Annotated in this window: 53 protein-coding genes and 1 pseudogene; 25 read left to right on the top strand and 29 right to left on the bottom strand. The window is 70.6% G+C overall.

Features of this window, described 5'->3' with window-relative positions:
* Positions 1–689: 689 nt before the first annotated feature.
* The gene (locus ACLBXP_RS15585) at positions 690–1,580 is read right to left on the bottom strand and encodes a glycosyltransferase (RefSeq protein ID WP_447668643.1); all 891 of its coding nucleotides are present in this window, start codon (positions 1,578–1,580) and stop codon (positions 690–692) included.
* A 491-nt stretch (positions 1,581–2,071) separates the two neighbouring features.
* Positions 2,072–2,722, bottom strand: coding sequence for a class I SAM-dependent methyltransferase (locus tag ACLBXP_RS15590; protein WP_447668644.1), 651 nt, complete (start codon positions 2,720–2,722; stop codon positions 2,072–2,074).
* 269 nt (positions 2,723–2,991) lie between these two features.
* Between ACLBXP_RS15590 and ACLBXP_RS15595 the strand changes: the two genes are divergently transcribed.
* Complete coding sequence (locus ACLBXP_RS15595) at positions 2,992–3,735, top strand: FkbM family methyltransferase (RefSeq protein WP_447668645.1); 744 nt, start codon at positions 2,992–2,994, stop codon at positions 3,733–3,735.
* 28 nt (positions 3,736–3,763) lie between these two features.
* On the opposite strand, the gene ACLBXP_RS15600 is transcribed toward ACLBXP_RS15595, so the two are convergent.
* Positions 3,764–5,284, bottom strand: coding sequence for a lipopolysaccharide biosynthesis protein (locus ACLBXP_RS15600; protein ID WP_447668646.1), 1,521 nt, complete (start codon positions 5,282–5,284; stop codon positions 3,764–3,766).
* A gap of 197 nt (positions 5,285–5,481) precedes the next feature.
* Between ACLBXP_RS15600 and ACLBXP_RS15605 the strand changes: the two genes are divergently transcribed.
* Both ACLBXP_RS15605 and ACLBXP_RS15610 read left to right on the top strand, forming a co-directional pair.
* The gene (locus tag ACLBXP_RS15605; protein WP_447668647.1) at positions 5,482–6,576 is read left to right on the top strand and encodes an acyltransferase family protein; all 1,095 of its coding nucleotides are present in this window, start codon (positions 5,482–5,484) and stop codon (positions 6,574–6,576) included.
* A 118-nt stretch (positions 6,577–6,694) separates the two neighbouring features.
* Positions 6,695–7,015, top strand: coding sequence for a hypothetical protein (locus ACLBXP_RS15610; RefSeq protein WP_447668648.1), 321 nt, complete (start codon positions 6,695–6,697; stop codon positions 7,013–7,015).
* Between the two features lie 27 nt (positions 7,016–7,042).
* Here ACLBXP_RS15610 and ACLBXP_RS15615 read toward each other — a convergent pair whose 3' ends face one another.
* Positions 7,043–7,843 carry a hypothetical protein gene (locus ACLBXP_RS15615; RefSeq protein ID WP_447668649.1) on the bottom strand — a complete coding sequence of 267 codons (801 nt, stop codon included), beginning with the start codon at positions 7,841–7,843 and terminating at the stop codon, positions 7,043–7,045.
* A gap of 184 nt (positions 7,844–8,027) precedes the next feature.
* On the opposite strand from ACLBXP_RS15615, the gene ACLBXP_RS15620 reads away from it, so the two are divergent.
* From ACLBXP_RS15620 to ACLBXP_RS15630, 3 genes are all read left to right on the top strand, one after another.
* A complete protein-coding gene (locus ACLBXP_RS15620) occupies positions 8,028–10,451 on the top strand; it encodes a bifunctional diguanylate cyclase/phosphodiesterase (protein WP_447668650.1) in 2,424 nt (807 codons plus the stop codon).
* Positions 10,452–10,569: 118 nt separating this feature from the next.
* Complete coding sequence (locus ACLBXP_RS15625; protein WP_447668651.1) at positions 10,570–11,628, top strand: HD-GYP domain-containing protein; 1,059 nt, start codon at positions 10,570–10,572, stop codon at positions 11,626–11,628.
* 161 nt (positions 11,629–11,789) lie between these two features.
* Entirely contained in the window at positions 11,790–12,962 is a 1,173-nt protein-coding gene (locus tag ACLBXP_RS15630; protein WP_447668652.1) for an MFS transporter, read from the top strand.
* Positions 12,963–12,969: 7 nt separating this feature from the next.
* Here ACLBXP_RS15630 and ACLBXP_RS15635 read toward each other — a convergent pair whose 3' ends face one another.
* Together ACLBXP_RS15635 and ACLBXP_RS15640 are read right to left on the bottom strand one after the other, a co-directional pair.
* Positions 12,970–13,410 (bottom strand): RNA polymerase sigma factor region1.1 domain-containing protein, encoded by a 441-nt coding sequence (locus ACLBXP_RS15635; protein WP_447668653.1) that lies wholly within the window; start codon positions 13,408–13,410, stop codon positions 12,970–12,972.
* A gap of 10 nt (positions 13,411–13,420) precedes the next feature.
* On the bottom strand, positions 13,421–13,558 hold the full coding sequence (locus tag ACLBXP_RS15640; RefSeq protein WP_447668654.1) for a hypothetical protein: 138 nt from the start codon (positions 13,556–13,558) through the stop codon (positions 13,421–13,423).
* A gap of 134 nt (positions 13,559–13,692) precedes the next feature.
* Here ACLBXP_RS15640 and ACLBXP_RS15645 point away from each other — a divergent pair, with 134 nt between their 5' ends.
* Positions 13,693–13,977, top strand: a complete 285-nt coding sequence (locus tag ACLBXP_RS15645) for a hypothetical protein (RefSeq protein ID WP_447668655.1) — start codon at positions 13,693–13,695, stop codon at positions 13,975–13,977.
* 275 nt (positions 13,978–14,252) lie between these two features.
* On the opposite strand, the gene ACLBXP_RS15650 is transcribed toward ACLBXP_RS15645, so the two are convergent.
* The gene (locus ACLBXP_RS15650) at positions 14,253–15,611 is read right to left on the bottom strand and encodes a sigma-54-dependent transcriptional regulator (RefSeq protein WP_447668656.1); all 1,359 of its coding nucleotides are present in this window, start codon (positions 15,609–15,611) and stop codon (positions 14,253–14,255) included.
* Complete coding sequence (locus tag ACLBXP_RS15655) at positions 15,608–17,467, bottom strand: sensor histidine kinase (protein ID WP_447668657.1); 1,860 nt, start codon at positions 17,465–17,467, stop codon at positions 15,608–15,610. Before ACLBXP_RS15655 ends, ACLBXP_RS15650 begins: the two co-directional genes overlap by 4 nt.
* A 308-nt stretch (positions 17,468–17,775) precedes the next feature.
* Between ACLBXP_RS15655 and ACLBXP_RS15660 the strand changes: the two genes are divergently transcribed.
* The gene (locus tag ACLBXP_RS15660) at positions 17,776–19,116 is read left to right on the top strand and encodes a dicarboxylate/amino acid:cation symporter (RefSeq protein WP_447668658.1); all 1,341 of its coding nucleotides are present in this window, start codon (positions 17,776–17,778) and stop codon (positions 19,114–19,116) included.
* A gap of 59 nt (positions 19,117–19,175) precedes the next feature.
* Here ACLBXP_RS15660 and ACLBXP_RS15665 read toward each other — a convergent pair whose 3' ends face one another.
* From ACLBXP_RS15665 to ACLBXP_RS15680, 4 genes are all read right to left on the bottom strand, one after another.
* The gene (locus ACLBXP_RS15665) at positions 19,176–19,577 is read right to left on the bottom strand and encodes a thioredoxin family protein (RefSeq protein ID WP_447668659.1); all 402 of its coding nucleotides are present in this window, start codon (positions 19,575–19,577) and stop codon (positions 19,176–19,178) included.
* A 59-nt stretch (positions 19,578–19,636) separates the two neighbouring features.
* Complete coding sequence (locus tag ACLBXP_RS15670) at positions 19,637–20,227, bottom strand: rhodanese-like domain-containing protein (protein WP_447668660.1); 591 nt, start codon at positions 20,225–20,227, stop codon at positions 19,637–19,639.
* Positions 20,228–20,243: 16 nt separating this feature from the next.
* A complete protein-coding gene (locus ACLBXP_RS15675; RefSeq protein WP_447668661.1) occupies positions 20,244–21,059 on the bottom strand; it encodes a quinoprotein dehydrogenase-associated SoxYZ-like carrier in 816 nt (271 codons plus the stop codon).
* Between the two features lie 64 nt (positions 21,060–21,123).
* Positions 21,124–22,089 (bottom strand): quinoprotein relay system zinc metallohydrolase 2, encoded by a 966-nt coding sequence (locus tag ACLBXP_RS15680; RefSeq protein WP_447668662.1) that lies wholly within the window; start codon positions 22,087–22,089, stop codon positions 21,124–21,126.
* Between the two features lie 117 nt (positions 22,090–22,206).
* On the opposite strand from ACLBXP_RS15680, the gene ACLBXP_RS15685 reads away from it, so the two are divergent.
* The gene (locus ACLBXP_RS15685; protein WP_447668663.1) at positions 22,207–22,767 is read left to right on the top strand and encodes a TetR/AcrR family transcriptional regulator; all 561 of its coding nucleotides are present in this window, start codon (positions 22,207–22,209) and stop codon (positions 22,765–22,767) included.
* Positions 22,768–22,774: 7 nt separating this feature from the next.
* Here ACLBXP_RS15685 and queC read toward each other — a convergent pair whose 3' ends face one another.
* The 3 genes from queC to queE are packed head-to-tail and all read right to left on the bottom strand — an operon-like array spanning position 22,775 to position 24,504.
* Entirely contained in the window at positions 22,775–23,482 is a 708-nt protein-coding gene (gene queC, locus ACLBXP_RS15690) for a 7-cyano-7-deazaguanine synthase QueC (protein WP_447668664.1), read from the bottom strand.
* Between the two features lie 4 nt (positions 23,483–23,486).
* A complete protein-coding gene (gene queD / locus ACLBXP_RS15695; protein WP_447668665.1) occupies positions 23,487–23,843 on the bottom strand; it encodes a 6-carboxytetrahydropterin synthase QueD in 357 nt (118 codons plus the stop codon).
* Positions 23,844–23,871: 28 nt separating this feature from the next.
* The gene (queE, locus tag ACLBXP_RS15700) at positions 23,872–24,504 is read right to left on the bottom strand and encodes a 7-carboxy-7-deazaguanine synthase (protein WP_447668666.1); all 633 of its coding nucleotides are present in this window, start codon (positions 24,502–24,504) and stop codon (positions 23,872–23,874) included.
* A 283-nt stretch (positions 24,505–24,787) separates the two neighbouring features.
* Between queE and ACLBXP_RS15705 the strand changes: the two genes are divergently transcribed.
* Together ACLBXP_RS15705 and ACLBXP_RS15710 are read left to right on the top strand one after the other, a co-directional pair.
* Positions 24,788–26,296 (top strand): D-alanyl-D-alanine carboxypeptidase family protein, encoded by a 1,509-nt coding sequence (locus tag ACLBXP_RS15705; RefSeq protein ID WP_447668667.1) that lies wholly within the window; start codon positions 24,788–24,790, stop codon positions 26,294–26,296.
* Positions 26,297–26,342: 46 nt separating this feature from the next.
* On the top strand, positions 26,343–27,416 hold the full coding sequence (locus ACLBXP_RS15710) for a CobW family GTP-binding protein (RefSeq protein ID WP_447668668.1): 1,074 nt from the start codon (positions 26,343–26,345) through the stop codon (positions 27,414–27,416).
* A 255-nt stretch (positions 27,417–27,671) separates the two neighbouring features.
* On the opposite strand, the gene ACLBXP_RS15715 is transcribed toward ACLBXP_RS15710, so the two are convergent.
* The 5 genes from ACLBXP_RS15715 to ACLBXP_RS15735 form a co-directional block, all read right to left on the bottom strand.
* Complete coding sequence (locus ACLBXP_RS15715; protein WP_447668669.1) at positions 27,672–27,989, bottom strand: HPr family phosphocarrier protein; 318 nt, start codon at positions 27,987–27,989, stop codon at positions 27,672–27,674.
* A 106-nt stretch (positions 27,990–28,095) separates the two neighbouring features.
* Positions 28,096–28,497 carry a PTS sugar transporter subunit IIA gene (locus ACLBXP_RS15720; RefSeq protein ID WP_447668670.1) on the bottom strand — a complete coding sequence of 134 codons (402 nt, stop codon included), beginning with the start codon at positions 28,495–28,497 and terminating at the stop codon, positions 28,096–28,098.
* A 100-nt stretch (positions 28,498–28,597) separates the two neighbouring features.
* Complete coding sequence (locus tag ACLBXP_RS15725; protein ID WP_447668671.1) at positions 28,598–29,134, bottom strand: HPr kinase/phosphorylase; 537 nt, start codon at positions 29,132–29,134, stop codon at positions 28,598–28,600.
* A 4-nt stretch (positions 29,135–29,138) separates the two neighbouring features.
* Positions 29,139–30,911: a stimulus-sensing domain-containing protein gene (locus tag ACLBXP_RS15730; protein ID WP_447668672.1), complete on the bottom strand. Its 1,773-nt coding sequence runs from the start codon at positions 30,909–30,911 to the stop codon at positions 29,139–29,141.
* Between the two features lie 51 nt (positions 30,912–30,962).
* Positions 30,963–31,673, bottom strand: coding sequence for a response regulator transcription factor (locus ACLBXP_RS15735; protein ID WP_447668673.1), 711 nt, complete (start codon positions 31,671–31,673; stop codon positions 30,963–30,965).
* Between the two features lie 276 nt (positions 31,674–31,949).
* Here ACLBXP_RS15735 and ACLBXP_RS15740 point away from each other — a divergent pair, with 276 nt between their 5' ends.
* The 5 genes from ACLBXP_RS15740 (at position 31,950) to ACLBXP_RS15760 (ending at position 38,699) form a co-directional block, all read left to right on the top strand.
* Positions 31,950–32,708, top strand: a complete 759-nt coding sequence (locus tag ACLBXP_RS15740) for a HugZ family pyridoxamine 5'-phosphate oxidase (protein ID WP_447668674.1) — start codon at positions 31,950–31,952, stop codon at positions 32,706–32,708.
* Positions 32,709–32,825: 117 nt separating this feature from the next.
* A complete protein-coding gene (lepA, locus tag ACLBXP_RS15745; protein ID WP_447668675.1) occupies positions 32,826–34,631 on the top strand; it encodes a translation elongation factor 4 in 1,806 nt (601 codons plus the stop codon).
* Positions 34,632–34,695: 64 nt separating this feature from the next.
* The gene (locus tag ACLBXP_RS15750) at positions 34,696–34,959 is read left to right on the top strand and encodes a hypothetical protein (protein ID WP_447668676.1); all 264 of its coding nucleotides are present in this window, start codon (positions 34,696–34,698) and stop codon (positions 34,957–34,959) included.
* Between the two features lie 108 nt (positions 34,960–35,067).
* Positions 35,068–37,233: a methylmalonyl-CoA mutase gene (gene scpA, locus ACLBXP_RS15755; protein WP_447668677.1), complete on the top strand. Its 2,166-nt coding sequence runs from the start codon at positions 35,068–35,070 to the stop codon at positions 37,231–37,233.
* A gap of 32 nt (positions 37,234–37,265) precedes the next feature.
* The gene (locus ACLBXP_RS15760) at positions 37,266–38,699 is read left to right on the top strand and encodes a mannose-1-phosphate guanylyltransferase/mannose-6-phosphate isomerase (RefSeq protein WP_447668678.1); all 1,434 of its coding nucleotides are present in this window, start codon (positions 37,266–37,268) and stop codon (positions 38,697–38,699) included.
* Positions 38,700–38,703: 4 nt separating this feature from the next.
* Here the strand turns inward: ACLBXP_RS15760 and ACLBXP_RS15765 are convergent, their stop codons facing one another.
* The 3 genes from ACLBXP_RS15765 to ACLBXP_RS15775 all read right to left on the bottom strand — a co-directional run bounded on the left by ACLBXP_RS15765 (position 38,704) and on the right by ACLBXP_RS15775 (position 41,083).
* Positions 38,704–39,171, bottom strand: coding sequence for a hypothetical protein (locus ACLBXP_RS15765; protein ID WP_447668679.1), 468 nt, complete (start codon positions 39,169–39,171; stop codon positions 38,704–38,706).
* Positions 39,171–39,341 carry a YqaE/Pmp3 family membrane protein gene (locus ACLBXP_RS15770; RefSeq protein ID WP_447668680.1) on the bottom strand — a complete coding sequence of 57 codons (171 nt, stop codon included), beginning with the start codon at positions 39,339–39,341 and terminating at the stop codon, positions 39,171–39,173. Before ACLBXP_RS15770 ends, ACLBXP_RS15765 begins: the two co-directional genes overlap by 1 nt.
* Before the next feature lie 74 nt (positions 39,342–39,415).
* Positions 39,416–41,083, bottom strand: coding sequence for a serine hydrolase (locus ACLBXP_RS15775; protein WP_447668681.1), 1,668 nt, complete (start codon positions 41,081–41,083; stop codon positions 39,416–39,418).
* Between the two features lie 283 nt (positions 41,084–41,366).
* On the opposite strand from ACLBXP_RS15775, the gene ACLBXP_RS15780 reads away from it, so the two are divergent.
* The 3 genes from ACLBXP_RS15780 to ACLBXP_RS15790 all read left to right on the top strand — a co-directional run bounded on the left by ACLBXP_RS15780 (position 41,367) and on the right by ACLBXP_RS15790 (position 43,675).
* Positions 41,367–42,533 carry a multidrug effflux MFS transporter gene (locus ACLBXP_RS15780; RefSeq protein WP_447668891.1) on the top strand — a complete coding sequence of 389 codons (1,167 nt, stop codon included), beginning with the start codon at positions 41,367–41,369 and terminating at the stop codon, positions 42,531–42,533.
* Positions 42,534–42,614: 81 nt separating this feature from the next.
* Positions 42,615–43,142, top strand: a complete 528-nt coding sequence (locus ACLBXP_RS15785) for a DoxX family membrane protein (protein ID WP_447668682.1) — start codon at positions 42,615–42,617, stop codon at positions 43,140–43,142.
* 98 nt (positions 43,143–43,240) lie between these two features.
* Positions 43,241–43,675, top strand: coding sequence for a tautomerase family protein (locus tag ACLBXP_RS15790; protein ID WP_447668683.1), 435 nt, complete (start codon positions 43,241–43,243; stop codon positions 43,673–43,675).
* Positions 43,676–43,711: 36 nt separating this feature from the next.
* On the opposite strand, the gene ACLBXP_RS15795 is transcribed toward ACLBXP_RS15790, so the two are convergent.
* Complete coding sequence (locus ACLBXP_RS15795) at positions 43,712–45,133, bottom strand: MFS transporter (RefSeq protein ID WP_447668684.1); 1,422 nt, start codon at positions 45,131–45,133, stop codon at positions 43,712–43,714.
* Positions 45,134–45,358: 225 nt separating this feature from the next.
* Here ACLBXP_RS15795 and ACLBXP_RS15800 point away from each other — a divergent pair, with 225 nt between their 5' ends.
* The 4 genes from ACLBXP_RS15800 to panE all read left to right on the top strand — a co-directional run bounded on the left by ACLBXP_RS15800 (position 45,359) and on the right by panE (position 49,495).
* On the top strand, positions 45,359–46,264 hold the full coding sequence (locus ACLBXP_RS15800; protein WP_447668685.1) for a DUF3313 domain-containing protein: 906 nt from the start codon (positions 45,359–45,361) through the stop codon (positions 46,262–46,264).
* A 177-nt stretch (positions 46,265–46,441) separates the two neighbouring features.
* Entirely contained in the window at positions 46,442–47,935 is a 1,494-nt protein-coding gene (gene guaB, locus ACLBXP_RS15805) for an IMP dehydrogenase (RefSeq protein ID WP_447668686.1), read from the top strand.
* Positions 47,936–48,023: 88 nt separating this feature from the next.
* Positions 48,024–48,446: an MAPEG family protein gene (locus ACLBXP_RS15810; protein WP_447668687.1), complete on the top strand. Its 423-nt coding sequence runs from the start codon at positions 48,024–48,026 to the stop codon at positions 48,444–48,446.
* Positions 48,447–48,544: 98 nt separating this feature from the next.
* Positions 48,545–49,495 carry a 2-dehydropantoate 2-reductase gene (panE, locus tag ACLBXP_RS15815; protein WP_447668688.1) on the top strand — a complete coding sequence of 317 codons (951 nt, stop codon included), beginning with the start codon at positions 48,545–48,547 and terminating at the stop codon, positions 49,493–49,495.
* 38 nt (positions 49,496–49,533) lie between these two features.
* On the opposite strand, the gene ACLBXP_RS15820 is transcribed toward panE, so the two are convergent.
* Entirely contained in the window at positions 49,534–49,722 is a 189-nt protein-coding gene (locus ACLBXP_RS15820) for a hypothetical protein (protein WP_447668689.1), read from the bottom strand.
* 161 nt (positions 49,723–49,883) lie between these two features.
* On the opposite strand from ACLBXP_RS15820, the gene ACLBXP_RS15825 reads away from it, so the two are divergent.
* Positions 49,884–51,167, top strand: a complete 1,284-nt coding sequence (locus tag ACLBXP_RS15825; RefSeq protein WP_447668892.1) for an RsmB/NOP family class I SAM-dependent RNA methyltransferase — start codon at positions 49,884–49,886, stop codon at positions 51,165–51,167.
* 324 nt (positions 51,168–51,491) lie between these two features.
* Here ACLBXP_RS15825 and ACLBXP_RS15830 read toward each other — a convergent pair whose 3' ends face one another.
* Positions 51,492–51,722: a hypothetical protein gene (locus ACLBXP_RS15830; RefSeq protein ID WP_447668690.1), complete on the bottom strand. Its 231-nt coding sequence runs from the start codon at positions 51,720–51,722 to the stop codon at positions 51,492–51,494.
* Positions 51,723–51,873: 151 nt separating this feature from the next.
* On the opposite strand from ACLBXP_RS15830, the gene guaA reads away from it, so the two are divergent.
* The gene (gene guaA / locus ACLBXP_RS15835) at positions 51,874–53,430 is read left to right on the top strand and encodes a glutamine-hydrolyzing GMP synthase (RefSeq protein WP_447668691.1); all 1,557 of its coding nucleotides are present in this window, start codon (positions 51,874–51,876) and stop codon (positions 53,428–53,430) included.
* A gap of 25 nt (positions 53,431–53,455) precedes the next feature.
* Here guaA and ACLBXP_RS15840 read toward each other — a convergent pair.
* From ACLBXP_RS15840 to ACLBXP_RS15850, 3 genes and pseudogenes are all read right to left on the bottom strand, one after another.
* Positions 53,456–53,881 (bottom strand): annotated as a pseudogene (locus tag ACLBXP_RS15840) (type II toxin-antitoxin system VapC family toxin).
* On the bottom strand, positions 53,881–54,123 hold the full coding sequence (locus ACLBXP_RS15845) for a type II toxin-antitoxin system Phd/YefM family antitoxin (RefSeq protein WP_447668692.1): 243 nt from the start codon (positions 54,121–54,123) through the stop codon (positions 53,881–53,883). The pseudogene ACLBXP_RS15840 and the gene ACLBXP_RS15845 overlap by 1 nt, the downstream one beginning before the upstream one ends.
* 74 nt (positions 54,124–54,197) lie before the next feature.
* Complete coding sequence (locus ACLBXP_RS15850) at positions 54,198–55,388, bottom strand: hypothetical protein (protein ID WP_447668693.1); 1,191 nt, start codon at positions 55,386–55,388, stop codon at positions 54,198–54,200.
* Positions 55,389–55,444: the final 56 nt, after the last annotated feature.

Here is a 55,444-nt window from a genome sequence, read left to right on the forward strand (position 1 = left end):
ATGTTGCTGGCTGCGTTGTAGTAGTACCCCGGCTGCCCGATCAGGCTGCGAAACGAGACCGGCGCCTCCGCCACGCTGCGCCCCGCACCCGCCGCAACATCGGAAAGACCAGAAAAACTAGGCGAACCCATTGGCGTGTATGCAGTTTTCGAAAGAGTCGTCATCGGTTGAACCGCTCGGTATCTTGCCAATATGCGGCATCGGTTGGTAATCAATGCGCAAGGGGTACGCATCGGGATCGCCACTGACGGTCGTTTAGAGTCCTTAACGAATTGTTACCGAATCAATATTTGGACGATAATTGCCTCAACGATATCTTGATCGGAGTGTTTGAAATCTAATAAATCAGTTTCATAAAGGAATTATAACCTAATGCCTACGAACGTATTCTATGAGATCTAAGTCGCAGGATCGAAATCTACTGCCAGTCATGTTGAAGAGGTGTCTAGAAAGGCCATGATGCTGCTCAATAGCGGCATCGGTGAGATCTCAATGGCTGAGTTAGCTGTCGGGTTCGGCGAGCAGTAGGAGGATGCATTTCGTGCTCGGTCCACAGCAGGTCCAGCTGCGCAATGAAGCCCGCGGTCCATCAAGAATGTCTTGGGATGTACATTTGTGAGGTCGAGGACAAGCGCTCTTAAACTAGCTGACCGGCTCCTCGCAACAACCCGGCACTGCGTATCGCCGGCCTATTTTGTCCTGAGAGTGTCGCCCATGCCGAGAAGGATCTTGTTCATATCCAGGAAGCGGCGATAACGGATCGCGATCAGGGTCATGATGCAGCGCAGGCGGATCGTCGGACTGCAGGGTATGCGGGCGCGGGCGATCTTCAGACCGTGCAAGGTCGGAGAGAAGAGGACCAGCAGCGACCGGAGGAACCATCGTACCCGCCAAAATCTGCGCTCCCGCTCGAGGGCGTAGGCCTCCAGCGTCGTTCGCCGGAATTTGCGGACCAGCTCTCCCCACGTGTGCCGGGCGGGATGCGCGACAATGACGTCTGGGACATAGGTGATCGTATAATTGCGCTGCCTCGCGCGCTGACACCACTCGACATCTTCGGACACCGTTCCGCGGAAGCCGCCGATATCCCAGAAGATGTGGGTGTGAACGAACATATTGCCGGAGCCGGTGAAGCCCTTGTTGTTGATGTAGTGTTCGAACCTGAATGAAAAAATCATCTCGAAGAGCTCGACCGGGTTCGGACTGCCTTGAAGGAGCGGCTCGACGACGACCTTGCCTCCAATGATGTGGGCATTCTCAAGCGCCCGGACGCCGTTCCGCAACCAGTCCGGATCCGGCCGGCAGTCGGAATCGATGAACGCCAGGATACATCCTACCGCTGCAGCTGCCCCGGTGTTGCGCGCGAGCCCAGCGCCCTGCTCGGGCGCAGGAATGACCTTGGCGCGACCCGCGACCGTGGTCTCGACCGCCGCAAGCCCGCAGGCCGAGTTGTTGTCCGCGACGATGATCTCGAAGCAGTCAGCCGGGTAACTTTGCTTCCGTAGCAGGTCCAAGCAGGTATCGAGGTTCGCCAAGTCGTTGTAGAGCGGAATGATGATGGATGCGAAGGGCTTGGCCATCGCTGGTTCGGGCTCGCCTCGTTCATCCGAACTCGCGGGCAACCGACGAGACGTTTCTGGGCTGAGGCCAGTGTCGGATTGCGATACCCGTCGTACGGCCTCGACGCCCGTGGGGACTTCCAGTCTTCCGCGGTGGCGAAGTCCGGCGTCGTCCACCTCTATGGGTAGAGCCATGGATGCCTCTCTGGAATCGGTCCGGCGGATCATCACTGAAAATCCCGAATTGGCAATCGTTCCACAGCTTAGTGATACAAATGTATTATTACGATTGTTGTAGGACGCAGATACAGTTTTCAATCACAAGACCATGACTCTCGCGGCCAGCAAATATTTGATCAGAAATGACCGCAGAGCCCTTTCCTGATGTATATCGGAAATTTTATCTCAAAACCTGATTTTCAATAAGCAATTTAGGTGCGTTCAGGGCTATCGATGCTGGTCGCGGCGAATGCCATAAGAAGCCCTGGGCACGAAAAGCGATGGATTGCGCATCAGGCATGACGCATGGCGATCAGGGATTTCGTCAGCGGACCAACCTTCTCCTTGACGATCTCCGCATCCGGGAACAACTCGCGCATCTGGCGTTGATCCAGCAACTGGGCGCGTTGGCAGTCGCGCATAGCCTGATCGAAGGTCTCGGTCTTTGGATAGAAGCCGAGCTGGCGCTTCATGTGTAGGCGCGCACGCCACTGCTCGGGCATCCACTGATAACCGATCGTCCGATAGTGTGGTTCCATCGGAAACCAGTAGTACGGCGTCTGCACAAAGTAGCGCCGCCCGACGCGCCGTACTTCGGATGCCATCCGGCTCATCTCGCCCCAGCGCCCGACATGCTCGATGACGGAATTCGAATGCACGAGGTCAAACTCGTTGTCCTCGACGAAGTCGAGGTCCGTGGCATTCCCGGTCCTGAAGCTGAAGCGCTCGTCCTCGAAGGCCTCGGTCCGGTCCGACAGATTCGTGATTGTGATCTGCAGCGGCAAACCCTGCAACTCGGTTCGGAACGGCCGCCAGTAGCCGTATTCGCCGCCAACGTCGATAATTCGGCAAGACCCTTTTTCGGCGATGCAGGCTTGCGCAAGCTTAACGAAAGAACTGAAGCGTTTCTTCCGGTACCGACTGCCATACGCATCAAGACCCATGGTCGAACCCTCCAAGCTTCGAGGTACGACCCTCGTCGGGTCGTCCCGTGGGTAACGTGCGCTCCAAGTGCACCGGTGCATATACTACTTTGCGCCGCTAATTCCCACGCCTTATTCGGCCTTGCGACCGGCGGGCAATGGGCTCAAAATCGAGCATTCCATCGCGCCGTGGTGGGCTGGCTCGCATGCACCGCCCGCGAATGCTTCCCTGCCGGATGGGGCACCGCGCGCGTCGAAAATCGCACGGCTGTTCGAAGGAGCGAGAACCAATGTCGACGCGGTTCCTGAAGCGGGCAGTCCGACGCGTTCTTCCGGATGCAATCGTTCACGCCATAGCCATGGCCCGGGCGGACGAACCCCTGATCCCGGTCATCAGCGGTCACGCGCGGGGAGGAACGTTCATCGATATCGGTGCCAATATCGGGGTGTACTCGCACGCTCTGCGCGGCATCGCGACCAGGATCGTTGCCTTCGAGCCGGTTCCCGTCCTGGCGGCGGCACTCCGGCGGCGCTACCCGGATATCGAGGTCCACGCCTGTGCGCTCAGCGCGAGAGCCGGCTCCGCCATCCTGCACGTTCCGAGCCGCGCCCAGGAGCAGGTGTTCCCACGTGCTTCGCTCAACGATGATGCCAATCCGGGCTTCAGCCTCGAGGGCGTTCCGGTCCAGATGCGCACGCTGGACGAGTTCGGAATTCGCGATGCCCGCGTCATCAAGATCGACGTGGAGGGACATGAGGAGGCCGTCCTGCAGGGCGCCATCGAAACGATCCGCGCGTCGCGGCCGGCACTCCTCGTCGAAATCGAGGAACGGCACCATCCGGGCCGCTCCGCAGACCTGATGGGCTGGATCGAGGCGATGGGCTACGCGCCCTACTACCACGATGGCCAAGAACTCGTGCCCGCAATCGGGCGCGACTTCGCGCGATGGCAGCCAAACCACCTGCGCGCGGAAGCGTTCGGGAGCAAGAACAACCGCTACATCAACAATTTCCTGTTCCTCAATGCACACTGAGCGCCGGGCGTTCTGCCCGCGGTGGACCTCAGGCCGGCGCCGGTCTGGCCCGTCGGCCGTAGCCCTGACGGAGGAGCCCGCTCAAAGCGACCTTCGCCGTCAGGGCTATCACCACGAGGATCAGCACGGTCACGAGATTGCCTCCGCCGAGCGCTTCCCGCACACCCGCCGCAAGTGGAGGCGCGACGGCGCACAGGACGAGCATCAGCATCAGCGCCTCCGTCGCGAGGTAGTCGCGGATCGCCGGCCCGAACACGTGCCGGCTGGCAACCAGGAGCGAGCCGAGCGTCGCCACCTCCCCGAGCAGGACTCCCGAGAGGATTGCGTCGAGGGACGGATAGAGGTGCACGAGGATCGCAGCGGCCGCGAGGCCGAGGAATGGCGCCTGGCTCGACGCTGCGAGGCGCGTCGTCGATTTGGCATGGAGGAGCAGTGTCGTCATGGGATCGGCCCGGCTCGCCCGGAAGAACGCCACGAGCGAGATGAGCAGGACCGCCGTGTCGCTCACCGTGAAGCGCGGGCCGAACGCGAGGGGCATCACGGTTTTCAGGGTTCCGCCGAGCAGCACTGCATAGCAGGCCGCGATGATCGGCATGGATCGCGCATAGAGGCGCCGCCGGACGGCGAAGCGGTCCGCGTCATCCGCGTTGTGCAGGCCTGCGAAATGGATGGCGCTGACGACCTTCGTGAGTGCGCTGATCGGCACGATCGCGATCAGGATCATCACGGCGTAATGGCCGAGCGCCTCGACGCCGAGGGTCGCGCCGACGAGAAGCCGATCGCCTTGCGTGTAAACGGCGAGCCCGAAGCCGTTGAGGAGCAGGGGCAGGCTGAAGGTCAATGCTCCCCGCGTCAGGGGAGAGCGCAATCGGACCCGGTAGGGCGTGCGCGCAAGTCTCTGCGTCATCGCGAGGTAAATCGTGGATTGGACCACCATGTAAGCGATGAAGGCGACGTGGCTGTGGAGGATCCCTGCGACACCGACCATCGCGACGAGGCCGATTGCGTGCGAGACGGCCAAGGCCAGGAGGATCGGCCGGAATCGATAGTGGCGCTCGCCGATCCGCACCTCGAGGTGCTCGAAGCCGCGGATCAACGGAAGCAGCGCGAGGGCGGCGAAACTCGGCCAATTCGCGCAACTCGTCAGGGCGCAAGCGATCGGTTCGGACAGCAGGCCGAAAGCCGCCGCCACGACGAGTCCTCTCAAAATCGAAACCGCGTGGGCGATCGCGAGGGCCTCCTCGTAGAGGTCCTGCTTGGTCGAGAGTACGAACCGGTAGACGGCCAGGTCCGTCATCTGTTCGAGGACGGCGTAGGAGGCCGAAAGCGCGGAGGCGAACCCAAACTCGTAGCCCCCGAGAAGCCGGGTGAGCACGAACATCCTGACGAAGGAGACCGACATCTCCAGGACGCTGATGCCGACGAGAGGCAGAACCCGGGAGAGCTTATTCAGCGCCGTCATGACCCTTCGCACTTGGGCGGCTTCGTCGACACGCTGCGTCGCCGCGCACGCCTTGAGCCCAGGATGCCGGCACGAACCGCCATGCAACGACGCCGGTCGACACATCCCCGGGAGCGATCACAGGCCCGGCAGCGATCTGGTGACCCCGGGCAGCGCATGTTCGTCTCTTCGCCATCAATCCACGATGGACTCCGACTTGCAAGCCTCGATCCAAACGAGGCAGTCGGCATCCTGACGTCCAGGTTTTTCGGGCTTCGCGGTGCGTGCCGCGCGGGAAGGCAGTCATGAGCTTGCGGCTTGGTCATGCGGTCGCAAATGGCCACGACAACAACCTCAACCTGGTCCGCATGGTTGCCGCGCTCGCGGTCCTCGTCAGCCACAGCTTTGCGATCGTTTCCGGAAATCCGGCTCGGGAGCCTCTCCAAGCTGCCCTGGGCATGTCGCTCGGCGGCATTGCGGTCTGGGCCTTCTTCGCGATCAGTGGCTTCCTGGTCGCGAAGAGCTGGGAGCGCGCCGCGGGGAGCGTGGATTTTCTGCTGGCGCGAGCGCTCCGCATCGGTCCGGGCTTGATCGTGGTGCTCCTGCTGACTGTCCTCCTTCTCGGGCCCGCGTTTACGCACCTTGGGTTGCGGGCCTACTTCGGTGAGACCGCCGTCTTCACCTACATCCCCCGCAACTTCACGCTCGTCTCGATGCAGTACCCGCTCCCCGGGGTGTTCGATGGGAACCCCTTCGGGCCGGCCATCAATGGGTCTCTCTGGACGCTCTTCCACGAGGTCGCCTGCTACCTGATGCTCCTGATCGTGGGCTTGGTCGGGGGCTTCCGGACCCGCTGGGTATGGGGCGCCTTCCTCGGAACGTTCGGCGCGTTCTGGCTCGCAATGACGCTCGCGTATCCGGCTGCGGGGAAGGCGAGTCTCTTCGCGGATCTGGCCTTACCGTTCGTTGCCGGCATGTGCCTCTACAGGGCGCGGCGCCGCGTCCCGCTTGCAGCTGGAATTATCCTGCTCCTTGCCACTGCCGCGTGTCTCGCCCACGGCACGGTCGCCTTCAAGCCAGTCTTCGCGGCAGCGCTCGCCTATGCGGTTCTTTGGTTGGCCTACCGGCCCGGCGGCGTTCTGCGCGCCTACAACCAGCTCGGCGACTGCTCGTTCGGCGTCTACATCTATGCTTTCCCGGTGCAGCAGGCCCTGGTGGCGCTGGAGCCTGGGATTCCGATCCCGATGCACATCGCTCTCGCAAGCCTGGTCGTGCTGCCCCTGGCCGCGGCTTCCTGGATACTCGTGGAGAAACCCATGCTGGGGCTGCGAAGGCCGCTCGCCGAACTGTGGCGAGCGAATGCGGCGTCGATGCGCGGTCGCGACCGAACCGCCGCCTGACCACGCGACAGCCCGTAGCCTGCTCAGGGTTCGTTCGCCGTCCGAAGGTCGCGACCGAGTTTGACTCGGGGTTGTGGAAGATGCTGAGTGGCATTCCGCGCCCATCAGAGCCAGACCGTTGGACGATACACTCGAACTGCGCGAGCAACTCGCGCGCGCCTGGCGGACAACCCTCGAAGCCGCGATCGACCGGGGCACGCCGCCGCAGGCCGTGATCGAGACGATGGCGGCGGTGGCGCATGCGCGCTTCGCCGAGAGCTTCGGGCCCGCGGCCGCCGCGAGCTATCTGCAGCTCCTCGCTGAGCAGTTGCGCGACATCGAACGGCAGGAGACGCGCGACCTCGTGCGCGGCGACGAGGCAGAGGCGCCGCCCCAGGCCACGCCCTTCGAGTTCGCCCTCGACCCGAACTGGCTCGTGCGCGACGACCTCCTCGGCTGACCGCGGCGACGCGACCGCGCAACGGCCTCAGGGCTTCCGGGCACGACGGCGCTGCAGGGCGAGAAGCCCCGCCGACCACAGCAGCGAGACCGCGAGCGCACCCACCATGGCGCCCGCGACCCCGAGAAGATCAATCAGAACGTGCAGGCTCAGCAGGGTGAGCCCGAAGCCGAACACGCCCCGGATCGCGGTGCGGGCGAGCTGGCCCGTCGCCGCGCCGCCGACCCGTGGGTGCAGGATCACGAAGGTGCTGGTGAGCGCCACCGGGAAGGCGGCCACGATCCCCGTCCGGGCCGGGCTCAGCACCGCGCTCAGCGCCAGCACCGCGGTCACGAACAGGGCCACGGCGACGGCGCGGAGCAGAAGGTCGAGCAACCGCCGCGTCGCCACGGTGCCGCGCACGAAGGCGGCGCGTGCCCCCGCCGGGGTGAGGGCGGTCCCGGTCCCGTACACCGCCCCGTTGAGGAGGAAGGCCGTGAGCGGCGTCCAGGCGACGGTCCCGATCAGGGCGGCCGCGGCGATCCAGGTGGCCACGGCCGCACCGAGGGCGCGCGGGCAGGGGGCCCGGGGGGCGAGGCGGGCGTAGACGATGAGGAACAGGCCGGTGGCCGCGTTGGCCGCGAACCCGTTGAGGGCCGCCCCCGCGATGAAGGCCGGCTCGTGCTGGAGCGCCATGAACACGTAGGCGGGGCCGGCGGTCACCGGCAGGCTGATGATCAGCGCGCCCCAGAACGGCCCCGCGGCCTCCGCGACGGCCGAGGCGAGGACGACGATCAGTCCGGTGGTCACGGCGCGCAGCAGGGCCGGCAGCCAGAGGGCGGTGGTCATGGGAGAGGTCGGTCGCGGGCGGTACGGGAGGGCCCGGAATCGGGCGGTGAACCAGCGTCCCTAACCGATCATGCACCGAACTTCCCGGAAATGCGTGGCCGGGCGAACGGCATTCACGTTTGTTAAACGCGCGGGGGCGACCTTCGGGGCATACAACTTACAGTAGAGAAGACCGATGTATCGCGTGATCGGTTGCCTGACGCAGCAGCACACGGTCTGGGTCTTCCCCCTCGCGGCCCTCGTCTGCTGGGTGTCGAGCCACACCGCCCTGCGCCTCGTCCGCCAGATGCGGGAGGGCGGCGACCATGGACGCTGGATCTGGCTCGGGGCGGCGAGCTTCTCGGCCGGGGCCGGGGTCTGGAGCACGCACTTCATCGGCATGCTGGGCTACGACCCGGGCATCGCGATCCATTACGACCTGCGCGTGACCCTGATCTCGCTGGCGGTCGGGATCGGCGCCGTGATGGCGGCGCTTGCGCTGCTGCGCCAGGCGGACCGGGGCTCCGTCGCGGCGGTGGCCGGGGTGGTGCTCGGGCTCGGGGTCGCGGCCATGCATTTCACGGGGATGGCGGGGGTCCAGGTCCCGGGCCGGCTCGGCTTCGATCGGACCCTGGCGCTCGCCGCGGTCGCGGGCGGGTGCGGGCTCGCCGCGGCGGCGTTCGTCGTCGCGATCCGGCCGCGGGTCGCGCGCCGGGGTCTCGACGCTGCGCTCCTGACCGCGTCCATCGCCGTCCTCCACTTCACCGCCATGGGTGCGGCCGAGATCATCCCGGACGCGGCCCTGGACGCCCCCGGCCTCGGGTTGCCGCGCCTCGCGCTCGCCTGCGGGATCGCCGCCGCGATGCTGGCGATCCTGGGCTTCGCGGCCCTCGCGCTGTTCGCGGAGCGGCTGCGCCGCAGCAACCAGGCGTTGCGCGCCAGCGAGACGGCCTGCCGGCTCAGCGAGGAGCGCCTAGCGCTCGCCATCGACGGCGACGGCTCCTGGGACCTCACGGTCGCGACCGGCGTGATGTGGTTCTCGGACCGCTGGGAGACGATGCTCGGCTACACGCCGGGCGAGCTCGCGCGCCACCTCCGGACCTGGGAGGCCCTGCTGCACCCGGAGGACGAGCCGCAGGCCCGCCGGCTCTTCGCCGAGCACCTCGACGGGCACAGCCCCGTCTACGAGTGCGAGCACCGCCTGCGCCGCAAGGACGGCGGCTGGGGCTGGGTGCTCGCCCGCGGCAAGGTGGTGGCCCGCGACGGGGAGGGCGTGGCGCTGCGCGTCGTCGGCATGCACTTCGACACCACGCACCGGCGCGAGGCGGAGCGGCGGCTCGCCCACATGGCGCTCCACGACGCGCTGACGGGGCTGCCGAACCGGGTGCTGTTCCGCGACCGGCTGAACCAGCAGCTCGCCGACATCCGGCGCCACGGCGGCAGCTTCGCGGTGCTCGCCTGCGACCTCGACCGGTTCAAGGCCGTCAACGACACCTACGGCCACCCGGCCGGCGACGCGCTCCTCGCGGTCATCGCCGAGCGGCTGCGCGGCGTGGTGCGGACCGGGGACATCATCGCCCGCCTCGGCGGCGACGAGTTCGCCATCATCGTCGGCCACCTCGACACCCTGCGGGCGGCGACCCTCGTCGCGCAGCGGGTGATCGCGGCCGTCGAGCAGCCCGTCGAGATCGGGCCGAACCGCGCCACCGTCGGCGTCAGCATCGGCATCGCCACGGCCGCCGGGGACGAGGACGCGGACGAGCTCTTCAAGCGCGCCGACATCGCGCTCTACCGGGCGAAGGCCGAGGGGCGGAACACCCTGCGCTTCTACGAGGCCGGGATGGATGCGGCCCTGGCCAAGCGCAACCTCCTGGAGCGGGACCTGCGCGAGGCGCTCCGCGCGGGCAGCTTCGTGCTCCACTACCAGCCGATCGTCGGCCTGGAGGCCGAGGCGCCGAGCGGCTTCGAGGCCCTGCTGCGCTGGCCCCACCCGGAGCGCGGCCTCATCCCGCCCGCCGAGTTCATTCCCCTCGCCGAGGAGAGCGGGCTGATCGTGCCCCTCGGCGCCTGGGCCCTGCGGGAGGCCTGCCGCGAGGCGGCGGCCTGGCCCGGGCGCCCGCGGGTGGCCGTGAACGTCTCCGCCGTGCAGTTCCGGGACGAGAGCCTGGAGAGCACGGTGCTCGGCGCGCTCGCCGCCTCGGGCCTCGCGCCGGACCGCCTGGAGCTCGAGATCACCGAGAGCGTGCTGATGGACGACGGCGAGGCCTCGCTCGCCTGCCTGCGCCGGCTGAAGGCGCTCGGCGTGCGCATCGCCCTCGACGATTTCGGCACCGGCTACTCCTCGTTGAGCTACCTGCGCCGCTTCCCCTTCGACAAGATCAAGGTGGACCGCACGTTCATCCGGGAGATCGCCGACCCGGACACCGCCGCGATCGTGCGCTCGATCGTCGGCCTCGGCGAGCGCCTCGGCGCGGCGATCACGGCGGAGGGCGTGGAGACGCCGGCGCAGCTCGACCACGTGCGCGCCCTCGGCTGCACGGAGGCGCAGGGCTTCCTCCTCGGGGTGCCGCGGCCCGCCGCCGAGGCGCTTCGGGCCACCGGCCTCCTCGCGGCCCGCGATGCCGCCTGAGGCGCAGACCGGTGGCGGCCCGTGCGTCGCGCCGCTTCGGCGGGATGCACGGGATCGTCTTAACCGATCTTTCGAAGACACGGGCTACGTGTAGGATCTCCGAGGGAGTGGGCCCGCCGTGCTGCCCGAGACCGTGGTGCTCGTCACCGACCAGCCCAACCGCAGCGCGCCGCTCGCCGCGGCGATCGATGCGGTCTGCACCTGCGAGGTGGTCGGGCCCGAGGTCGATTGGCCCTCGCGCGCCGCCACGGCCGCGATCGTGGTGGATCTCGATCTCGCGCGGGGCACCAGCATCCGCTGCCTGGAGGTTCTGCGCGGCCAGCCCTGGGCTGTCGAGCGGCCGGTGCTCTGCGTGTCCCGGCGGATCTCCGAAAAGGCGCTGCGGCAGGCCCGCATGCTCGGGGCCCACGCCTGCCTGCCCTTCTACACCGAGCCCCACGTCATCGTGACGGCCCTCCTGAACCTGATCAACCCGGATTCGAGCGGTCTCAACGCCGGTCTCCGGCAATGCGCGGAGCGGGCCGGCACGGCCCTCGGGGAGCTGTTCCAGGCCGCCGAGGCGCGGGGGCGGGTGGACCTGCAGGCGGTGGACCGCTCCGTGGAGCCGATCCTCACCGCGCTGGAGCAGGGCGGCCTCGCGCGCTGGCTCAACACCATCCGGGCGCACGACGACGCCACCTACCAGCATTGCCTGGTCGTCGCCGGCCTCGCGGCCCAGTTCGCGATCCACGTCGGCTTTCCGGAGGCCCAGCGCCGCCGCCTCGTGCGCGCCGCCCTCGTGCACGACGTCGGCAAGGCGCGGATCCCGCGGCGGATCCTCCTGAAGCGCGGGCCCCTGGACGAGGCCGAGACCGCGATCGTGCGGATGCACCCGATCCTCGGCTACGAGATCCTGCGGGCGAGCCCGGAGGCCGACCCGGCGATGCTCGACGCGGTGCGCCGCCACCACGAGTACCTCGACGGCTCCGGCTACCCGGACGGCGTCGGCGAGGCCGAGATCAGCGACGTCACGCGCTTCCTCACGATCTGCGACGTCTACGCGACGCTCACGGCGCGGCGCGATTTCCGGCCGGCCATGACCTCCGACGAGGCCATGCGGGTGCTGCACGGGATGGAAGGCAAGATCGAGACCCGCTTCGCGCAGGCCTTCGGGGCCGCGGTGGCGCGGGCGGCCTGAGGGGGCCCGCCGCACAAAACGCGGCCGCGGGCGCAGTGCCCGGTGGACGGGGCGGCGGGGAGCCGACACAAGTCCGGCGTCCAAGGCCCTGCGCCCAAGACCCTCCGCCGTCCAAGACCCTCCGCTGCCCAAGTCCCTCCGCGCGAGTTCCGCTCCCCCCGATGCTTCGCCTCATCCTCACGCTGGCGATGGCCGGCTTCGCCAGCACCTTCGCGGGTCGCTCCGTCGAGCCCCTCGTCGGCGTGATGGCCCGCGACCTCGCGAGCGACCCGCACACGGTCGCGCTGCTCTCGACCGCCTTCGCGCTGCCCTACGCGCTGATCCAGCCCGTGCTCGGCCCGGTCGGCGACGCCCTCGGCAAGGAGCGGGTGATGGGCGCGTGCCTCGGCGCGCTGGCCCTCGCCCTCGCGGGCAGCGCGCTTGCGACGGATCTCGGCCTGCTGTTCGGCCTGCGCATCGCGGCGGGGGCGGCGGCGGGCGGGGTGGTGCCCCTGGCGCTGGCGCTCATGGGCGACCGCATCCCCATGGAGCGGCGGCAGGTGGCGATCGGCCGGTTCCTCGTGGCGGTGATCCTCGGCCAGCTCTCGGGCTCGACCTTCGCGGGGCTGATCGAGGCACGGGTCGGCTGGCACGGCGTCTTCGCCATCACGGCGGCGGTGGCCGCCCTCGGCTGCCTCGCCGCGCTCTTCGGCTTCGAGCGCGCATTGGCGCCGGCGCCCCAGCGGCCGGATTTCGCGCAGGCGGTCTCGCGCTACCGGGCGATCATCGGCAACCCGCGCGCCCGGGTGCTGTTCGGCTCGGTCTTCATCGAGGCCATCGCGATCTTCGGCTTCTTCCCGCACCTCGCGCCGCTGATCGAGGCGCGCGGGGAGGGCGGCCCCCGGGAGGCGGGCCTCGCACTCGCCGGCTTCGCGGTGGGCGGCCTGCTCTACGCGGGCCTCGTCGCCGTGCTGCTGCGCTTCCTCGGCATGGGGCGGATGCTGGTCGGCGGCGGCATCATCTGCGCCGGAGCCCTGGTGACCATCGGCCTGGCAGGCCGTTGGCCGGTCGACGCCGCGGCGCTCGTCGCCCTCGGCCTCGGCTTCTACATGCTCCACAACACCTTCCAGGTTCAGGTCACGGAGGTGGCGCCGGGCGCGCGCGCCTCGGCGGTGGCCCTCCACGCCTTCTCGTTCTTCTGCGGCCAGGCGCTCGGCGTCGTGCTCATCGGCCTCGGCCTGCAGGGCGTCGGACAGTTCGCAACGCTCTCCGCCTGCGCGGCGGCGAGCCTCGGCCTCGGCATCGCGACGGCGATCCTCCTGTCGCGGCCGGCTCCTCCGCCCCCCGCGGCCTGAGCACGGCTCAATTACCTCGCGCGAGCAGAAATGCGGCGAGGACGCAGAGGGTCAGCACCCCGCCCGCGATCACCGCCCAGGTCGCGGATGCCCGCCGGCCCGGGGCAGCGGCCGGGACGGGCGCGGCGCGGGCGGCCTCGATGCGGGGCAGCTCCGGGCGCGGCTGCACCGCCGGTTGCGAAACCGGTGCCGGCGGCGGCGCCGCGGAGCCGATGGCGAGCCCGCCGGGATCGCGCAGGTCGGCGGGCCGCATGAGCGCCGCGAGCATCTCCTCGATCTCGACCGGCACCCCGGCTTCCTCGATTTCCAGGACGATGAGGGCCAGATCCTCGGCGCTCAGGGCGGCGATCGGGAGATGTTCGCGCAGGTCCTCCGGCGTCAGCCGCCCACGCTGCCGCCCGAGGTCGATGAGACGGTCGAGGACCGCCCGGTCGAGGCCCGGCGTCACCGCGGCGTGCTCATCGCTTCGCCTCGGCAGACCCGACTTCGCGCTCGATGACCCGGACCTGCCGGTCGTGCGCCCTGCCGCCCCGCGGCTTCGCGGCGGTCATCGTCGCGGCGGTCATGCTCGTGGCCGTCATCTTCGTGGCCGTCATGGCGGTCTCCCGGTCGGTGACCCGGGCCAACCGGCGGGGCGGTGCGGCGTTCCGGCCGATGCCCGAGAACCCGACGACCCCTTCGCCGCTTGACGCTGGCGCAGTCCGTCCCGCGACCCGAGAGGCGTTCCACGATGTCCGACGAAATCGAGAGGCTCGGCCTGCTCCTCAATCTGCACGAGCTCGCGATCACCAGGCTGTTCGAGGCCGTTCCAGAGGGCGCCGCCGCCCGGCGCTCGTTCATCGCGGATGTGCGGCGCCTCCTCGACGACACGCGGGCGCTGCAGCCGCACGGGCCGGCGGCGCAGACCTACGAGGCGCTCCTGCGCCGCTTCGATGCGACCGGGCCCGACGACGGCGCGCTCGGCGTGACGCCGACGCCGGAGCGGGGCCTGCCCCCCGCGGGGGCGGGTGCCTGACGGGCCTTGGGGTCGGGGCTGACAACCGTCCACCTCGCCTGAGAGCCTGTTTGATTCCTGAAAACAAAGGTCGTCGGACCGGTGGCCGTTGTCCGGCCCATCCCCCTCATCCTGGGGTGCTGCGAAGCAGCCTCGAAGGAGCCGTCCAGAAGCCGCGCGATCCCTGGAGCCCTCCTTCGAGGCCGCTGACGCTGCATCTCAGGATGAGGTAACGCGTTGGAACAACGCCTCAAGCAGGCTCTGAGACGTGCTGGCGCCACGGTCGCCGCGGCGGCTCAGCGATAATCCGTCGGCGTGAGTCCGTGCCGCGCGAGCTTGTCGTAGAGCGTCTTGCGCGGCAGCCCGAGCGCCTCGGCGGCGACGCGCACGTCGCCGCCCGCCATCACCAGCTCGTCGCGGATCAGCCCGCGCTCGAAGCGGTCGACCTGCTCGGCGAGGCTGAGGCCCTGCGCGGGCTCCGCCTCGGCGTCGAGGCCGCCGAGGCCGAGGGTGCAGCGCTCCGCGTAATGGTCGAGCTCGCGCACGTTGCCGGGCCAGTCGTGGCGCAGGAGGTGATCCCGGATGGCCGGCGTGACGGCGGGCGGCTCGCGCCGGAAACGGGCGCTCGCACGGGCGAGGAAGTGCCGGAAGAGCAGCGGCACGTCCTCCCGCCGGTCCCGCAGCGGCGGGATCCGCACCGTGATCACGTTGAGGCGGTGATAGAGGTCGTCCCGGAACGTGCCCTGCGCGGCGGCCTGGCCGAGATCGACCTTCGTGGCCGCGACCACGCGCATGTCGACCGCCCGCGCCTCGTTGGTCCCGAGGGGCTCCACCACCCGCTCCTGCAGGACGCGCAGGAGCTTCACCTGGATCGCGAGGGGCATGCTCTCGATCTCGTCGAGGAAGAGCGTTCCCCCATGCGCGTGCTCGATCCGGCCGACGCGCCGCTTGAGCGCGCCCGTGAAGGCGCCGGCCTCGTGCCCGAACAGCTCGCTCTCGACCACGCTGTCGGGCAGCGCGCCGCAATTCATCGGCACGAAGTTGCCGCCCGCCCGTCGGCCCCAGCGATGGAGCGCGCTCGCCACCACCTCCTTGCCGGAGCCGGTCTCGCCCAGCACCAGCACGTCGACGTCGGCCTCCGCCACGTCGCGCACGAGGCGGCGCAGCCGAACGATCTCGGGGGAGGCCCCCAGGAAGGCCGGGTCGGCCTCGAGGGCTGCGTCGAGGCGGGCCCGCAGGGTCCGGTTCTCCAGGGCGAGGCGCCGACGCTCCAGCGCCCGCCGCACGGACGCGACCAGGGCCTCGGCCGGGTAGGGCTTGGCCAGGAAGTCGTAGGCACCGTCCCGCATGGCGCCGACCGCCATGGAGATGTCGCCGTGCCCGGTGATCAGGATGACGGGCAGGTCCGGATCGGTTCCGCGGACCCGCTCGAACAGGGCGCGTCCGTCGAGGTCGGGCAGGCGCACGTCGGTCACCAGAACGCCCGCCGGTGCCCGGCTCAGCGCCGCCAGCGCCGGCTCGGCGGCCGCGAAGACCTCGACGTCGAAGCCCGCGAGTTCGAGGCTCTGGCGGTTCGCCCGGCGCACGTCCTCCTCGTCGTCGACGAAGACGATCCGCTCGGCCGGATCCGCGCCGTCCGCCCCGTCACCGCTCACGCCGCGCTCTCCGTCGTTTCCTCGCTCAGGGTTCTCGCGCGAAACAGCTCGATCCGGAAGGCGGCCCCGCCGCCCACGGCCTCCTCGACCGCGAGGGTGCCGCCGCAATCCTCGACGATGCCGCGGCTGATGGCGAGCCCGAGGCCGAGCCCGTCCGGCTTCGTCGTCACGAAGGCGTCGAACACCTGGCGGCGCTCCGGCTCGGGGATCCCGGGTCCGTTGTCGGTCACCGTCAGAACCACGCGATCGGCCGCCTCCTGGATCGTCAGGGCGATGCTCGCGTCCTGGCGTCCCGCCACCGCGTCGAGGGCGTTCTGCAGGAGGTTGACGAGCACCTGCTCCAGTCGCGGCCCGTCGCCCAGCACCGCGAGCCCCGGCGGCGGCTCTGCGACGGCGGGCACGATCCCGGCGCTCGCGGCCCGGGCCGCGACGATCTCCAGGCTGTTCGCCAGGATGCTCGCCAGGGCGACCGGCTCGCGGCGCCCCGAGGCGCGGCGGGCGAAGCCCTTGAGCTGGCGGGTGAGGGCGCCGATCCGGTCGGTGAGGCGGCCGATCGCCGTGACGTTCTCGGCCGCGTCCGCGACGCGCCCCCGCTCGACCAGGATCGCGGTATTGTCCGCGTAGGACCGGATCGCCGCCAGCGGCTGGTTGATCTCGTGCGCGAGGCTCGCGGCGAACTGGCCGAGCGCCGCCAGCCGCCCGGCCTGCGCGAGCTCCCGGCCGAGGCGCTCGCGCTCCGCCTCGGCGCGGCGGCGCTCCTCGGCCTCGGCGCGGAGCTGCCGGTTGGCTGCGCTCAGGGCCTCGGTCCGCTCGCGCACCCGCGCCTCCAGCTCCTCGCGCCGGCTCGCCTCCTCGGCGCGCCGCGCCCGGTTCCGGCGCCGGCGACCCAGGAGGGTCGCGAGCCCGAGCCAGGCGAGGCCGCTCGCCAGGAGGGCGATCACCTGACCCTGCACGCGCTCGCGCTCCACGGCGGCGCCGACCGGGGTCAGGGCGTGGAGGCGCCAGTCGGTGCCGGGCACCGCCGCGTCGAGGGGCAGGGCCGTGCGGGCCGGGAGGGCGCCGTTGCCGATCCGCACCAGGGCGCCGTCGCCGGGAACCGGGTGCAGGGGCAGGAGCGGCAGGGGCGCCGTGCCGAACTCGAGCGTCTCCCGGATGCGGGCGCGTTCCGCCGCGTCGATCTCCCGCAGCGTCCCGAAGCGCCAATCGGGCTCGCTCGCGACGAGCACGATCCCGCGGGGGTCGGTCGCGAACACGCGCTCCCCGCTCGCCCGCCAGGCAGCCTCGATCCCGTCGAACTCGATCTTGACCACGACGACCCCGACGCTGCCGATGCGCCGCGAGAGGTACAGGCCCGGCCGTCCGCTGACGGTCCCGAGGGCGAATTGCGAGCCGGACCCCGTCCGCATCGCCTCCTGGAAGTAGGGGCGGAACCGGTAGTCGCGTCCGACGAAGCCGAGCGGCTCGCCCGCGTTGCTCGCCGCCACCGTCAGGCCGTCGGCCCGCACCACGTAGATCACGGCGGCGCCCGTCGCCCGCGCGATCTCGGCGAGGCGGCCGCTGACCCGCTCGGCGATGGTCCCCTCGGCGCCCGGCGCCAGCATGGCGGCGATCTCGGGATCGGCGGCGAGGGCCAGGGGCAGGCCGCCCTGGCGCTGCATCTCGGCCGAGAGGGCCCCGACCTGCAGCGTCAGGGCCAGGTGCGCCGTGCGGCGCAGGTCCGCCAGGGCCGAGCGCTCCGCGAAGCGCCCCGCCACCCAGGCCGCCGCGAGCCCCGCGACGAGCCCGGCCAGGAGACCGAGGCTCCGCCGTCCTGCCCGGACACCGCGCAGGAACCGCCGTCCGACCGGCTCCGTCACGCGCGGACACCCGGTGCGGAACGCCGGACAGCTTCGGACAGCCGCGTGCGGAATCCCGCACGGGCGAATTCCGGGCCAGGAGGCCTCACAGCAAAAAGCCCATCAAAAACAGAAGCTTAATTTTCCTTCGGCACGTGTCTCGTCCTGGCACGCCGGTTGCCATTCGGCAGGTGTGATGCAGCCCTACCGCCACGGTATGCCTGCACGCCACACGGCCAACACCAAGAGCGGACGAGGTCCGGCGCCCCGCGGGGCACCGGGGGGACGAGCCGACGCGACCCGGACATTTCTCAGGGAGAGAACACCCCATGGCCACCGTGCCTCCACTCGCGGCGCCCCACGCGCCGCCCGCGCCGAAGCCCCTCTACCGGACCCTGTACTTCCAGGTGCTGGTCGCAGTGGCGATCGGCATCCTCCTCGGCCACTTCTACCCGCAGCTCGGCTCTGAGATGAAGCCGCTCGGCGATGCGTTCATCAAGCTCGTCAAGATGATCATCGCGCCGGTGATCTTCCTCACCGTGGTCTCCGGCATCGCCGGCATGACGAACCTCGAGAAGGTCGGCCGCGTCGGCGGCAAGGCGCTGATCTACTTCCTCACCTTCTCGACGCTCGCCCTCATCGTCGGCCTCATCGTGGCGAACCTGCTGCAGCCCGGCAACGGCCTGCACATCGACCCGAAGTCGCTCGATCCGAAGGCGGTCGCCACCTACGCCGACAAGGCGAAGACGCAGACCATCACCGACTTCCTGATGAACGTCATCCCGTCAACGGCGGTCGGTGCCTTCTCGGGCGGCGAGATCCTGCAGGTGCTGTTCTTCTCTGTGCTGTTCGGCTTCGGCCTCGCCTTCATGGGCGACCGCGGCAAGCCGGTCCTCGACATCATCAAGGTGCTGTCCGAGGCGATCTTCGGCGTCGTCAACATCATCATGAAGATCGCGCCCATCGGCGCCTTCGGGGCCATGGCCTTCACGATCGGCAAGTACGGGATCAGCTCGCTTGCCAACCTCGCCTACCTGGTCGGCGCCTTCTACCTGACCTCGGCCATCTTCGTGCTGGTCGTCCTCGGCGCGGTCGCCCGCTACAACGGCTTCTCGATCCTGCGGCTCATCCGCTACATCAAGGAGGAGCTGCTCCTCGTCCTCGGCACGTCCTCGTCCGAGTCGGCGCTGCCCTCGCTGATCGACAAGATGGAGCGGGCCGGCTGCTCGCGCCCGGTCGTCGGCCTCGTCGTGCCGACCGGCTACTCGTTCAACCTCGACGGCACCAACATCTACATGACGATGGCGGCGCTGTTCATAGCCCAGGCGACCGACACGCCGCTCTCGCTCGGCGAGCAGGCCCTGCTGCTCCTCGTCGCCATGCTGTCCTCGAAGGGCGCCGCCGGCGTCACGGGCTCGGGCTTCATCACCCTCGCGGCAACGCTCGCGGTGGTGCCTTCGGTGCCCGTGGTCGGCATGGCGCTGATCCTCGGCATCGATCGCTTCATGTCGGAGTGCCGCGCGCTGACGAACTTCATCGGCAACGCGGTCGCCTGCATCGTGGTCGCCCGCTGGGAGGGTGAGGTCGACGACGCGAAGCTTGCCGCGGCGCTGAGCGGCCGGGCGACCGAGCCGGTCGCTCCGGCCCCGGTGCTCCAGCCGGCCGAGTGAGGTCGGCCCGAAGCGACATCGTCTCCCGGACAGGGCCTCGCCCGGTCCGGGAGACGCGTTCAGAGGGCCTTCTCGACGACGGACTCGATCCACTCGGGCTGCGTCTCGCCGACCGAGCGGCCGACCTCGTTGGCGCCCTTGAACACGATCAGGGTGCTCTGCTGGCGGGCGTCGAAGCGGCGCATCAGGTCCTTCTGCGTGTCGAAGTCGATCGTGAAGACCGCGAGTTCCTTGAAGCGCGGCGCGGCCAGGAGCTGCGTCAGGATCGGCTTCTGAGCCCGGCAGATCGGGCACCAGGGGGCCGCCACCGCCACCACGATGGGCCGGCCCGCCGCCTGAGCCGCCGCGAAGGCCTCCGCGGTGAAGGGCTGGCCCGGCTCCGCCGCAGCATGGACGGGTCCGGCGGTCAGGAGGAGCGCCAGGGCACCCCCCGCCCGGAGCAGCACGCGTCGTGTCGTCATCGGGGTGATCCTTGGGGGTGATCCTTGGGGGTGATCCTCGGGGGTGATCCTCGGCTCAGTCAGCGCTGCGCATCGGCGGCCGGCTTGGCTCCCGCGGCCCAGGCCGCATCCTGGCGGACGACCGCCGTATCATGCGCGTCCTGCCAGCCTTCGACCCCCTCCGGGAACCACTGGACGGCCGTGTACCCGGCCTGGACGAGGCGGCGCCCGGCATTCCAGCTTCCCCAGCAATCGGGATGGCAGAAGGTCACGACCGCGCGGCCCTTGTCGCCCCCGGTCAGCTCCTCGATGCGCTTCAAGAACGCGGCCTCGCGGGCCGGGTCCATCGGCGCGGCGCCAGCCCCCGGCATCCAGACTGCGCCCGGGATGGAGCGGTGGGCCGGCAGCCAGGGCCGATCGGCCGGGAAGTTGTCCGGCTTGCGGTCGGCGAGCGCCACGTCGAGGAGGACCGGCTTGTCGGCCATCAGGGCGTCGAGCGCGGCGAGGTCGATCACCCGGGCACCCTTCAGCGTCTTCGGCGTGTAGCCCTGCGGCGCACCCGTCCAGTAGCCGTCCGGCTCCGGGACGTTCACGGGCGAGTCCGCGGGCATGGCCGCGGCAAGGATCGTCGCGGCGCAGAGGGTGGCGGCGAGGGCGGCGAGGCGTTTCATCCCGGGGGCCTCCGGCTCAGTTGCTGGGGCTCGGCGCGTTGAAGGTGTGCTGCCAGGATCCGCCCTGGCTGTCGCTCGCGGATACCTTGATGGGCCCCTGGCCCTCGGGCAGGAAGGCGAAGTTGATCACCGGGTTCGAGGCGATCGAGATGTCGCCGTCCATGGTGAAGACGTTCTTGTCGCCGTAGGCGACGGTGAGCTTGTTGATGTAGCGCGCCGGCGTGTAGTCGCGCGTCACCTGGTTCATCTGCATCCCGGAGAAGTTCGGGTGGCGCACCATGAGGGTCGCCTCCACCGGCTTTCCGGGTGCGGCCTCGCCCGAGAACTTCATCTTCATGTCGCCCATGCCGCGCATGGCCTCCTCGTCGCTCATCCCCATCGGGGCCGAGCATCCGCCGGAGGCTTTGATGAACTTCGTCGCCTCGTAGAGCTTGCCGTCGCGGGTCTCCGCGACTGCGTGCACGTTGGTGTAGTTGTTGATGCGCACCCGGAGCTTCAGCTCGCTCGCATCGGCGGCCGGACCGAATGTGAAGTGCGCGGCGTAGGGCGACGGGTTGTCGTCGATGATGAAGTGGACGGCCTTGATCTGGTCCTTGTCGGGCATGGTCAGGGTGATCGGCACGAGGGCCGCGTCCAGCGCGCGCGCCGGCGCATCCACCTTGATCAGCGAGTCGGTCGGCTCGATCGCGCGGTCGCCGAAGATCGACTTGGCGATCTCCTGCCACCGCGCGCCGCGCTCGGCATCGGTGTCGGAAGCGCCGGCGGCCAGGGCCGGCCCGGCGAGCAGGAGGGCCAGGACGGCCGGGGCAGCGGCTTGGAGAAGCGTCTTCATCGGGTGTCTCCTCGCGATCGGTTGGTTTTGGCGATCAAGTGTTTGGGCTGAGATGGCGTCGTGCCTAGTCCCACTCAAGTTCCTTGTAGGCCACGATTACGTTGCGGCCGTTGTAGGTGTCGAACAGGGCCCAGTTGTCGCGTTCGGATCGTGCGACCGTATCGACGGCCTTCTCGATCGGCACGTCAGCCGCGATGGCCTTGCGGGTCTCGTCGCGCAGCGTCGTGAGGTAGCGCGCCAGATCCGCGACGGCCGGTGCGAAGTCGACCGCCGCCGGCCCGTGCCCCGGCACGGCCCTGGCGGCACCGATGGCCTTGAGCGCCTCGATCTCCTTGAGCCAGCCGTTGAGGTTGCCGTCGACGCTCGGGATCCGGTTGACGAAGAGCAGGTCGGCCGGGAACAGCAGGCCGCTTCCCGTATCCAGCATCGAGAGGTCGCTGGTCGTATGCGCCGGCCCGTGCGCCCTGAAGCGAAGCACCCGGTCGCCGAGGTCGATCTCCGCCCCGTCCTTGACTGCCTGCGTCGGGTAAACCACCGGCCCTGTCCGGTCGGCGCCGAGGATGTCCGCGAGCCGCTGGCGATAGAACTCGCCCCGCGCATCGAGGGCCTCGTGCAGGCCGTGATGACCGATGAAGTTCGGCTTGTCCTCCAGGAAGGCGCCGGCACCGAAGGCGTGGTCGGGGTGGACGTGCGTGATAACCACGTGCCGGATCGGCTTGTCCGTGCGCTTGGCGATCTCGGCACGCAGCCATTGCCCGTCCGCGAGGCTGCCGCCGGACTCGGTCACCAGCACGCCGTCCCGACCGATGATGAAGCCGATGTTGGCGATGGCATCGAGGTTCTGGGGCGTCGCCTCCTCGTGCGGTCCGCGCCGGATGAAGACCCCCGTGGCAACCTCGTCGAGCGCGAAGGCTTCCGCGGCACGCCCCAGCACGGGGAGGCAGCAGAGGCACAGGCCGCCGAACAGGCTCTCCCGGCGGGTGAGCCGGCGCGAAGCCGATACGCTGGTGCCGGCGCTGAACGCCCGCATGCCGAAACCTCCCAGATCTTGTTCCAACCATCTAGTAGGTAGATTTTTAGTGCGTCAAGTGGCAAGGAAGCCGACGAGTTCCACGTTTACGTGAGCCGGCGCGAGCGAGCCGAGGCGATGAGAGACACCCGTTCCGAACTGCTGATGCAAGCCGAGGCGCTCGTGCGGGGCCGCGGCTACTCGGGCTTCAGCTACGCCGACCTCGCCGAGGCCGTGGGCATCCGCAAGGCGAGCATCCACCACCATTTCCCCACGAAGGCGGATCTCGGCCTCGCCCTCGTCGCTGCCTACGAGGCTCGCTACGACGACGCCCTCGCGGCGATCCGCGCCGAGCACGCAAACGGGATCGCGCGGATCGATGCTTACGGGCGCCTCTATCTTGGCGGCGTGGAGCAAAATCTCGGCTGCCTGTGCGCGGCCCTCGCCACCGAGGGCGATGCCCTGCCGGAGAGCCTGCGGGCGGCCATCGTCCGCTTCTTCGAGCGCCACCTCGTCTGGCTGGAGGCGGTGCTCGTCGAGGGACAGGCGGACGGAAGCATCCGGAAAGGGCTCGATCCCGTCGCGCAGGCCCGCCTCGTCGTCGCTACGTTGGAGGGGGCGCTTCTGCTGGAGCGGCTGCTCGCCGGGCCCGCGGGGTTTTCGCGCACGCTCGACGCACTGACGGCGAGCCTGCGGTGAGCGTGTCTCAGCGTTCGACAGCTGCAGCCCGGAACCGTTCAAATCCCTGCGCGCGCAAGGTGCAGGCCGGGCAGGTACCGCAGCCGTGGCCCCAGGGATGGCGCTCGCCACGCTCGCCGAGGTAGCAGGTGTGGCTCTCCGCCACGATGAGGTCGACGAGCGGCGTGCCCCCGAGCGATTCGGCGAGGCGCCAGGTCTCGGCCTTGTCGAGCCACATCAGCGGAGTGTGCAGCACGAAGCGGCGCTCCATGCCGAGGTTGAGTGCGACCTGCAGGGCCTTGATGGTGTCGTCCCGGCAGTCCGGGTAGCCCGAGTAGTCCGTCTCGCACATGCCGCCCACCACGTGGCGCAGGCCCCGCCGGTAGGCGAGGGCCGCCGCGAAGGTGAGGAAGACGAGGTTGCGCCCGGGCACGAAGGTGTTCGGCAGGCCGCTGGCGCCGAGGGTGATCTCGGTGTCGCGGGTCAGGGCCGTCTCGGAGACCGCGCCGAGGGCGGCGAGATCGAGGGTGTGATCCTCGCCGAGCCGGCGTGCCCAGTCGGGCCGGATGCGGCGCACGCCGTCGCGGAGCGCGGCGCGGCAATCGAGTTCGACCCGGTGACGCTGGCCGTAATCGAAGCCCAGCGTCTCCACGCGCGGGTAGCGGTCGAGCGCCCAGGCCAGGCAGGTGGCGGAGTCCTGGCCGCCCGAGAACAGGACCAGCGCACCGTCGTCCATCGCGTCAATCGCCCTCGTATTCGGCCCAGGACATCGGCGTCTCGTAGACCCTGACGGAGGAGAGGCCCGGCAGCACCGGCTTCGCCCGATGCCAGATCCAGGCCGCGATGTGCTCCGCGGTCGGATTCTCCAGCCCCTCGATCTCGTTGAGGCAATGGTGGTCGAGGCGCTCCAGCAGCGGCGCGAAGGCGCTCTCGACGTCGTAGAAGTCCACGACCCAGCCGCTGTCGCGGTCGACGCCGCCCGAGATGGTCAGCTCGACCCGGTAGGAGTGGCCGTGCATGCGGTGGCAGCGGTGGCTCGCGGGCACGTTCGGCAGCCGGTGGGCCGCCTCGAAGGTGAAGGCTTGGGTGATCTTCATGGTGGGCACTCGCGCGGCCGGCCATCCGTCATGGGATGCCGATCATCTTGTGGGTCTGGAGCGAGAGGCGCCAGCGGGCATCCGCCCGGCAATAGGCGATGGCCGCGGCGAGGTTGGCGGCCTGCTCCGGCCCGTCCATGGGCTGGAGAAAGCGGTTCGCGAAGGGCAGCGCCGCGAGGTCGGCAGGGTCGAGGCCGGCCTGGGGGAAGACGAGCTTCAGCTCGTGGCCGGAGCGCTGCACGAGGGGGTTGCCGGCCTTCGGGCTCACGCAGATCCAGTCGAGCCCGTCGGGCGCAGGTAGCGTGCCGTTGGTCTCGACGGCGGCGGCGAAGCCGCGGGCGCGTACGGCTGCGATCAGCGCCGCGTCGAGCTGAAGGAGCGGCTCGCCCCCGGTGAAGACCACGAAGCGGCCCTGTCCACCGCCCGACCAGGTGCGAGCGATCGCGGCCGCGAGGTCGTCGGCCGTGGCGAAGCGCCCGCCGCCGTCCCCGTTCAGGCCAACGAAGTCGGTGTCGCAGAAGCGGCAGGCCGCCGACGCCCTGTCCTCCTCGCGGCCCGACCAGAGGTTGCAGCCCGCGAAGCGGCAGAACACCGCCGCGCGTCCGGCCTGGGCGCCCTCGCCCTGCAGCGTGTGGAAGAGTTCCTTGACCGCGTACGCCATCGTTCCGGCGCGCCGGGACCGGCGCCTGCAACCATCGACCTGGGATGAGATGTCCCGCTCACATAGGCGCTCGCGCCGCGAAACGCCACCGGGCGCGCCCGGCAGCGACGAGGCCCGGCCATCCTCTCGCCACGGTGCGGGCCCAAGGCAGGATCCACGTCATGCACCGCGGTTCGAGCTGCGCGGACTCGCCGAAGCTCGGCCGTTGACCTACAACCTGCCGGGACGGGGATCGGGACCGTCCCAGCACCGCCGCGGCGCACCACCCATTGAGTCGGGCCTGATGTCCAATCCCTTCGTGAGGCGCTTCACCCTCGGTCTCGCCGCCCTCGCGGCCCTGCTGGGCGCGGGTGCTGCCCAGGCCGTGACCGCCCCGGTCCTGGTCGTCGACGTCGATTCCGGCAAGGTCATCTACGGTCAGGCGGCCACCGACCCGTGGTATCCCGCATCCATCACCAAGCTGATGACGACCTACGTCGCCCTCGACCTAGTGCGGCAGGGCCGCGTCTCCCTCGACTCCCTGATCACCATCACGCCGGCGGCAGCCGCCGAGCCGCCCTCGAAGATGGGGTTCAAGGCCGGCACCCAGCTGACCCTCGACAACGCCCTCAAGATCATCATGGTCAAGTCGGCCAACGACGTGGCCTGGGCGATCGGAGAGAGCCTCGGCGGCTCCATCGAGGGCTTCGCGGACCTGATGAACCAGACGGCCCGCCGCATCGGCATGCGCGAGAGCCGCTGGTTCAACCCGAACGGCCTGCCGGATGCCCGGCAATGGACCTCCGCCCGCGACATGGCGATCCTCGGCCGGGCGCTGATCCGGGACTTCCCCGACAGCCAGGGTCTGTTCTCGATCTCCGCGATCCAGTTCGGCCGCGCCGTGATGGCGAACCACAACGGCCTGCTCGGGCGCTACGCCGGCGCCGACGGCATGAAGACCGGTTTCATCTGCTCCGGCGGGTTCAACGTGGTGGCGAGCGCCACCCGGAACGGCCGCCGACTCCTCACCATCGTGATGGGTCAGCCGAGCGCCCGCGAGCGCGACCTCAAGGCCGCGGACCTGTTCGATTACGGCTTCTCGCAAACGGCGGGCTGGACGAGCCAGAGCCTCGATGCGCTGCCGGCGTCGAGCGCCGGCGAGGCCCCGGACATGCGGCCCTACATCTGCGACAAGCGCAAGCCGATGCCGGTGGACGAGGGTCAGAGCGCCATCACGGCGAGCGCACCGGCGGCGGGCGCCAGCGCCGACAACGCCAACGCGCAGCTTATGGGTGCCTCGGCGCCCGCGTCATCCGCTCTCGCCTTCGCGACCCTCAACAGCGCGGCGCTGCGCACCCGCGCGCTGCCGCCGCGAGCGCCCCTGCAGCCCGTGCTCGTCTGGATCGGCCGCGATCCCGCCGAGGGACAGACCCTGCTCAACGAGCAGGCGGAGGCCGAGAAGGCGGCGGCCGCCCAGGCCCGGCAGGCCAAGCTGGAGGCCGCAAAGGCCAAGCGCGAGGCGGCCCGTCAGGCGAAGGCAGAGGCGGCCGCCAAGCGGACCGAAGCCCGCGCTACCGCTCCCGCTCCGCAAAAGCCCGCGTCCAAGGTTGCAGCGAAGCCGGCCCCGAAGGCCACGCACGCGGCCGTGCCGAAGGCCGCCACCGCCTACACGGCCGCGAACGCGGATCCGATCTCGCCCAAGGCGGGCGCGGCCAAGGGCGCATCGGCCAAGGTTGCACCCAAGGCCGCGCCTCGGGTCGCCCAGAAGCCCCCCGCCAAAGCACCGGCCCGAAAGGCGCAGGCGGCGGAGTAAGGCGCGCGCGGGTGACAGGCCGGCGGCGGATGCTTAGGTGCGCCGCATGACCCAGGATCTGCGCCGCCCCGAGCCGATACCCCTCACCGTCCTCACCGGCTTCCTTGGCGCCGGCAAGACGACCCTGCTCAACCGGCTGCTCAGGGACGAGGCGCTCGCCGACACCGTCGTCATCGTCAACGAGTTCGGCGAGATCGGTCTCGATCACGTGCTGATCGAGAAGGTCGACGAGGACATGATCCTGCTCGGCGCCGGGTGCCTCTGCTGCACGGTGCGGGGGGACCTGATCGCCACCCTCGAGGACCTCCTACGCAAGCGCGACAACGGCCGCATCCGGCCGTTCCGCCGCGTCGTTATCGAGACCACCGGGCTCGCCGACCCGGCTCCGATCCTGCACGCGCTAATCTACCACCCCTACCTCGTCCTGCGCTTCCGGCTACAGGGCGTGATCGCCGTCGTCGATGCGGTGAACGGGCTGGCGAGCCTGGATGCGCACCCGGAAGCGCTTCGGCAGGTCGCGGTAGCCGACCGGATCGTGCTGACGAAAGCCGATCTCGCATCGGACCTGGAACCCCTCAGGGCACGGCTGCGCGGGCTCAATCCGGCTGCTCCGATCGATCCGCCGGATGTCCCCGGCGCGACACTCCTCGGCGGCTTCTTCGGCCTCGACGGCAAGGCCGGCGACGTTCGGGCGTGGCTCAGCGCCGAGGCCGCCTCGGAGGGTCACCACCCCGGCGACGTGAACCGGCACGACGCGAGCATCCGGGCTTTCGCCCTCACGCACGACGCACCGGTGCCGCAGGCGGCGCTCGACATGTTCCTCGACCTCCTGCGCTCCGCGCACGGACCCAAGCTGCTGCGCCTGAAAGGGCTCGTCGCGCTCGCCGAGGATCCCGAGCGGCCGCTCGTCCTCCACGGCGTGCAGCACGTCATCCACGCCCCCGCGACGCTCCAGGCATGGCCCGACGAGGACCGCCGCTCGCGTCTCGTCCTGATCGTGCGTGATCTCGACCCGGACTTCGTGATGCGCTTGTGGGATGCGTTCCTCGGGAGGCCGCGCCTCGATGCGCCCGACGCTGCCGCGCTGACGAACAATCCCCTGGCGATCCCGGGCACCTGAAGGACGGCACCGCTCTTGAAGCGAGGCGCCTGTCCGGCGCCGACGGGGCGTCGCCGTGTCCCGGATCGGGACAATCGCCGCGATACGGGACCCAAACGGATGGCGCATCGTCTCAGGCTGATCGAGGGCGGCCGAAAGGAGCCGCCGGTTCGCGCCGAGCATGCGCCGGAGCGTCCGCGCCTCACCCTGGTTCCGCCCGCGGCCATCCCAGCGCGCAACATTGTCTGCGTCCGCCGCGCGTCGGCGGGCTGAGCGCTACTCGTCCTCGCCGAACCGATTGGCGAGAAGGGCCTCGATCGCGTCGAGCGCCGCCTCCGCGTCGGAGCCGACGGCGGTCACCGCCACGGAGGTCCCCTGGGCCGCGCCGAGGGTGAGGAGGCCCATGATCGAGCGGCCGCCCACGGTCTCGCCCGAACGCGTCACGGTCACGGCGGCGTCGAAGCGCTCGACGGTCTGAACGAACTTGGCTGATGCTCTCGCGTGCAGGCCGCGCCGGTTGATGATCGGCAGGATCCGCAGCACGCCTCCTTCGGGAACCGGCGGGGGCGGATCGTCGTCGTAGGGCTCGCTCATCGGGCTGTGGCGCTTCCTCGGTCTGCGGTCCGGCGGACTTTGCGCCCGTGCCGGCCGTCACCGTGCGTAATCAATCCCGCGGCGGGACGGAAGGCAGGTGCCGAGCTTACTTTCCAGCGAGAACGCGGGAGGCCACGTTGATGTACTTCCGCCCGGCCTCCTGCGCGTGGAGGACGGCGTCGCCGAGGCTCTCCTCGTCGCGCACGCTGGCAAGCTTGATGAGCATCGGAAGGTTGATGCCGGCGACCACCTCGACGGCGCCGCCGTTCATACAGGACAGGGCAAGATTGGACGGCGTGCCGCCGAACATGTCCGTGAGCACGACCACGCCGTTTCCGGTGTTGACCCGGCAGACCGCGGCCATGATGTCCCGGCGGCGCAGCTCCATGTCGTCCTCGGGACCGATCGTGATGGTCTCGATCTGATCCTGCGGGCCAACCACGTGCTCAAGCGCGGCCTTGAATTCGGTCGCGAGCAGTCCGTGGGTGACGAGCACCATTCCAATCATCGACGCGATTTCCGACGCCCTGTGAGCGGAGCCGCCATTTTGTGCACCGCACGGTGATGCGCAAGGCGGTCGCGACGTTTTGCTCGAAACGACATCACGATCATGACACGCCGAAGGGAACTCCGCTACCGGGCGGGACTTGGCGCGCGGTCTCGGGCGCAAGGTGCGGCCATGCTGCAACGCCGAGCTTCGTCAGGATCAAAGACGCGGCCACGCCCGACTCGACGTGGCGCGTCTCGAAGAGGAGCCTGGGCAGGGCGATGCCCAGGATATCGGCAGGTCCGGACGTCTCCGGCAGCCGCGGCAGAACCGCAACGAGATCCACCACGAGGCGCAGCACCGCCGCTGGCTCGAACGCGACGGCTTCGAGGCCGACGCCGCGAACCTCGATTTGTCCGCTGATGACCGGGTGGGGCCGGGCGACGACGCGATCGTTCCAGCGGGTGAGCCGGATCCGGTCGTCGCCGACGAGCGCCGCGCCGCGGTCCGCCGCGCGGTCGAGGAGGCTGAGAGCGAGGGCGGTCTTGCCCACGCCGGCCTGCCCGCGAATCAGGACGCCCGCCTCTCCGACGGCGAGGCAGGTGGCATGACAGGTGGCATGGACAGTTTCGGCAGGCCGGGCGGTGCGGACTGCCACGCCCTCAGGCCGCCGCGGCGAGCTGCCGGGGGGCAGCCGGCAGGCGCACGATGAAGCGCGCGCCCCGCACCGTCGGCTCGCCGTCCTCGTCGGCCGGGCCCGGGCGGTTCTCGGCGCGGATGGAGCCCCGATGGGCCTGGACGATCTGCCGGGAAATCGACAGGCCGAGGCCGGAATTCTGGCCGAAGCCCTGCTCGGGCCTGTCGGTGTAGAAGCGCTCGAAGATCCGCTCCAGGGCGTGCTCGGGAATCCCCGGGCCCTCGTCCTCGCAGACGAGCTCCACCTCGCCCCGGACCCGCCGAAGGGCGATCCGCACCTTGGCGTCAGCCGGGGAGAAGGAGCGGGCGTTGTCCACAAGGTTGTTGACGACCTGTCCGAGGCGGCTGTCGTGGCCGATGATCGCGAACGGGTTCTCCTGGTCGGATCCCGGCGCCTCGACGTCTAGGAGGATCGCCGCGTCCTTCGGGCGCCGTCGCTCGTTGGCCACCGACACCACCGTCGTGAGCAGCTTGCGCATGTCGACCCGCCGCGCCTCGGCCCGGGCGAGCTCGGCGTCGAGGCGCGACGCGTCGGCGATGTCGCTGATGAGGCGGTCGAGGCGCTTCACGTCGTGCTGGATGATCTGCATCAACCGGCCGCGCGACTCGTCGGTCTTGGCAAGGGGTAGCGTCTCGACGGCGCTGCGCAGGGAGGTCAGCGGGTTCTTCAGTTCGTGGCTGACGTCGGCCGCGAAGCTCTCGATGGCGTCGATGCGCCGGTAGAGCGCCTGCGTCATGTCCCGCAGCGCGCCCGAGAGGTGGCCGATCTCGTCCGTGCGCCGGGTGAAGTCCGGGATCTCCTCGCGGGTCTTGATCCCCATCCGGACCTTCTCGGCGGCCTCCGCGAGGCGGCGGACCGGGCCCGCGATGGCGCCCGCGAGCAGGATCGACAGCACCACCATCACGAGGGCCGCGACGACGAAGACCTGCACGAGGCCGAAGCGCTCGGAGGCGATCACCCGGTCGATCTGGTCGCCCTGCGTCGAGAGCATCAAGGCGCCCCGCACCGTGCCGGCCCGCTGGATCGGGACCGCGACCGACACCAGGGTCTCCCCGCCCTCGTTGCGGCGCACGATGGTGCCGCGGGCGCCGCCCAGGGCCGTCTGCACCTCCCGCAGCGAATGGCCGTTGGTGGGGCCGACCTCCTCGTGGACAGTCTTGCGCTCGCCGAGGACCCGCGTCTGGATCCAGTCCGTCAGCCGCTCCAGGGCGTTCGGTTTCATCGGCTTCGCGGTCGCGGGTTCCGGTCGGTTGCCGTCCTGGCGGTTGAAGAGGGAGCGGGTGTCGAACAGGAGGCCCCCCTCCTGATCATAGACCCGCGCCCGGTTGCCGGTCGGGGTCACGAGCCTCCGCAGCAGGGGAGCGACCCGCTCGGGGTTGAGGGAGAAGGCGAGGGGCGAGGGGTCCTCCTCGGCGGCCGCGTTCTCGCCCGCCTGCAGCTGGAGGAGCTTGTCCGGGTCGATCCGGATCGCGTCCGTGTCGACCGAGGCCGAGGACGCGATGGCGCCCGCAATGATCTCGCCCTGGATCAGCAGGCTCTGCACACGTGCCTGGATCAGGCCCTGGCGGAACTGGTTCAGGTAGAGGAACCCGAGGAGGAGCGCGAACAGGCCGACGAGGTTCAGGACGACGATGCGCCGGGTCAGGCTCGACGAGGCGCGCTGGCCGACCGCGCGCCAGAGGTCGCGCGGCCACCTGAGAGGACCGCCGTGCGGGGCTTCGTCGGTTTCGGCAGGCACGGCGTTCCTGGGCGCGAAGGAGGATCGAGGCAAGGCCGGCGACCCCGAGCGTCAGCTCTCCTTGAAGCGGTAGCCGACGCCGTAGAGCGTCTCGATCATGTCGAAGCTCGTGTCCACCACCTTGAACTTCTTGCGCAGGCGCTTGATGTGGCTGTCGATAGTGCGGTCGTCCACGTAGACCTGATCGTCGTAGGCCGCGTCCATCAAGGCGTTCCGGCTCTTCACGACGCCGGGCCGGTGGGCGAGCGCCTGGAGGATCAGGAACTCGGTGACGGTGAGCGTCACCGCCTCGCCCTTCCAGGTGCAGGTATGGCGCTCCGGGTCCATCATCAGCATGCCGCGCTCCAGGGAGCGGGCGGCCGCGTCGGCCTCACGCGCGGCGGCGCCGGGCCCGTCCTTGGGCGCGAAGCGGCGCAGCACCGCCTTGACGCGCTCCACCAGGAGGCGCTGCGAGAACGGCTTATGGATGAAGTCGTCGGCCCCCATCTTCAGGCCGAACAGTTCATCGATCTCCTCGTCCTTCGAGGTGAGGAAGATCACCGGCAGGTCCGATTTCTGCCGCAGCCGCCGCAGAAGCTCCATCCCGTCCATGCGCGGCATCTTGATGTCGAAGATCGCGAGGTCCGGCGGCGAGTGCTTCAGGCCGTCGAGGGCCGAGGCGCCGTCCGTGTAGGTCTGGATCCGGTACCCCTCGGTCTCGAGCGCGATCGAGACGGAGGTGAGGATGTTGCGGTCGTCGTCGACGAGGGCGATGGTCGGCATGCGCGGTCCTTGACTGGCGAAGACGGATGCGAGCCTCGCACGGCCCGCCCCGCCTCCGGCCCCATCGGGGCGGCCAATGACGCGAACGCGACCTCGCAGGGCGCGGGGCCGGTGTCGCGCGGAAAGGTTGGAGCTTTAAATCTATCGTTCGAAAAAAGCGAGCGCCCGGCGTAGCTTGGCCGTAAGCGGCCAACAGGTCGCGGGTCGGACGCCTCGCGCGCAGGCGTCCCCTGCCGCTATGTTCATCCCCTGGACGCGATCGGCGGGGAGGACCGGATGGGCGAGAACGAGACCGGACGGGGGCCCGCGCGACCCCTGCCCGCGGCGGAAGCGCCCTTCGACGCGATCGGCCTCGCCCGCCAGCTCCTCCGCGGCATCCGATCCGGCGCGTTGGCGACCCTCGACGCCGAGAGCGGTACCGCCTTCGCCTCGCTCGTCACAATCGCGACCGATGCCGATGGGACGCCGCTGATGCTGCTCTCCCGCCTGTCCGGCCACACCCGCAACCTCGATGCCGATCCCCGCTGCTCGCTCCTGTTCAGCGCCACCGGCAAGGGCGATCCGCTGGCGCACCCTCGCCTCACCGTGGTGGGGCGCGCCGCCCGCACCGACGAGCCGCGCATCCGCGAGCGCTTCCTCGCCCGTCACCCGAAAGCGAAGCTCTACGCTGACTTCCCCGACTTCGGCTTCTTCGCCCTGGCGCCGGATTCCGGCCACCTCAACGGCGGATTCGCCAAGGCCGCGACCCTGACGCGCGACGAGCTTCTCCTCGATCTGGCCGGCGCCGAGGCGATGGTGGCCGGCGAGCGCGGCGCCATCGAGCACATGAACGCGGACCACGCGGATGCACTGGCACTCTACGCCCGCGCCGAGGGGGAGGGCGCCTGGCGGCTCACGGGCCTCGACCCCGAGGGGCTCGACCTGATGGCCGGCGACCGCACAGCCCGGGTCGTCTACCCGAGCCCGGTGCGGGACATGGGTGCGCTTCGCAAGGTTCTGGTCCAGATGGCGACCGCGGCCCGCGCGGAGGGCTGAGGCGCCCGCGCTTGGCGGGCCGGAGCCGCGCTGCTATCTGCACGGCCAAAGCTTCCCGACATCACACGGTGCGCTCCGCCTCGCGGCCGAGGTCGGCCGCACCGGAGACCCGTGCCGATGACCGCGTCACCGATCCCCAACATCCGCAACTTCTCGATCGTCGCCCACATCGACCACGGCAAGTCGACGCTCGCCGACCGCCTGATCCAGGCGACCGGCACCGTGGCGCTGCGGGACATGAGCGAGCAGATGCTCGACTCGATGGACATCGAGCGCGAGCGCGGCATCACCATCAAGGCCAACACCGTCCGCCTCGAGTACAAGGCCGAAGACGGCCAGGACTACGTCCTCAACCTGATGGACACGCCCGGCCACGTCGACTTCGCCTACGAGGTCTCGCGCTCGCTCGCCGCCTGCGAGGGGTCGCTCCTCGTGGTCGACGCCTCCCAGGGCGTCGAGGCGCAGACGCTCGCCAACGTCTACCAGGCGCTCGACGCCAACCACGAGATCGTACCCGTCCTCAACAAGATCGACCTGCCCGCGGCCGAGCCCGACCGGATCAAGGAGCAGATCGAGGAGGTGATCGGCATCGACGCCTCCGAGGCGGTGCCGATCTCGGCCAAGACCGGCCTCAACATCGAGGCCGTGCTGGAGGCGATCGTGACGCGCCTGCCTCCTCCGAAGGGTGATCGGCAGGCCCCCCTCAAGGCACTCCTCGTCGACAGCTGGTACGACGTCTACCTCGGCGTCGTCGTGCTCGTGCGCATCGTCGACGGCGTGCTCAAGAAGGGCATGACGATCCGGATGATGGGCGCGGACGCCGTCTACGGCGTCGACCGGATCGGGGTGTTCCGGCCCAAGATGGCCGATATCAGCGAGCTCGGCCCCGGCGAGGTCGGCTTCCTCACCGCCTCGATCAAGGAGGTCGCCGACACCCGCGTCGGCGACACCATCACGGAGGACAAGCGCCCGACGAGCGGGATGCTGGCGGGCTTCAAGGACGTGCAGGCGGTGGTGTTCTGCGGCCTGTTCCCGGTCGATGCCGCCGAGTTCGAGAACCTCCGCTCGGCCATGGGCAAGCTCCGTCTCAACGATGCGAGCTTCTCCTACGAGATGGAGACGAGCGCGGCGCTCGGCTTCGGCTTCCGCTGCGGCTTCCTCGGCCTCCTCCACCTCGAGATCATCCAGGAACGGCTGGAGCGCGAGTTCAACCTCGACCTGATCTCGACGGCCCCCTCCGTCGTCTATCGCCTGCTGATGCGCGACGGCGAACTGAAGGAGCTGCACAACCCGGCGGACATGCCGGACGTGATGAAGATCGAGACGATCGAGGAGCCGTGGATCCGGGCGACGATCCTCACGCCCGACGAGTACCTCGGCGGCGTGCTCAAGCTCTGCCAGGACCGGCGCGGCATCCAGATCGACCTGAACTACGTCGGCAAGCGCGCCATGGTCGTCTACGACCTGCCGCTCAACGAGGTGGTGTTCGATTTCTACGACCGCCTGAAGTCGATCTCGAAGGGCTACGCCTCGTTCGACTACCACGTCTCCGACTACCGCGAGGGCGACCTCGTGAAGATGTCGCTCCTCGTCAATGCCGAGCCCGTGGACGCCCTGTCGATGCTCGTCCACCGCACCCGCGCCGAGTCGCGCGGGCGCGCCATGTGCGAGAAGCTGAAGGACCTGATCCCCCGCCACCTGTTCCAGATCCCCGTCCAGGCGGCGATCGGCGGCAAGATCATCGCCCGCGAGACGATCCGAGCGCTGTCGAAGGACGTCACCGCCAAGTGCTACGGCGGCGACATCTCCCGCAAGCGCAAGCTCCTCGACAAGCAGAAGGAGGGCAAGAAGCGCATGCGCCAGTTCGGCCGCGTGGAGATCCCGCAGGAAGCCTTCATCGCCGCCCTCAAGATGGACGACTGAGCGCGACCTGGGTTGACGCGCCCGCGCGACGGCGCATCCTCGGCGCCGCGCGGGAGGCGCTCCCATGGACGACTGGAAAGCCGACCTTCATCGCCAGTTGCGCGCGATCGACATCGCCACGGGGGAGGCGGCCGGTGCCTGCCTGCCGGACCTTCTCGGGCGCCTGCGCCGTTACGAGGCGCGACCGGCCCGGAACCCGCTCCTCGCGCTCTATCGCCGCTGGCGCATTCGCCGCCTGAGCCTCGCCGTCGCGGAGGCCCGCTGGCACGTCGAGCAGGGCCGGCTGGCGCGACGGTCGTGGATCGCAAGCGGCCCGACGGGCTCCTGACGCCCTTAGGGGACGGCCCGGCAGGGCGGAGGTCGACCAGAGTGGGAGTAGCCCTCCCCCCCGCCTTGCCTATAATGCGCGCATCGGAATTCCGGCACGAGCGCACGCATGACCTCCCGCATCCCCGACTTCGCCACGATCGCCTACGCGCCTGAGGCGGTGGCGGCGGGCGTGCCGCCGGCCGGCGAGCCCTGGATGACTCCCGAGGGGATCCCCGTGAAGGGCCGGTACGGCCCCGGGGACCGGGAGGGTCTGGAGTTCCTGAACACCTATCCGGGACTCGCGCCGTTCCTGCGCGGGCCCTACCCGACCATGTACGTCACCCAGCCCTGGACGATCCGGCAATATGCCGGCTTCTCGACGGCCGAGGATTCGAACGCCTTCTACCGGCGCAACCTCGCGGCCGGGCAGAAGGGCCTCTCGGTGGCGTTCGACCTCGCCACCCACCGCGGCTACGATTCGGACCATCCGCGCGTGTCCGGCGACGTCGGCATGGCGGGTGTCGCGATCGACTCGATCTACGACATGCGCACGCTCTTCTCCGGCATCCCGCTCGACGAGATGACGGTGTCGATGACGATGAACGGCGCGGTGCTGCCGATCCTCGCGCTCTACATCGTGGCCGCCGAGGAGCAGGGCGTGCCGCCGGGCAAGCTCGCCGGAACGATTCAGAACGACATCCTCAAGGAGTTCATGGTCCGCAACACCTACATCTATCCCCCGAAGGGATCGATGCGGATCATCTCGGACATCTTCGCCTACACCTCGGCGAACATGCCGAAGTTCAATTCCATCTCGATCTCCGGCTACCACATGCAGGAGGCCGGGGCGACGAACGACCTGGAGCTCGCCTACACGCTCGCCGACGGCGTCGAGTACATCAAGGCGGGTCTCGCGGCCGGCCTGACGATCGACCAGTTCGCGCCGCGCCTGTCGTTCTTCTGGGCGATCTCGACGAACTTCTTCATGGAGGTCGCCAAGATGCGGGCTGCGCGCCTGATCTGGGCCAAGCTCGTGAAGGGGTTCGATCCGAAGTCCGACAAGTCGCTGCCGCTGCGTACCCACTCGCAGACGAGCGGATGGTCGCTCACCGCGCAGGACGTGTTCAACAACGTCACCCGCACCTGCATCGAGGCGATGGCGGCGACGCAGGGGGGCACGCAGTCGCTCCACACCAACGCGCTCGACGAGGCGCTGGCGCTGCCGACCGACTTCTCCGCGCGCATCGCCCGCAACACGCAGCTCTTCCTCCAGCAGGAGAGCGGCACCACCCGGATCGTCGACCCATGGGGCGGCTCCTACTACGTGGAGCGGCTCACCGCCGACATCGTGGCCCGCGCCTGGGAGCACATCCGCGAGGTGGACGAGCTCGGCGGAATGGCCAAGGCCATCGAGGCCGGCATCCCGAAGCTCCGCATCGAGGAGGCGGCGGCCCGCGCGCAGGCCCGGATCGATTCCGGCCGCCAGACCATCGTCGGCGTCAACAAGTTCAAGCCCGACGACGAGATGAAGATCGAGCTCCTGCGCGTCGACAACGGCAACGTCCGCACCCTGCAGATCGACAAGCTCAAGCGCCTGCGCTCCGAGCGCGACGAGGCCGAGGTGGAACGCCGCCTCGCCGCGCTGACGAAGGCCGCGGACGGGGAGGGCAACCTCCTGGCGCTCGCGGTCGACGCGGCGCGCGCCAAGGCGACGGTCGGGGAGATCTCGGAGGCGCTGGAGAAGGCCTGGGGTCGGCACCGGGCGGAGATCCGCTCGATCTCGGGCGTCTACAAGCGGGAGGTGGGTGGCATGTCGCCGGTGGTTGAGCAGGTGCGCGGGCTCGTGGAGGCCTTCGAGGAGAGCGACGGCCGCAGGCCCCGCATCCTCGTTGCGAAGATGGGCCAGGACGGGCACGACCGCGGCCAGAAGGTGATCGCCTCGGCCTTCGCCGATCTCGGCTTCGACGTCGACATCGGGCCGCTCTTCGCGACGCCCGCCGAGGCTGCGCGTCAGGCCGTGGAGAACGACGTGCACATCGTCGGCGTCTCCTCCCTCGCCGCGGGCCACCTGACCCTCGTTCCCGAGCTGAAGGCGGCGCTCGCGGAGGCTGGCCGCGAGGACGTCATGATCGTGATCGGGGGCGTGATCCCGCCCGGGGATTACGACGCGCTCTACGCCGCCGGCGCCTCGGCGATCTTCCCGCCCGGCACGGTGATTGCTGATGCGGCCGTGAAACTCATCGGCGAACTCAACGAGCGGTTGGGTTATGCCGCGCGTGAGGCCGCCGAATAGCGGCGCGCCCGGAGCAGGAGATGCAGGCGACGATGTCCGAGGGCAAACCCGAGCCGATCGTCCCCGTCATCCTGTGCGGAGGGTCCGGGACCCGGCTGTGGCCGGCCTCCCGGGACAGCATGCCGAAGCAGTTCACCCGCCTGGTGAACGCCGACGCCTCGACCTTCCAGGACACCGCCCGGCGCGTCGCGGATCCCGGCTCGTTCGGGCGCCTGACCGTGCTGACCCACTCGGACGCCCGGTTCATCGTCGCCGAGCAGCTCGCTCAAATCGGTCTGTCGGCCGATATCCTGCTGGAGCCCGAGCGGCGCGACTCCGCCGCGGCGGTGGCGGTCGCCGCCCTGAGCGCGGCCCGGCGGAACCCGCAGGCCATCGTGCTGATCCTCGCCGCCGATCACGTCATCGGCGACCCCGCGGCCTTCGTGGCCGCCGTTGAGGCGGCGGCTGTCGGAGCCCGTGCAGGTTCGATCATGACCCTCGGGGTCGAGCCGACCCGTCCCGCCACCGATTACGGCTACATCCGCCGCGGCCGTTCCCTCGCCGCGGCCCCGAACGCCTACGCGGTGGAGCGCTTCGTCGAGAAGCCGGACGCCGCCGGCGCCGAACGGCTGATCGGCGACGGGGCGCTCTGGAACTCCGGATATTTCCTGTTCCGGGCCGACGTGATGATCGGTGAACTCGAAGCCTACGCGCCGGAGGTGCTCTCCGCCGCGCGCTCCGCGCTCGAGGGCGCCCAGACCGACCTCGATTTCGTCCGCCTCGACGCGGACGCGTTCGGGAGGGCGCCGAAGACCTCGATCGACTACGCCGTGATGGAGCGCACGACCCACGCGGGCGTGCTGCCCGTCTCCTTCCCCTGGTCGGATGTCGGGACCTGGGACGCAGTCTGGCAGGTGCTGGAGCGGGACGGCGCCGGAAACGCCCTGCGCGGCCGGGTCGAGCTGATCGACACCCGCAACAGCCTCGTCCACAGCGAGGGCGAGCACGTCACCGCGGTCGTCGGGCTCGACGACGTCGTGGTGGTCTCGACGCCGGACGCGGTGCTGGTCAGCGCGAAGGCCCATTCGGCGAAGGTGAAGGACCTCGTCGGCGTCCTGCGCGCGAAGGCCTATCCGGAGGCCGACATCCACCGGCGCATGTACCGGCCGTGGGGCTGGTACCAGCGCATCGACATCGGCGAGCGCTTTCAGGTGAAGCGCATCATGGTGACGCCGGGCGGGCGCCTGTCCCTGCAGAAGCACTACCATCGCGCCGAGCACTGGGTCGTGGTTCGCGGGACCGCGGAGGTCACCGTCGACGAGCGGGTGGTGCTCGTGCACGAGAACGAGGCGGTCTATCTGCCGATCGGGTCGATGCACCGGCTCGCAAACCCGGGCAAGATCCCGCTGGAGCTCATCGAGGTCCAGGTCGGCAGCTACACGGGCGAGGACGACATCGTCCGCGTCGAGGACATCTACGGACGCTGAGGCGTCAGCGCGGCATCTCGAAGAACCGGATGTCGAGGGCGCCGAGGGCCAGAAGCGGCGGCGGCACCGCGACCCCGCCGGCCCGTCGGATCCGCTGCACAGCGGCACGGCACGCGCGCGGGTCGGCGGCGTCGGCCGCGGCCTGAGCCTCCGAGGCGATGTCGGCAGGCAGCTTCGGTCCGCTCGCCGGCTGGGCGGTCTTGTCGCCCTCTGGCTTCGTCACCTGGCCGCTCTGCCCCGAATTCTGCTGGGGGGAGCCGCCGCTTGCCGCGGGCTTCGCCGCACCCTTGTCCTCGGCCGGCGCCTGCACGGCGGTGGCCTGGGCCGGCGATGGGGTGCCGGTCTCCTGCGGGCCCGGCGGCTTCAGGAACGCGGCGAGCTCGCGGCAGAGGTCGGCGGGCGGGCCCGCGGCGGCTGCCGGTCCTGCGAGGAGGGCGAGCCCTGCCGCGAGTCCGAAGCGGCCCAGGCGCATCAGGCCGGACGATCGCGCATGATGATCCAGATCGCGTGGATCATGCCCGGGATGCCGAAGCACAGGGTCAGCAGGATATTGAGCAGGAACTGCAGCCCGAACCCGGCGGTGATCAGCACCGCGATGGGCGGCAGGAAGATGGCGAGCAGGATGCGGACGATGTTGGACACGGGGGCTCCCGGAGATGTCGGCTGTTGCGCCCTCAACCGAAGCGGAACCGTTTCCGTTCCGGCCATCGGAGCGCTCAATGCTCGGCGGCGGGCAGGCGGGCGGCGGCCGTGTCGTGGCCGTCCTGATGCAGGACGAGACCCGTGCTGGCCCCGCCGGCCGCGATCGCGAACGAGACCTGGGTGCCGGACAGGCGCAGGAGGTAGCGCCCGCTGCCCTGCGGGACGAGCTCGACGCGAGCTTCGCCCGCCCGCTGAGCGAACAGGCGCCCGCCCTCGCGGGTGACCGCGATCTCCCCGCCCGCCCCGACGCGGTACCGGCCGCAGAGCCGGTCGAGGAAGGCGAAATCGGGTGTCACCGCCCGGCGCCGCTCGGTCGCCTCGGCGAGGGCGCGTGCGTCCGCCTCCCCGATCCGCGTACCGACCTGCTCGGCGCCCTCGCGGTGCAGGACGAGCCCGGTCGGCGCGCCCTCGGGCTCGGTTTCCAGGGTGATGCGGGCGCCGGTGAGCGGCGAGACGAAGGTCCTGTCGCTCTCCGGCCGGAACGGCGTGCCGACCTCCGAGCCCGTGCGGGCGATTAGGACGCCCCCATCCCGCGCCAGCGTCAGAAGTGCGCCGTTGTCGAGGCGATACGAGCCGGCGTAGCGGTCCATGATCTCCGGCTCGAGGACGACGGCCGTCTCCGCCTCGTCTACGCCGAACCAGAGCGCCGCGAGGGCGCGTGCGATGGTCTGGGCCGGGGCGGTCTCGGTGTTGGCGAGCACCAGCACCGTGAGATCGTCGTCCGGGTAGCGGTCCTTGATGGTCAGGAAGCCGGCGAGGTTTCCACCATGCGACCAGAGCCGGTGGCGGTTGGCGGTGCCGATGTACCAGCCGAGCCCGTAGCCGTGGCCGGCATCGTGGAACATGGCGTCGAGGGATGCCGGGCCGACGACCCGCCCGGAGAAGAGTGCGCGGTCCCAGGCATTGAGGTCGTCGACCGTCGAGTAGAAGCCCCCGGCCGCGTAGGGGATGCTGGATGCGAGCGGCGCGGCGTTCCGCCAGCCGCCCCCGGCGTGTCGATAGCCAGAGGCCCGTCGCGGCAGGATCGCGCCGGCATCGTCGTAGCCGGTCTCCGTCATCCCGAGCGGATCGAGGATGCGCTCGCGGACGTAGCGGTCGAAGGGGAGGCCGGAGGCCGCCTCGATGACGAGGCCGAGGAGCACGTAGCCGGTGTTGTCGTAGTCGAAGGCCGTGCCGGGCGGGAACAGCAGCGGCCGGTCGGCCGTGAGGCCGACGATGGCGCGGGGGCTCATCTCGATGCGCTGGATGCGGGCGTAGTAGTCCGGCAGGTTGGTGTAGCTCGGGATGCCCGAGGAATGGGTCAGGAGCATCCGGATCGTGACGGCGCCCCACGTCGCGGGTGCTTCCGCGTAGTAGCGTCCGACGGGATCATCGAGCCCGAGGCGGCCGGCCTCGGCGAGCTGCAGGATCGCGGCGGCGGTGAACTGCTTGGTGATGGAGCCGACCCGGAACCGGGTCTCGGGCGCGTTCGGGATGCTCCACTCGCGGTTGGCGAGGCCGTAGGCCGCCCGGAAGACCGGCTCGCCCCGGTGAGCCACCAGCACCGCACCGGAGAACAGCCCGGCATCCCGGTAAGGGGCGATCAGCGCCTCGGCGCGGTCGGCGTATCCGGGTGGATCCCCGGCGCGGGATGCGCCGGATGCGAGGAGGAGGATCAGAAGCAGGACGATCCGGGTTGCCACGGTGCTGCGGGTCTCCTGTGGGTGCTGCCACGCTCTCGCGGCATTGGGGCCAAACCGCGTCCGCATGGCTCCCACCGGCGGCCGTCACACCGCCGCCGCGAACGGCGCGGAAGAGCCCGGAACGCCCGCCCGACCCGCGTCGAGGATGCCATCCGTGACCGCTCCGCTCCGGCCCAACCCGCCCGAGGGCCAACCCGTCCGCGAGGACGCCGTCGCCCCAGCCGCGCCCGTGCCCTGGACGGGCCCGCGCTTCACGGAGTTCGTGGCCATCGTCGCGCTGATGATGGCGGTCACCGCGATCTCGATCGACAACCTGCTCCCCGCCTTCCCGGTCATCCAGGCCCGGTTCGGGGTAGCCGACGCGAACAGCCTCCAGCTCCTCGTCTACGTCTACATGATCGGCTTCGGCCTCGCGCAGATCGTCTACGGCCCGATCTCGGACGCGCTGGGGCGCCGCCCTGTCCTGCTCGGCAGCCTCGCGATCTACGTGCTGGGCTGCGGCCTCGCGATGGTCGCGCCGTCGTTCGGCTGGCTGCTTGCCGCCCGCGTCATCCAGGGGCTGGGCGCGGCGGGCGGGCGCGTGCTCTCGACGGCGATCGTGCGCGACCGGTTCGCGGGGCGCGAGATGGCGAGCGTCATGTCGCTCATCATGATGGTGTTCCTGATCGTTCCGATGATCGCGCCCGCGATCGGCGGTGCCATGCTGGCGCTGGGCTCCTGGCAGTACGTGTTCGTCTCGATGCTGGCGCTCGCCGGCATCGTCGTCGCGTGGTTCGGCGCGCGGATGCCCGAGACCCTGCACCCCGAGTATCGCCGACCGCTCTCCCTGCCTTCGGTGGGCCGCGCCCTCATGACCACCCTGCGGTGCCGCGTCGCCCTCGGCTACGCCACCGCCCTCGGGCTCCTCACCGGGTGCATCATGGGCTACGTCGGTTCGGCGCAGCAGGTCTTCGACACCGGTCTCTACCGCCTCGGCACGCTGTTCCCCCTGGCCTTCGGGCTCGTGGCCGGCGCCATGGGCGCCGCGACCCTCGTCAATGCCCGCGTGGTGCGCCGCCTCGGCATGCGCCCGCTCTCGCACGCGGGGCTCAGCGCCTTCGTGGCGGTGGCGCTGGTCCAGGTCGGCGTCGGGCTGCACTATCACGGGCATCCGCCGCTCGCCGTGTTCCTCGGCATCCTGGCGCTCAACCAGTTCCTGATCAGCTTCGCGATGCCGAACTTCAACGCCCTGGCGCTCCAGCCGCTCGGCGCCATCGCGGGTACTGCCTCATCCTTCCTCGGCTGCTACACGACGATCCTCGGCGCACTCTGCGGCTTCCTGATCGGGCACGCGTTCGACGGGACGACGCTGCCGATCGCCTGGGGCTACGCCGCGCTCGGCGGTGCATCGCTCGCGGTCGTCGCCTGGACGGAGCGCGGACGGCTGTTCCGCGGCGGCGTTTCCGGTTGAGGACTCGGCAGCCTTAACGGGCTCTTCAGGGCTGCGGGCGAGGGTTGCGGACCGATCGAGCTCGCAACCCGGAGACCCCGCGTGATCGCCCGCGCCCAGGATGGCCTCTTCCTCGCCTCGCGCCTGCTCCTCGCCGCCGCGCTGCTGCCCACCGGCATCGCCCGGGCCCTCAACGTCTCGGGCTTCGCCCTCACGCTCGCCGGCGCGGGTGTGCCGGCCCCGAACGCGGTCGCGACGGCCGCCGTCGTCGTGCAGGTGTTCGGCCCCCTCGCCGTGATCCTCGGCGTGATGCCGCGGATCACCGGCATCGCGCTCGCGGCCTTCGCGGCGGTGATGGCGGGGCTGCTGCACCCCTTCTGGCAGTTCGGCGCCGCGGCCGCGCTCTCCGAGCGCACCCTGTTCCTCGCCGATCTCGGCCTAGCTGGCGGCTACCTGATTCACGCGCTCGCCGGCCCGGGCGCCTGGAGCTGGCAGGGTTGGCGCCGCGCCCTGCCGGGCGCCGCACAGGATGCCCCGCGCGGCAGCAAATCGCCGGCGAAGGCGCCAGCGAAGGCCGCTGCGCCGCGCAAACGATCCGCCCCCGGCCGTCCGGCCCGCGCGGCGGCCTGACGAGGGGCGAGCACCACCACCCGGCAGCGCCACTGGCGGACCCGGGCAGGCCGGCTCTAAGATCCCCGCCGCGCTTCAGGCGCGAGGGGAGCCCGCCCGTGCCGACCTATGCATTCTCCACCGCGAAAGCCCTCACGCCCGAGCAGCGCGCACGGATCGTCGAGAGCGTCACGGCGATCCACCACGTGGAGGCCACCGCCCCACGCTACTTCGTGCAGGTGATTTTCCAGCAGGTCGAGCCCGGCGCGATCTTCATCGGGGGCGAGCCGGCTTCCCGCGATCACGTCTGGGTGCGGGCCGACATCCGGGCCGGGCGGACGAACGAGCAGAAGGCCCGGATGCTCCGGCGCATCATGCGGGAGACGAGCGAGATCCTCGCCATCTCCGAGCAGGACGTGTGGGTCTACATCTCGGACATCCCCGCGCAGGGCGTCCTGGAGTTCGGCAACGTGCTCCCCGAGCCCGGTGGCGAGGAGCAATGGCTCGCGTCGCTGCCCGGCTGGCTGCGGGAGAAACTCGTCCATTCGGCCTGACGTACAAGCCTCGCGCCGTGTCCTCGGAGCTGCGGGTCAGTTCCGCCCGGGCGCCGACGCCGGCCCCGCGGCCGCGACGCGCTTGCCCGACACCTCGGCGCCCGCGTCGGGCGCGAGGCGCAGGAACGCGATGAGCGAGAGGGCCGAGATCAGCGCCACCACCAGGAAGGCCGGGCCGAAATCGACGGCCGCGATGGCGCTTCGCCCGTGCGCGGCCGCGGCCGCTTCGAGCGACAGGGCTCCGAGGGTGACGCCGAGGCTGAGGGAGAGCTGCTGCGCGACGCTCGCGAGGCTGGTCCCGGCGCTCATGTCGCGGGATTCGATGTCGGCGTAGGCGATGGCGTTGACGCAGGTGAACTGCACCGAGCGCAGGCAGCCGCCGAGAAACAGCAGGCCGACGATGAGCCAGTGCGGCGTCTGCGCCGTGAACAGGCCGTTCACCGCGAGGAAGAGCGAGGCCAGCACGGCGTTCGTCACCATCACGGGGCGGAACCCGAAGGTGCGCAGGATGCGAGGGCCCACGACCTTCACGAACATCGCCCCGGCCGCTGCCGCGAAGGTGATCAGGCCCGAGTGCAGCGGATCGAGGCCGAAGCCCACCTGGAGCATCAGGGGCAGCAGGAAAGGGATCGCGCCCGTCCCGATCCGGAAGAAGCTGCCGCCGATGACCGCCGCCCGGAAGGTGGGGTAGCGTAACAGGTCGAGCCGCAGGACCGGGTGCTCCACCCTGCGCGCGTGCAGGAAGTAGACTGGCAGGAGCAGGACGCCGGCGCCGAGGCACGACCAGGACAGCCAGTCCGGCAGCAGGTGCCGTCCCATCGAGGCGAGGCCGAGCATCAGGCTCGCGAGGCCGAGCCCGAGGAGCAGGAAGCCCGGCACGTCGAGGGGCGGCCGCTCGGGCTCGCGGATATCCTCGAAGTAGGCCGTGGCCAGCGCGATGCCGACGAGCCCGATCGGGATGTTGATGAGGAAGATCCAGCGCCAGTCGAGCCAGGTGGTGATGAGGCCGCCGAGCGGCGGCCCCAGGATCGGGCCGATGAGGGCCGGGATCGTCAGGTAGGCCAGCGCCGTGACGAGCTCCGCCTTCGGGACGCTGCGCAGGATCACGAGGCGCCCCACGGGCACCATCATCGCGCCGCCGAGCCCCTGGAGGAAGCGCGCGGCCACGAAGCCCGCCAGCCCGCTCGAGGCCGCGCAGGCGAGCGAGCCCAGCATGAACACCCCGAGCGCCGCCCGGAACACGGTGCGCGCTCCGTAGCGGTCGGCCATCCAGCCGCTGATCGGAATGAAGATCGCGAGGCTGACGAGGTAGGCGGTCAGGGCGAGCTTGAGGGCGATCGGATCCTCGCCGAGGCTTTTCGCGATGGCCGGCAGGGCGGTGGCGATCACCGTGGCGTCGGTGTTCTCCATGAAGAGCGCGGTGGCGACGACGAGGGGGACGATTCGAGAGGAGCGCATGGTTCACCCAAAGCCGCGAGGGCTGCCGCGGTTGCAACGCGCCCCTCGCCGCCGTGTCGCGCCGGACACAGGCAGAAACGAACGGCTGCGCTCGCCCCTCAGGTCACTATCCGGGTACCGGGCCGAACCCTTAAGCTTGCCGCAACGCCGCGGCCTGCCGCGCGCTCGGCTTCGCCGGCGTGCCGCTCGGCCGCGCTCGATGTCAGACCGCGTGAAAGTGACAGCATGCGCCTTCGGCCGGACCACTTCCGCTCACTGCCCCGACGCGCTGCCGCCCTCGCCATCTGCCTGAGCGTCGCGGCCTGCGGAACCGTCGTCCTCAACCAGACCGGCGTGCTGAGCCGCTACGACCGCCTCCAGACCAGCGACGAAGCCACCACCGAGGCCCGGCTCTACGCCGACCAGGCCGCGCTGGCCCGCACCCGCACGGTGCGCATCATCCCGACCACCTTCCCCGAGGCCGTCTCGGGTCCAGGCATCACGGCGGCCCAGCGCAAGCTCGTGGCGAATGCCGCGGATCGGGCCATGTGCTACGAGCTGTCGCTGCGCTACGACGTCGTCTCCGGCCGCGAGGCCGACCTGACGGTGCGCTCCGCCATCACCCACGTCGAGCTGACGGGCCTTCCCGGCGCCGGCGCGACCATCGGGGCATCGGCGGCGATCACCATCGCCGCGCAGCTCGGCGTCGGCTTCGCGGACGCGGTCGGCCGCGTGCCCGTCCCCCGCGTGCCGATCGGTCTCGGCAGCCTGACGGTGGAGGCCGAGGCGCTCGACCGGCGCCGCGAGCAGCGTGCCGCGATGATCTGGGGCGGCGCCGCGAACTCCTTCACGAGCCAGCCGCGCTTCTCGCCGATCAGCGACGCCTACGACCTCGCCGGCGAGTTCGGGCAGGACTTCGGGTTCTACCTCGCCACCGGGCGCGACCCCTTCAAGGCGCCGCTGACGCTGCCGACCTACGACCGCCTGCGCATAACGGTGCTCGGCGAGGCGCCCCTCGACCCGGATTGCGAGGCCTTCGGCCGGGCGCCCGGCATCGACGGCATCCTGGGCGACTATATCGGCCTGCCGCCGGAATTCGGCGACAAGGGCGCCGCCGTCGCCCCGCCCCCGCGGCCCGCGCCCCGCGGGTGACCTGAGCGCCCGCAGGGCTCCCCGGCGCCCGGCGCAGGGCGGACCTGCGGGGAAAACCCGGCCGACGCCCCGCCTTCGCTTTGCGTGCGGGCGACCCCCGTGGTATCGGCCCGTGCCAACCCGCTCACGCGGCAAGCCCTTTTCCCGGGGCTTCCCCGCCCCCAAGGAAGTTGGCACATGGCCCGCATCACCACCGATTCCATCATCGAGGGCCTGACCTTCGATGATGTTCTGCTGCGGCCCGCCGCCTCCTCGGTGATGCCGACCGACGTGAGCGTGGCGACGCGGCTGACCCGGTCGATCCACCTCAACCTGCCGATCCTCGCCTCCGCGATGGACACCGTGACGGAGGCCCCGATGGCCATCGCCATGGCGCAGAACGGGGGCATGGGCGTCATCCACCGCAACCTCGAGCCGCCGGAGCAGGCCGAGCAGGTCCGCCTCGTCAAGAAGTACGAGTCCGGCATGGTGCTGAACCCCATCACCATCCATCCCGACGAGACGCTTGCCGACGCCTTCGAGGTGATGAAGGCGAACCGGATCTCGGGGATTCCCGTGGTGGAGCGCGGCCCGAACGGCTCGCGGGGCAAGCTCGTCGGCATCCTGACGAACCGCGACGTGCGCTTCGCGACGAATGCCGGCCAGCCGGTCGCCGAGCTGATGACGCGGGACCGCCTCATCACCGTGCGCGAGGGCGTGACCCAGGACGAGGCCAAGCGCCTGCTGCACCAGTTCCGCATCGAGAAGCTGCTCGTCGTCGACGACCACTACCGCTGCATCGGCCTCATCACCGTCAAGGACATCGAGAAGCGCGTCGCCTACCCGAACGCCGTCAAGGACGAGCAGGGGCGCCTGCGCGTCGCCGCCGCGACGACCACGGGCGACGGCGGCTTCGAGCGGGCCGAGCGCCTGATCGACGCCGGCTGCGACGTGATCGTGGTCGACACCGCCCACGGTCACTCCATCAAGGTGCTGGAGAGCGTGCGCCGGGTGAAGCAGCTCTCGAACGCCGTGCAGGTGGTGGCCGGCAACGTCGCGACCCGCGAGGGCGCACAGGCGCTGATCGACGCCGGCGCGGACGCCATCAAGGTCGGCATCGGCCCTGGCTCGATCTGCACCACCCGCATCGTCGCGGGCGTTGGCGTGCCCCAGCTCACCGCGTTGATGGAGGCCGTCGAGGCCGCTTACGACGCCGACGTTCCGGTGATCGCCGACGGCGGCATCAAGTACTCGGGCGATCTCGCGAAGGCGATCGCGGCCGGCGCCTCGGTGGCGATGCTCGGCTCGCTCCTCGCCGGCACCGACGAGGCGCCCGGCGAGGTGTTTCTCTACCAGGGCCGCTCCTACAAGTCGTACCGCGGCATGGGCTCGGTTGGGGCCATGGCGCGGGGCTCGGCAGACCGCTACTTCCAGGCCGAGGTCAGCGACACCCACAAGCTCGTGCCCGAGGGCATCGAGGGGCAGGTGCCCTACAAGGGGCCGGTGGCGGCCGTGCTGCACCAGCTCGCCGGGGGGCTTCGCGCCGCCATGGGCTACGTCGGCGCCGCCACGGTGCCCGATTTCCAGGAGCGGGCGCAGTTCATCCGCATCACCAATGCGGGCCTGCGCGAAAGCCACGTCCACGACGTGACGATCACCCGCGAGAGCCCGAACTATCCTTCGCGCACCTGAGCAGGCGGAGCGGTTCGTGCTCACGCGCGGGTCGGCCTGGGGCTATGGCGCCGCGCCGAGGCGCGGCTGAGGAGCGAAAAAACAGTCCATGTCTGTCCAGGCCGTGCTGGCACCCGTCTTCGCGCAGGTGCTCCTCGTCTTCGTGCTCCTCGTGGTGATGGGGCGCCGACGCTTCGCGGAGGTCGGGGCCGGGCGGGTGCGGATCGGCGCGATCGCCCTCGGCGAGCGCAACTGGCCGCCGCAGGTGCAGGCAGCGGCGAATGCCTTCTCGAACCAGTTCGAGATGCCGGTTCTCTTCTTCGCCCTGGTGCCGCTGGCGCTCCTGACGCGGAAGGCGGACCTGATCTTCGTGGTCCTGTCGTGGGTTTTCGTCCTGTCGCGGGCGGTGCACGCCTACGTCTTCGCCACCTCGAACCACGTGCCGACGCGGTTTCGCGCCTACATGGCCGGCGTCGCGGTGCTCGGGCTGATGTGGCTGATCTTCGCCGCCCGGATCCTCCTGGCCTCCTGAGGGCGGCACTGTCCGGCGGGAATCCGGCGGACTGTCCATGGACTGTCCGGCGCCGTGTCCGGTAGATGCGCGGCGCTGAGGATCAGGGAGACAGGCGGATGCGGGTGCTCGTCGTGGGGGCCGGGGCGACCGGCGGCTATTACGGGGCGCGGCTCGCCGAGGCCGGGCGCGACGTCACCTTCCTGGTCCGGCCGGCCCGGGCGGAGCGCCTCGCCGGCGAGGGCCTGCGGGTCGAGAGCCCGCTGGGGGACCTCCACCTCGCGGAGCCCAGGACCCTGACGGCCGAGCGGCTCGCGGGGGGCGAGGGCGGCGCCTTCGACCTCGTTCTCCTCTCCTGCAAGGCCTACGACCTCGACGGTGCCCTGGCGGACGTCGCGCCGGCGGTCGGCGCGGGCACCACCGTGCTGCCGATCCTCAACGGCATGGCCCATCTCGATGCGCTCGATGCGGCCTTCGGGCCCGAGCGGGTCCTCGGCGGCTCCTGCGCCATCGTGGCGACGCTCGGGGCCGGCGGCGCGATCCGCCACATGAGCGAGTTCTGCACGCTGACCTACGGCGAGCGCGACGGCGCCCGGTCCCCGCGCCTCGACGCGATCGAGGCCCTGATGGGGGAGGCCCGCTTCCAGCCCAAGCGCAGCGAGCGGATCCTGCAGGAGATGTGGGAGAAGTGGGTCTTCCTCGCGACGCTGGCGGCCTCGACCTGCCTGATGCGGGCTGCGGTCGGCGACATCGTCGGCGCGCCCGGCGGGCGGGCGCTGATCGAGGGGCTCTACGCCGAGTGCTGCGGGGTCGCCGCCGCGGCGGGCTTCGCGCCCCGCGAAAAGGTCGCCGCCCAGGCCCTGGCCATGCTCACGGCCGAGGGCGCGCCGATCACCGCCTCGATGCTGCGCGACATCGAGGGCGGCGGCCGGATCGAGGCGGACCACATCGTCGGGGACCTGATCGCCCGGGGCAGGGCGCTGGCCCCCGAGGCCGCGCGGCCGGGCCTCGACCTGGCCTACGCGCACCTCAAGGCCCATGAGCGCCGCCGGGCGCGGGAAACGGCCTGAGCGCCGCCGGGCACGGGAGACGGCCTGAGCGCGGCCGCTCAGTAGCGGGCCGGCGGGGGCGGCGGCGGGTTGCCGTATTCGAGCTGCGTCTTGGCGTCGACGGGGCGGCGCGGCGGGGGCGTCAGGTCGGGCGCGGCCGGCGCCGTCGAGCAGGCGGCCACGGCGAGCGTCAGCAGGGCGGCGGTGGCGAGGTGGATGACGGGCGTGGGACGGAGCAGGGTCGACATGGGTTGCGTCCTCGGACGGTTCGCGGCGCTCGCACGTTGACGAAGCCGGTGCCATAGGGTTCTGCGGTTCGATCCGGCCCGAAGCTCGGCCGTATTGTGACCGGTCCGCGCAGGAAGCGTGGCCATATCGCGGCATCGTTAATCGAATCCCGGAGAGCGCCCTGACCCCCGCCGCCCGCTGCACCGCCGCCATCGAGGTCCTCGCCGACATCGCCGGGCGCCGCCGCCCGGCCGCCGACGCCCTCAAGGACTGGGGCCTCGCCCACCGGTTCGCCGGCTCGGGCGACCGGGCCGCCATCGCGAGCCTCGTCTACGACGCCCTGCGCCGGCGGGCGTCGGCGGCCTGGATCATGGGCGCCGACAGCCCGCGGGCGGTGCTGATCGGCTCCCTGCGCCTGCAGCAGGGCCTCGCGGGCAAGAGCATCGCGGAGCTGTTCACGGGCGAGCGCTTCGCGCCGGAGCCGTTGTCGGAGGCCGAGCGCGCGGCGATCGAGGCCGGCAGCCTCGCCGACGCCCCCCTCGACGTGGCGGGCGACGTCCCCGCCTGGCTGCTGCCCGCCCTCGAGCCCGCCTTCGGCGACGCGCTGCTGGGGGAATTGAAGGCGCTCGCCCGCCGGGCGCCCCTCGACATCCGGATCAACGCGCTTCGCAAGGACCGGGACGCGGCGCTCGGCGCCCTCGGGCACCTCCGGGCCGAGCCGACGCCGCACGCGCCGCAGGGCCTGCGCATCCCGATCGGCGCCGACGGGCGCGGGCCGGCGCTGCACGTGGAGCCGGAGTTCCTGGAGGGCTGGTACGAGATCCAGGACGAGGGCTCGCAGCTCGCGAGCCTGCTGACCGGCGTGCGGGCGGGGGAGACGATCGTGGATCTCTGCGCGGGCGGCGGCGGCAAGACCCTCGCGATGGCCGCCCAGACGCGCAACGGGGCCCGGCTGATCGCCACGGACGGCGACCCGCGCCGCCTCGCGCCGATCCACGAGCGCCTGCGGCGGGCAAGCGCCGAGGCGGAGGTGCGCACGCCGCGCGGCGGCCGGGCCCGCGCCGACGTCCTGGAGGACCTCGACGGCACGGTGGACCGCGTGGTGGTCGACGCGCCCTGCACCGGGGCCGGGACCTGGCGGCGGAACCCCGACGACAAGTGGCGCCTGCGGCCCGGGAGCCTCGCGGCGCGGATCGCCGAGCAGTCGACCGTGCTGGACCGGGCGGCCCGCCTCGTGCGCCCCGGTGGCCGGATCAGCTACATCACCTGCTCGCTGCTGCCCGAGGAGAACGACGGCGCGGTGGCGGGCCTGCTGCAGCGGGCCGGGCCCGGCTTCGCGGTGGTGCCGACCACCGAGCCCGACCTCGCGGGCCTCGTCCGCGCGACGCAGCACGGCATCCAGATGAGCCCGGCGCTCACCGGAACCGACGGCTTCTACGTCGCGACGCTGGAGCGACGCGGCTGAGGCAGGCGGCATGCCGACGCTGCCCGATCCTGTGGCTGTGGTGTCTCTGGATTCCGGGCCCGGCTGCGCGGACTTAGAATGACGTCGGTGTCTGTCCGCCCCCGCCCCCCACCCCCGTCATCCCGGGGCGCTTGAGGCGAACCCGGGATCCAGACCCGCCGAGGTGGCAGGACGAGGCATTGTCGGCGGCTCTGGATTCCGGGCTCCGCTGCGCGGCCCCGGAATGACGGCGGTGAGGGCCTGGGCGGTGAGGGGCTGGGCGGTGAGGGCCTGGGACGGAGGGGCCCGGCGGCGAGCCGGGCCCGCGACCGCCGAGGCGGCGCCTTAGAAGCAGCGGCGCTTGCGCACGATGACGGTGCGGCCCATCGGGCCCCGGCGCTTCGTCACCACTGTCGTGCAGCGCGGTCCGCGCACGATCCGGCGTTCGACCACCCGGGCCTGCGCGATGGGGGCCGCGGGCGCCACCAGGGGGCCGCCGGGGCCGGGCAGGGCCGAGGCCGGCGCGGTGAGGGCGAGACCGGCGATCGTCGCGAGACCGAAGAGTGTTGCTCTCATTCCGTGAGCGTCCTTGTCCGTTGATCGGAGTGGTTGAGGGGCCCAGGGAACGCCGCCCCCGGCCAACCGTTCCACCCCCGTCGTCGGCGGCCCGCGTTGCGCGCGGGGCACGCGCGTTGCACGGCCAGGGGCGCTCGTCTAAGCGCTGATCATGACCACCGACCACGACAAGATCCTCATCGTCGATTTCGGCAGCCAGGTGACCCAGCTCATCGCGCGGCGCGTGCGCGAGGAGGGGGTCTACTGCGAGATCGTGCCCTTCACGAAGGCGGCGGAGGCCTTCGCCGAGACCCGCCCGAAGGGCGTGATCCTCTCGGGCGGCCCCGAATCGGTGACGACGGAAGCCTCGCCCCGGGCGCCGCAGGTGGTGTTCGAGGCCGGCGTGCCGGTGTTCGGCATCTGCTACGGGCAGCAGACCATGGCGGCGCAGCTCGGCGGCGAGGTCGAGGGCGGCCACCACGCCGAGTTCGGCCGCGCCGAGATCGAGATCCTCGCCGACTGCCCGCTCTTCCGGGGCGTCTGGCACGTCGGCGAGCACTATCCCGTCTGGATGAGCCACGGCGACCGGGTGACGAAGCTGCCGGACGGCTTCACCACGGTGGCAATCTCCCGCAACGCCCCCTTCGCGGCGGTGGCGGACGAGGCGCGCAACTTCTACGCCGTGCAGTTCCACCCCGAGGTGGCGCACACGCCCCACGGCGCCCTGCTGATCCGCAACTTTGTGCGCGACATCGCCGGCTGCTCGGGCGACTGGACCATGGGCGCCTACCGCGAGGAGGCGATCGCCAGGATCCGGGCGCAGGTCGGCCGGGAGCGGGTGATCTGCGGGCTGTCGGGGGGCGTCGATTCGGCGGTCGCGGCGGTGCTGATCCACGAGGCGATCGGCGAGCAGCTCACCTGCGTCTTCGTCGACCACGGCCTGCTGCGCGCCGGGGAGGCCGAGGAGGTGGTCCGGCTCTTTCGCGATCACTACAACATCCCCCTCGTCCACGTGGAGGCGCAGGGCCCGTTCCTGTCGGCGCTGGAGGGCGTCAGCGACCCCGAGGTGAAGCGCAAGACGATCGGGCGGCTGTTCATCGACGTGTTCGAGGCCGAATCGAAGAAGATCGGCGGGGCGGCCTTCCTCGCCCAGGGTACCCTCTACCCGGACGTCATCGAGAGCGTGTCGTTCACGGGCGGCCCGTCCGTCACCATCAAGAGCCACCACAACGTGGGCGGCCTGCCCGAGCGCATGAACATGCAGCTCGTGGAGCCCCTGCGCGAGCTGTTCAAGGACGAGGTCCGGGTGCTCGGGCGCGAGCTCGGCCTGCCCGACGCCTTCGTGGGCCGCCACCCCTTCCCGGGCCCGGGCCTCGCCATCCGCTGCCCCGGCACGATCACGACGGAGAAGCTCGACGCGCTGCGCAAGGCCGACGCGATCTACCTGGAGGAGATCCGGAAGGCCGGGCTCTACGACACGATCTGGCAGGCCTTCGCGGTGATCCTGCCCGTGAAGACCGTGGGCGTGATGGGCGACGGCCGCACCTACGACCACGTCTGCGCGCTCCGCGCCGTCACCTCGGTCGACGGCATGACGGCCGACTTCTACCCCTTCGACATGGCCTTCCTGGGCCGCGTCGCGACGCGCATCATCAACGAGGTGAAGGGCATCAACCGGGTGACCTACGACATCACCTCGAAGCCGCCCGGGACGATCGAGTGGGAGTGAGGTCCGCCATCCCGGGGTCGGCGGGTCAGGCCAGCAGCCGTGTCGTGATGCCGAGGGTCGGGCCGGCGCCGGCGAGTCTCTGATCGAGCGATCAGACCGTCGCGCCCTTCCCGGATGCGACGGCGAGATGCAGAGCGTCGCCTGAGCGCAGCCCGAGGGTGTGGTGATCCACGAACCGAGCTGCCACCCGGAAATGCTCGCTGGTCACCGGGAGGACGGTGAAGCTCTCGGCCACGAGCTGGCTGAACAGGCCGAGGATCGCTGCGCGCTGCTCCAGCGAAGCGTGACCCGTACGGAGCTTGAGCGCCAGGGCAGACGAGAACTCGGTCAGCGTCCAGTCGCTGATCAGGAGCTCGTTCGGATCCTGCTCGACCAACCAGTCCTGCACCGACGTCGTCGCGCCTTCGTTCGTGAGCGCCGCCACGATCAGCGACGTGTCGAGGTAGAGCATCAGAAACGATCGCCGTCCCGCATCGACCGGACCAGGTCCGCCGCACCCTGCACCTGGAGCGGCTGCTCCGCCGTCAGGTTGCGGAGCGTGTCGCGCTCGATTCGCCTGCGCGGCTTCTGCGGGGCGACGAGCTGCGCGACGGGCTCTCCGTCCCGCGTGATCGCAACCGTGTCGCCGGCCTCCACGCGCTTCACGAGTTCGCCGAGGCGCGCCTTGGCTTCGGCGAGGCTGAACGCATCCATCTCGTGCTCCCGACGATCGCCCTTGCTTTATAGCGTCGGCCCAGCAGGCCGGCACCCTCCCGGCGCTACCACCCTCACGGCCAAACCCGGATCGCCACCGGCCGGCGCACGAGGTCGCGGTCCGAGGTGATGGTGCAGCCCTCGACCTTCAGCGTCGCGTAGGTCAGGAGCGCGCGGTCGCCCGCATCGTCGAAGTTGCGCCCCTGCGCCTCCGGGTCGAGGAGCGAGGGGTAGGCGATCAGCCCGTCCGCCCCGCACGGGTCGTCGTAGAGCGTGCGGCCCTCCAGGAGCAGGCGGGGCTTGTCCCAGGCGAGGAGGTCGCGCGAGCTCGTCCAGTAGAAGCCGGAGCGCGGGTGCTCGGCATCCGCCTTGGCCATGTAGACCGCGAGGTAGGCGCCGCTGCCGCGGTGGCGCACCACGGCGCCCACCGGCCCCGGGAACGGGCCGACCGGCGTGCAGGAATCGGCCGGGCGCGGCAGCCGCCCGTAGGGGTCCGGGAAGGCCGCCGTGAAGCCCGCGCCCGTCCAGGCCCGCCAGCGGCCGGGGTCGGCCGGCTGTTCGGAGCGGAACAGGCAGAGGCCGGCCTCCTGCTCGGCGCCGCCGCGGGACCAGCCCGTGGTCGAGGCTAGGAAGTAGCGCCAGCGCCCGTCGCCGACGATGTTCGAGGGGTTGAAGAAGCCCCGGTGGCGGCCCTGGTCCACCTCCTGCCGGAAGGGCGCGGCCGCCACCACGGCGGGCGGCGTGCTCCGCGCGAAGCTGCGGCCCCCGTTGCGGGAGGCGGCGGCCGTCAGCGCGTTGAACCAGCACTCCATGTAGACCGTCGAGCGGCAGCGGCCCGGATGCTCGTTCGCCTGGTACTCGTGGTGCAGGATCGCTGCGACGGCGACGCCGTCGTCGGTCCAGGTCGCGGTGATCCAGGAGCGGTCGTCGTAGAGGGCGGGGTCCGCCTTCTCGCCGGATTCGAGCACAACCCGGCAGTCGAGCCTCAGGTGCTCGAGGTCCGGGCCCCGCAGCGCGCGGTTGCGGTAGTGCATCCCGAACAGGGCGACGGCCCCGGAGGGCTCGCGGAAGGCGCGGGCCGGCGCGTCGGGCACGTCGGCGCCGTCGCAGGCATCCCGCCCGGCCTTGAACACCAGGACCGGCGGGCCGACCACGGTGAGGCTCGACAGGGGCGGCGACGCGGGGGCGGACTGCCGCGGGCCCGCGACCGCCGGGACACCGAGGGCGAGGAGGGCGGCGAGCGCGCTGGGGAGGGGACGGATCATCGACCGAGCCTGGACAAACCGCGCCAGATTCGGTTCAGAACCGTTACAAGGTGCTT

This window comes from Methylobacterium sp. A54F, assembly GCF_053346035.1.

Coding starts and splice junctions, on each gene's coding strand:
- ACLBXP_RS15705 (WP_447668667.1), top strand. CDS start 24,788: ATGTCCAATCCCTTCGTGAGGCGCTTCACCCTCGGTCTCGCCGCCCTC.
- ACLBXP_RS15710 (WP_447668668.1), top strand. CDS start 26,343: ATGACCCAGGATCTGCGCCGCCCCGAGCCGATACCCCTCACCGTCCTC.
- ACLBXP_RS15585 (WP_447668643.1), bottom strand. CDS start 1,580: ATGGCCAAGCCCTTCGCATCCATCATCATTCCGCTCTACAACGACTTG.
- ACLBXP_RS15830 (WP_447668690.1), bottom strand. CDS start 51,722: ATGAGAGCAACACTCTTCGGTCTCGCGACGATCGCCGGTCTCGCCCTC.
- ACLBXP_RS15845 (WP_447668692.1), bottom strand. CDS start 54,123: ATGGATGCGTTCAGCCTCGCCGAAGCCAAGGCGCGCCTCGGCGAACTC.
- queC (WP_447668664.1), bottom strand. CDS start 23,482: ATGGACGACGGTGCGCTGGTCCTGTTCTCGGGCGGCCAGGACTCCGCC.
- ACLBXP_RS15595 (WP_447668645.1), top strand. CDS start 2,992: ATGTCGACGCGGTTCCTGAAGCGGGCAGTCCGACGCGTTCTTCCGGAT.
- lepA (WP_447668675.1), top strand. CDS start 32,826: ATGACCGCGTCACCGATCCCCAACATCCGCAACTTCTCGATCGTCGCC.
- ACLBXP_RS15765 (WP_447668679.1), bottom strand. CDS start 39,171: ATGCGCCTGGGCCGCTTCGGACTCGCGGCAGGGCTCGCCCTCCTCGCA.
- ACLBXP_RS15820 (WP_447668689.1), bottom strand. CDS start 49,722: ATGTCGACCCTGCTCCGTCCCACGCCCGTCATCCACCTCGCCACCGCC.
- queE (WP_447668666.1), bottom strand. CDS start 24,504: ATGGCGTACGCGGTCAAGGAACTCTTCCACACGCTGCAGGGCGAGGGC.
- panE (WP_447668688.1), top strand. CDS start 48,545: ATGCGGGTGCTCGTCGTGGGGGCCGGGGCGACCGGCGGCTATTACGGG.
- ACLBXP_RS15850 (WP_447668693.1), bottom strand. CDS start 55,388: ATGATCCGTCCCCTCCCCAGCGCGCTCGCCGCCCTCCTCGCCCTCGGT.
- ACLBXP_RS15750 (WP_447668676.1), top strand. CDS start 34,696: ATGGACGACTGGAAAGCCGACCTTCATCGCCAGTTGCGCGCGATCGAC.
- ACLBXP_RS15675 (WP_447668661.1), bottom strand. CDS start 21,059: ATGAAGACGCTTCTCCAAGCCGCTGCCCCGGCCGTCCTGGCCCTCCTG.
- ACLBXP_RS15685 (WP_447668663.1), top strand. CDS start 22,207: ATGAGAGACACCCGTTCCGAACTGCTGATGCAAGCCGAGGCGCTCGTG.
- ACLBXP_RS15630 (WP_447668652.1), top strand. CDS start 11,790: ATGCTTCGCCTCATCCTCACGCTGGCGATGGCCGGCTTCGCCAGCACC.
- ACLBXP_RS15780 (WP_447668891.1), top strand. CDS start 41,367: ATGGCGGTCACCGCGATCTCGATCGACAACCTGCTCCCCGCCTTCCCG.
- ACLBXP_RS15645 (WP_447668655.1), top strand. CDS start 13,693: ATGTCCGACGAAATCGAGAGGCTCGGCCTGCTCCTCAATCTGCACGAG.
- ACLBXP_RS15605 (WP_447668647.1), top strand. CDS start 5,482: ATGAGCTTGCGGCTTGGTCATGCGGTCGCAAATGGCCACGACAACAAC.
- ACLBXP_RS15800 (WP_447668685.1), top strand. CDS start 45,359: ATGCGCCTTCGGCCGGACCACTTCCGCTCACTGCCCCGACGCGCTGCC.
- ACLBXP_RS15735 (WP_447668673.1), bottom strand. CDS start 31,673: ATGCCGACCATCGCCCTCGTCGACGACGACCGCAACATCCTCACCTCC.
- ACLBXP_RS15795 (WP_447668684.1), bottom strand. CDS start 45,133: ATGCGCTCCTCTCGAATCGTCCCCCTCGTCGTCGCCACCGCGCTCTTC.
- ACLBXP_RS15660 (WP_447668658.1), top strand. CDS start 17,776: ATGGCCACCGTGCCTCCACTCGCGGCGCCCCACGCGCCGCCCGCGCCG.
- ACLBXP_RS15720 (WP_447668670.1), bottom strand. CDS start 28,497: ATGATTGGAATGGTGCTCGTCACCCACGGACTGCTCGCGACCGAATTC.
- guaB (WP_447668686.1), top strand. CDS start 46,442: ATGGCCCGCATCACCACCGATTCCATCATCGAGGGCCTGACCTTCGAT.
- queD (WP_447668665.1), bottom strand. CDS start 23,843: ATGAAGATCACCCAAGCCTTCACCTTCGAGGCGGCCCACCGGCTGCCG.
- ACLBXP_RS15810 (WP_447668687.1), top strand. CDS start 48,024: ATGTCTGTCCAGGCCGTGCTGGCACCCGTCTTCGCGCAGGTGCTCCTC.
- scpA (WP_447668677.1), top strand. CDS start 35,068: ATGACCTCCCGCATCCCCGACTTCGCCACGATCGCCTACGCGCCTGAG.
- ACLBXP_RS15680 (WP_447668662.1), bottom strand. CDS start 22,089: ATGCGGGCGTTCAGCGCCGGCACCAGCGTATCGGCTTCGCGCCGGCTC.
- ACLBXP_RS15670 (WP_447668660.1), bottom strand. CDS start 20,227: ATGAAACGCCTCGCCGCCCTCGCCGCCACCCTCTGCGCCGCGACGATC.
- ACLBXP_RS15715 (WP_447668669.1), bottom strand. CDS start 27,989: ATGAGCGAGCCCTACGACGACGATCCGCCCCCGCCGGTTCCCGAAGGA.
- ACLBXP_RS15615 (WP_447668649.1), bottom strand. CDS start 7,843: ATGACCACCGCCCTCTGGCTGCCGGCCCTGCTGCGCGCCGTGACCACC.
- ACLBXP_RS15640 (WP_447668654.1), bottom strand. CDS start 13,558: ATGACGGCCACGAAGATGACGGCCACGAGCATGACCGCCGCGACGATG.
- guaA (WP_447668691.1), top strand. CDS start 51,874: ATGACCACCGACCACGACAAGATCCTCATCGTCGATTTCGGCAGCCAG.
- ACLBXP_RS15740 (WP_447668674.1), top strand. CDS start 31,950: ATGGGCGAGAACGAGACCGGACGGGGGCCCGCGCGACCCCTGCCCGCG.
- ACLBXP_RS15665 (WP_447668659.1), bottom strand. CDS start 19,577: ATGACGACACGACGCGTGCTGCTCCGGGCGGGGGGTGCCCTGGCGCTC.
- ACLBXP_RS15590 (WP_447668644.1), bottom strand. CDS start 2,722: ATGGGTCTTGATGCGTATGGCAGTCGGTACCGGAAGAAACGCTTCAGT.
- ACLBXP_RS15760 (WP_447668678.1), top strand. CDS start 37,266: ATGTCCGAGGGCAAACCCGAGCCGATCGTCCCCGTCATCCTGTGCGGA.